At 71.9% G+C, this 55,656-nt stretch carries 65 protein-coding genes and 1 pseudogene (2 of these 66 cut by a window edge); 6 read left to right on the top strand and 60 right to left on the bottom strand.

Annotated elements, in window-relative coordinates; all coding sequences use genetic code 11:
* The 3 genes from J1G43_RS19605 to J1G43_RS06890 all read left to right on the top strand — a co-directional run.
* On the top strand, positions 1-1,085 hold the 3' portion of the coding sequence (locus J1G43_RS19605; RefSeq protein ID WP_207378189.1) for a hypothetical protein. It extends 391 nt beyond the left edge of the window; only the last 1,085 of its 1,476 coding nucleotides appear in the window; the start codon falls outside the window, past its left edge; it ends in the stop codon at positions 1,083-1,085.
* Between the two features lie 49 nt (positions 1,086-1,134).
* Positions 1,135-1,578: a SitI3 family protein gene (locus J1G43_RS06895; protein ID WP_207339020.1), complete on the top strand. Its 444-nt coding sequence runs from the start codon at positions 1,135-1,137 to the stop codon at positions 1,576-1,578.
* 64 nt (positions 1,579-1,642) lie between these two features.
* On the top strand, positions 1,643-2,629 hold the full coding sequence (locus tag J1G43_RS06890; RefSeq protein ID WP_207339021.1) for an LLM class F420-dependent oxidoreductase: 987 nt from the start codon (positions 1,643-1,645) through the stop codon (positions 2,627-2,629).
* Positions 2,630-2,775: 146 nt separating this feature from the next.
* Here J1G43_RS06890 and J1G43_RS06885 read toward each other — a convergent pair whose 3' ends face one another.
* Entirely contained in the window at positions 2,776-3,132 is a 357-nt protein-coding gene (locus tag J1G43_RS06885; RefSeq protein ID WP_207339022.1) for a holo-ACP synthase, read from the bottom strand.
* Between the two features lie 28 nt (positions 3,133-3,160).
* The gene (glmS, locus tag J1G43_RS06880) at positions 3,161-5,017 is read right to left on the bottom strand and encodes a glutamine--fructose-6-phosphate transaminase (isomerizing) (RefSeq protein WP_207339023.1); all 1,857 of its coding nucleotides are present in this window, start codon (positions 5,015-5,017) and stop codon (positions 3,161-3,163) included.
* 67 nt (positions 5,018-5,084) lie between these two features.
* Here glmS and coaA point away from each other — a divergent pair, with 67 nt between their 5' ends.
* Positions 5,085-6,050 carry a type I pantothenate kinase gene (gene coaA, locus J1G43_RS06875; RefSeq protein WP_207339024.1) on the top strand — a complete coding sequence of 322 codons (966 nt, stop codon included), beginning with the start codon at positions 5,085-5,087 and terminating at the stop codon, positions 6,048-6,050.
* A gap of 19 nt (positions 6,051-6,069) precedes the next feature.
* Here coaA and J1G43_RS06870 read toward each other — a convergent pair whose 3' ends face one another.
* The 8 genes from J1G43_RS06870 to J1G43_RS06835 form a co-directional block, all read right to left on the bottom strand.
* Positions 6,070-6,615, bottom strand: coding sequence for a hypothetical protein (locus tag J1G43_RS06870; protein ID WP_207339025.1), 546 nt, complete (start codon positions 6,613-6,615; stop codon positions 6,070-6,072).
* A 215-nt stretch (positions 6,616-6,830) separates the two neighbouring features.
* The gene (locus J1G43_RS06865) at positions 6,831-7,544 is read right to left on the bottom strand and encodes a DedA family protein (protein WP_207339026.1); all 714 of its coding nucleotides are present in this window, start codon (positions 7,542-7,544) and stop codon (positions 6,831-6,833) included.
* 93 nt (positions 7,545-7,637) lie between these two features.
* On the bottom strand, positions 7,638-8,432 hold the full coding sequence (locus J1G43_RS06860; protein WP_207339027.1) for a glutamine amidotransferase: 795 nt from the start codon (positions 8,430-8,432) through the stop codon (positions 7,638-7,640).
* The gene (locus J1G43_RS06855) at positions 8,429-9,124 is read right to left on the bottom strand and encodes a peptide deformylase (RefSeq protein WP_207378298.1); all 696 of its coding nucleotides are present in this window, start codon (positions 9,122-9,124) and stop codon (positions 8,429-8,431) included. Before J1G43_RS06855 ends, J1G43_RS06860 begins: the two co-directional genes overlap by 4 nt.
* Before the next feature lie 31 nt (positions 9,125-9,155).
* Positions 9,156-10,502 carry a phosphoglucosamine mutase gene (gene glmM, locus J1G43_RS06850; RefSeq protein ID WP_207378188.1) on the bottom strand — a complete coding sequence of 449 codons (1,347 nt, stop codon included), beginning with the start codon at positions 10,500-10,502 and terminating at the stop codon, positions 9,156-9,158.
* A gap of 175 nt (positions 10,503-10,677) precedes the next feature.
* Positions 10,678-11,166 (bottom strand): 30S ribosomal protein S9, encoded by a 489-nt coding sequence (gene rpsI, locus J1G43_RS06845; RefSeq protein ID WP_207339029.1) that lies wholly within the window; start codon positions 11,164-11,166, stop codon positions 10,678-10,680.
* Between the two features lie 43 nt (positions 11,167-11,209).
* Positions 11,210-11,653: a 50S ribosomal protein L13 gene (rplM, locus tag J1G43_RS06840; RefSeq protein WP_207339030.1), complete on the bottom strand. Its 444-nt coding sequence runs from the start codon at positions 11,651-11,653 to the stop codon at positions 11,210-11,212.
* A 270-nt stretch (positions 11,654-11,923) separates the two neighbouring features.
* On the bottom strand, positions 11,924-13,600 hold the full coding sequence (locus tag J1G43_RS06835) for an ATP-binding cassette domain-containing protein (RefSeq protein WP_207339031.1): 1,677 nt from the start codon (positions 13,598-13,600) through the stop codon (positions 11,924-11,926).
* 104 nt (positions 13,601-13,704) lie between these two features.
* Here J1G43_RS06835 and J1G43_RS06830 point away from each other — a divergent pair, with 104 nt between their 5' ends.
* Positions 13,705-14,163: a DUF5709 domain-containing protein gene (locus J1G43_RS06830; protein WP_207339032.1), complete on the top strand. Its 459-nt coding sequence runs from the start codon at positions 13,705-13,707 to the stop codon at positions 14,161-14,163.
* A gap of 9 nt (positions 14,164-14,172) precedes the next feature.
* Here J1G43_RS06830 and truA read toward each other — a convergent pair whose 3' ends face one another.
* Positions 14,173-15,093 (bottom strand): tRNA pseudouridine(38-40) synthase TruA, encoded by a 921-nt coding sequence (truA, locus tag J1G43_RS06825; protein WP_207378187.1) that lies wholly within the window; start codon positions 15,091-15,093, stop codon positions 14,173-14,175.
* Between the two features lie 34 nt (positions 15,094-15,127).
* Between truA and J1G43_RS18980 the strand changes: the two genes are divergently transcribed.
* A complete protein-coding gene (locus J1G43_RS18980) occupies positions 15,128-15,901 on the top strand; it encodes an ROK family protein (protein ID WP_207800116.1) in 774 nt (257 codons plus the stop codon).
* A gap of 105 nt (positions 15,902-16,006) precedes the next feature.
* On the opposite strand, the pseudogene J1G43_RS18975 reads toward J1G43_RS18980, so the two are convergent.
* The 49 genes and pseudogenes from J1G43_RS18975 to rpoB form a co-directional block, all read right to left on the bottom strand.
* Positions 16,007-16,567 (bottom strand): annotated as a pseudogene (locus J1G43_RS18975) (alpha/beta fold hydrolase); the annotation flags it as partial.
* A gap of 175 nt (positions 16,568-16,742) precedes the next feature.
* Positions 16,743-17,267, bottom strand: a complete 525-nt coding sequence (rplQ, locus tag J1G43_RS06815; RefSeq protein WP_207339035.1) for a 50S ribosomal protein L17 — start codon at positions 17,265-17,267, stop codon at positions 16,743-16,745.
* A gap of 80 nt (positions 17,268-17,347) precedes the next feature.
* Positions 17,348-18,361: a DNA-directed RNA polymerase subunit alpha gene (locus J1G43_RS06810; protein WP_089798456.1), complete on the bottom strand. Its 1,014-nt coding sequence runs from the start codon at positions 18,359-18,361 to the stop codon at positions 17,348-17,350.
* A gap of 213 nt (positions 18,362-18,574) precedes the next feature.
* Positions 18,575-18,976, bottom strand: coding sequence for a 30S ribosomal protein S11 (gene rpsK / locus J1G43_RS06805; protein ID WP_046528973.1), 402 nt, complete (start codon positions 18,974-18,976; stop codon positions 18,575-18,577).
* A 77-nt stretch (positions 18,977-19,053) separates the two neighbouring features.
* Positions 19,054-19,434: a 30S ribosomal protein S13 gene (gene rpsM, locus J1G43_RS06800; RefSeq protein WP_089798455.1), complete on the bottom strand. Its 381-nt coding sequence runs from the start codon at positions 19,432-19,434 to the stop codon at positions 19,054-19,056.
* A gap of 169 nt (positions 19,435-19,603) precedes the next feature.
* On the bottom strand, positions 19,604-19,717 hold the full coding sequence (gene rpmJ, locus J1G43_RS06795; RefSeq protein ID WP_013117849.1) for a 50S ribosomal protein L36: 114 nt from the start codon (positions 19,715-19,717) through the stop codon (positions 19,604-19,606).
* 69 nt (positions 19,718-19,786) lie between these two features.
* Positions 19,787-20,008, bottom strand: a complete 222-nt coding sequence (gene infA / locus J1G43_RS06790) for a translation initiation factor IF-1 (protein ID WP_012877432.1) — start codon at positions 20,006-20,008, stop codon at positions 19,787-19,789.
* Between the two features lie 367 nt (positions 20,009-20,375).
* Positions 20,376-21,209, bottom strand: a complete 834-nt coding sequence (map, locus tag J1G43_RS06785; protein WP_207339036.1) for a type I methionyl aminopeptidase — start codon at positions 21,207-21,209, stop codon at positions 20,376-20,378.
* 10 nt (positions 21,210-21,219) lie between these two features.
* A complete protein-coding gene (locus tag J1G43_RS06780; RefSeq protein WP_207339037.1) occupies positions 21,220-21,798 on the bottom strand; it encodes an adenylate kinase in 579 nt (192 codons plus the stop codon).
* On the bottom strand, positions 21,795-23,090 hold the full coding sequence (gene secY / locus J1G43_RS06775) for a preprotein translocase subunit SecY (protein WP_207339038.1): 1,296 nt from the start codon (positions 23,088-23,090) through the stop codon (positions 21,795-21,797). Before secY ends, J1G43_RS06780 begins: the two co-directional genes overlap by 4 nt.
* Before the next feature lie 125 nt (positions 23,091-23,215).
* Entirely contained in the window at positions 23,216-24,004 is a 789-nt protein-coding gene (locus J1G43_RS06770; protein ID WP_207339039.1) for a hypothetical protein, read from the bottom strand.
* Positions 24,001-24,705 (bottom strand): hypothetical protein, encoded by a 705-nt coding sequence (locus tag J1G43_RS06765; protein WP_207378185.1) that lies wholly within the window; start codon positions 24,703-24,705, stop codon positions 24,001-24,003. The genes J1G43_RS06770 and J1G43_RS06765 overlap by 4 nt, the downstream gene beginning before the upstream one ends.
* Entirely contained in the window at positions 24,702-25,355 is a 654-nt protein-coding gene (locus J1G43_RS06760) for a hypothetical protein (protein ID WP_207378184.1), read from the bottom strand. The genes J1G43_RS06765 and J1G43_RS06760 overlap by 4 nt, the downstream gene beginning before the upstream one ends.
* Positions 25,352-25,996, bottom strand: coding sequence for a signal peptidase I (locus J1G43_RS06755; RefSeq protein WP_207378183.1), 645 nt, complete (start codon positions 25,994-25,996; stop codon positions 25,352-25,354). The genes J1G43_RS06760 and J1G43_RS06755 overlap by 4 nt, the downstream gene beginning before the upstream one ends.
* Positions 25,997-26,066: 70 nt before the next feature.
* Positions 26,067-26,723 (bottom strand): alternate-type signal peptide domain-containing protein, encoded by a 657-nt coding sequence (locus J1G43_RS06750; RefSeq protein WP_207378182.1) that lies wholly within the window; start codon positions 26,721-26,723, stop codon positions 26,067-26,069.
* Between the two features lie 104 nt (positions 26,724-26,827).
* The gene (locus tag J1G43_RS06745) at positions 26,828-29,104 is read right to left on the bottom strand and encodes a CshA/CshB family fibrillar adhesin-related protein (protein ID WP_207378181.1); all 2,277 of its coding nucleotides are present in this window, start codon (positions 29,102-29,104) and stop codon (positions 26,828-26,830) included.
* A 341-nt stretch (positions 29,105-29,445) separates the two neighbouring features.
* Positions 29,446-30,273 (bottom strand): hypothetical protein, encoded by an 828-nt coding sequence (locus J1G43_RS06740; RefSeq protein WP_207378180.1) that lies wholly within the window; start codon positions 30,271-30,273, stop codon positions 29,446-29,448.
* 29 nt (positions 30,274-30,302) lie between these two features.
* Entirely contained in the window at positions 30,303-31,022 is a 720-nt protein-coding gene (locus J1G43_RS06735) for a SipW-dependent-type signal peptide-containing protein (protein ID WP_207370278.1), read from the bottom strand.
* The gene (locus tag J1G43_RS06730) at positions 31,019-31,630 is read right to left on the bottom strand and encodes a hypothetical protein (protein ID WP_207339047.1); all 612 of its coding nucleotides are present in this window, start codon (positions 31,628-31,630) and stop codon (positions 31,019-31,021) included. The genes J1G43_RS06735 and J1G43_RS06730 overlap by 4 nt, the downstream gene beginning before the upstream one ends.
* Positions 31,627-32,238: a signal peptidase I gene (locus J1G43_RS06725; protein ID WP_207370277.1), complete on the bottom strand. Its 612-nt coding sequence runs from the start codon at positions 32,236-32,238 to the stop codon at positions 31,627-31,629. Before J1G43_RS06725 ends, J1G43_RS06730 begins: the two co-directional genes overlap by 4 nt.
* Positions 32,239-32,326: 88 nt before the next feature.
* On the bottom strand, positions 32,327-32,956 hold the full coding sequence (locus J1G43_RS06720; RefSeq protein ID WP_207339049.1) for an alternate-type signal peptide domain-containing protein: 630 nt from the start codon (positions 32,954-32,956) through the stop codon (positions 32,327-32,329).
* A gap of 118 nt (positions 32,957-33,074) precedes the next feature.
* On the bottom strand, positions 33,075-34,910 hold the full coding sequence (locus tag J1G43_RS06715) for a hypothetical protein (protein WP_207378179.1): 1,836 nt from the start codon (positions 34,908-34,910) through the stop codon (positions 33,075-33,077).
* Between the two features lie 417 nt (positions 34,911-35,327).
* Positions 35,328-36,038 carry a 50S ribosomal protein L15 gene (gene rplO / locus J1G43_RS06710; RefSeq protein ID WP_207339850.1) on the bottom strand — a complete coding sequence of 237 codons (711 nt, stop codon included), beginning with the start codon at positions 36,036-36,038 and terminating at the stop codon, positions 35,328-35,330.
* Between the two features lie 2 nt (positions 36,039-36,040).
* Positions 36,041-36,223 (bottom strand): 50S ribosomal protein L30, encoded by a 183-nt coding sequence (gene rpmD / locus J1G43_RS06705; RefSeq protein WP_013117860.1) that lies wholly within the window; start codon positions 36,221-36,223, stop codon positions 36,041-36,043.
* On the bottom strand, positions 36,223-36,867 hold the full coding sequence (gene rpsE / locus J1G43_RS06700) for a 30S ribosomal protein S5 (RefSeq protein ID WP_089798438.1): 645 nt from the start codon (positions 36,865-36,867) through the stop codon (positions 36,223-36,225). The genes rpmD and rpsE overlap by 1 nt, the downstream gene beginning before the upstream one ends.
* A gap of 34 nt (positions 36,868-36,901) precedes the next feature.
* Entirely contained in the window at positions 36,902-37,273 is a 372-nt protein-coding gene (gene rplR / locus J1G43_RS06695) for a 50S ribosomal protein L18 (protein ID WP_089798437.1), read from the bottom strand.
* A gap of 3 nt (positions 37,274-37,276) precedes the next feature.
* Complete coding sequence (rplF, locus tag J1G43_RS06690) at positions 37,277-37,816, bottom strand: 50S ribosomal protein L6 (protein WP_207339051.1); 540 nt, start codon at positions 37,814-37,816, stop codon at positions 37,277-37,279.
* Between the two features lie 25 nt (positions 37,817-37,841).
* On the bottom strand, positions 37,842-38,240 hold the full coding sequence (gene rpsH, locus J1G43_RS06685) for a 30S ribosomal protein S8 (RefSeq protein ID WP_046528981.1): 399 nt from the start codon (positions 38,238-38,240) through the stop codon (positions 37,842-37,844).
* Positions 38,241-38,316: 76 nt separating this feature from the next.
* A complete protein-coding gene (locus J1G43_RS06680; protein WP_046528982.1) occupies positions 38,317-38,502 on the bottom strand; it encodes a type Z 30S ribosomal protein S14 in 186 nt (61 codons plus the stop codon).
* A gap of 1 nt (position 38,503) precedes the next feature.
* The gene (gene rplE / locus J1G43_RS06675; RefSeq protein WP_089798435.1) at positions 38,504-39,076 is read right to left on the bottom strand and encodes a 50S ribosomal protein L5; all 573 of its coding nucleotides are present in this window, start codon (positions 39,074-39,076) and stop codon (positions 38,504-38,506) included.
* A complete protein-coding gene (gene rplX, locus J1G43_RS06670) occupies positions 39,076-39,417 on the bottom strand; it encodes a 50S ribosomal protein L24 (RefSeq protein WP_013117867.1) in 342 nt (113 codons plus the stop codon). The genes rplE and rplX overlap by 1 nt, the downstream gene beginning before the upstream one ends.
* Positions 39,418-39,419: 2 nt before the next feature.
* Positions 39,420-39,788, bottom strand: coding sequence for a 50S ribosomal protein L14 (gene rplN / locus J1G43_RS06665; protein WP_013117868.1), 369 nt, complete (start codon positions 39,786-39,788; stop codon positions 39,420-39,422).
* A 163-nt stretch (positions 39,789-39,951) separates the two neighbouring features.
* Positions 39,952-40,242 carry a 30S ribosomal protein S17 gene (gene rpsQ / locus J1G43_RS06660; RefSeq protein WP_089798434.1) on the bottom strand — a complete coding sequence of 97 codons (291 nt, stop codon included), beginning with the start codon at positions 40,240-40,242 and terminating at the stop codon, positions 39,952-39,954.
* Between the two features lie 7 nt (positions 40,243-40,249).
* Positions 40,250-40,486, bottom strand: a complete 237-nt coding sequence (gene rpmC, locus J1G43_RS06655) for a 50S ribosomal protein L29 (RefSeq protein WP_089798433.1) — start codon at positions 40,484-40,486, stop codon at positions 40,250-40,252.
* A complete protein-coding gene (gene rplP, locus J1G43_RS06650) occupies positions 40,486-40,902 on the bottom strand; it encodes a 50S ribosomal protein L16 (RefSeq protein WP_207339052.1) in 417 nt (138 codons plus the stop codon). The genes rpmC and rplP overlap by 1 nt, the downstream gene beginning before the upstream one ends.
* Before the next feature lie 3 nt (positions 40,903-40,905).
* Positions 40,906-41,745, bottom strand: coding sequence for a 30S ribosomal protein S3 (gene rpsC, locus J1G43_RS06645; protein WP_207339053.1), 840 nt, complete (start codon positions 41,743-41,745; stop codon positions 40,906-40,908).
* The gene (gene rplV, locus J1G43_RS06640; protein WP_089798430.1) at positions 41,745-42,125 is read right to left on the bottom strand and encodes a 50S ribosomal protein L22; all 381 of its coding nucleotides are present in this window, start codon (positions 42,123-42,125) and stop codon (positions 41,745-41,747) included. The genes rpsC and rplV overlap by 1 nt, the downstream gene beginning before the upstream one ends.
* A gap of 55 nt (positions 42,126-42,180) precedes the next feature.
* Entirely contained in the window at positions 42,181-42,462 is a 282-nt protein-coding gene (rpsS, locus tag J1G43_RS06635; protein ID WP_207339054.1) for a 30S ribosomal protein S19, read from the bottom strand.
* Between the two features lie 15 nt (positions 42,463-42,477).
* Positions 42,478-43,314 (bottom strand): 50S ribosomal protein L2, encoded by an 837-nt coding sequence (rplB, locus tag J1G43_RS06630; protein ID WP_207339055.1) that lies wholly within the window; start codon positions 43,312-43,314, stop codon positions 42,478-42,480.
* A 25-nt stretch (positions 43,315-43,339) separates the two neighbouring features.
* The gene (rplW, locus tag J1G43_RS06625; protein ID WP_089798428.1) at positions 43,340-43,642 is read right to left on the bottom strand and encodes a 50S ribosomal protein L23; all 303 of its coding nucleotides are present in this window, start codon (positions 43,640-43,642) and stop codon (positions 43,340-43,342) included.
* Positions 43,639-44,325, bottom strand: a complete 687-nt coding sequence (gene rplD, locus J1G43_RS06620; RefSeq protein WP_207339056.1) for a 50S ribosomal protein L4 — start codon at positions 44,323-44,325, stop codon at positions 43,639-43,641. The genes rplW and rplD overlap by 4 nt, the downstream gene beginning before the upstream one ends.
* A 5-nt stretch (positions 44,326-44,330) precedes the next feature.
* Complete coding sequence (gene rplC / locus J1G43_RS06615) at positions 44,331-44,990, bottom strand: 50S ribosomal protein L3 (RefSeq protein WP_089798427.1); 660 nt, start codon at positions 44,988-44,990, stop codon at positions 44,331-44,333.
* A gap of 23 nt (positions 44,991-45,013) precedes the next feature.
* Positions 45,014-45,322 (bottom strand): 30S ribosomal protein S10, encoded by a 309-nt coding sequence (gene rpsJ, locus J1G43_RS06610; RefSeq protein ID WP_013117879.1) that lies wholly within the window; start codon positions 45,320-45,322, stop codon positions 45,014-45,016.
* 345 nt (positions 45,323-45,667) lie between these two features.
* Positions 45,668-46,861: an elongation factor Tu gene (tuf, locus tag J1G43_RS06605; RefSeq protein WP_207339057.1), complete on the bottom strand. Its 1,194-nt coding sequence runs from the start codon at positions 46,859-46,861 to the stop codon at positions 45,668-45,670.
* Positions 46,862-46,982: 121 nt separating this feature from the next.
* A complete protein-coding gene (gene fusA / locus J1G43_RS06600; RefSeq protein ID WP_207339058.1) occupies positions 46,983-49,085 on the bottom strand; it encodes an elongation factor G in 2,103 nt (700 codons plus the stop codon).
* Positions 49,086-49,181: 96 nt separating this feature from the next.
* On the bottom strand, positions 49,182-49,652 hold the full coding sequence (gene rpsG, locus J1G43_RS06595; protein WP_089798424.1) for a 30S ribosomal protein S7: 471 nt from the start codon (positions 49,650-49,652) through the stop codon (positions 49,182-49,184).
* Positions 49,653-49,657: 5 nt separating this feature from the next.
* Positions 49,658-50,026, bottom strand: a complete 369-nt coding sequence (rpsL, locus tag J1G43_RS06590) for a 30S ribosomal protein S12 (RefSeq protein WP_013117883.1) — start codon at positions 50,024-50,026, stop codon at positions 49,658-49,660.
* 443 nt (positions 50,027-50,469) lie between these two features.
* The gene (locus J1G43_RS06585) at positions 50,470-54,339 is read right to left on the bottom strand and encodes a DNA-directed RNA polymerase subunit beta' (RefSeq protein WP_207370275.1); all 3,870 of its coding nucleotides are present in this window, start codon (positions 54,337-54,339) and stop codon (positions 50,470-50,472) included.
* 117 nt (positions 54,340-54,456) lie between these two features.
* Positions 54,457-55,656 carry the 3' portion of a DNA-directed RNA polymerase subunit beta gene (gene rpoB, locus J1G43_RS06580; RefSeq protein WP_207339060.1) on the bottom strand. It continues 2,307 nt past the right edge of the window, so 1,200 of the gene's 3,507 nt are visible here — the last part of the coding sequence; the start codon falls outside the window, past its right edge — the gene reads right to left on this strand; its stop codon occupies positions 54,457-54,459.

Below are 55,656 nucleotides of genomic sequence, written 5' to 3'. Positions count from 1 at the left end.
AGTCCCGCGGCATCGGCGACTGGTTCTCCGACCGGTGGGACGACGTGTCCGACGCGGTCGACGACGGCACCGACTGGGTCCCCGACACCGCCGGCGAGGCCTGGGAGGCGGTCACCGAGGCCGGTGCGGCCGTCGGGGACTGGTGGGAGCGCACCACCGCCGACCTCGGCACGTGGATCGACACCCACCTGACAGGGGTCCGCGAGTTCATCGGCCGGCACGTGGCGGTCTTCCGGTTCCTGGCCGACGCCCTGCGGATCGTCGGGTGGATCCTGGTGGTCGTCGGGGTCGTGCTGTCCGTCGCGCTGGCGATCATCGGCGCCATGGGCGGCACCGCCGCCGGCGCGGTCTTCGGGTTCGGCGTCGGCGCTGTGCCGGGCGGTGCGGCCGGCGCGGTCGCGGGGCTCTCCTTCGGTCTGAAGGTCCTCGGCGTCGGGTTCACCCTTGTCGCCGTCGGGGACTTCCTCGACGTGGCTGCCGACTGGGGCGAGGGCAAGATCGCCGGGCAGGACCTCGTCAAGCTCGGGTCGCTGGAGCTCGGGCTGGCCCTGACGTCCCTCATCGGCGTCGGGGTCGTCGGGAAGATCCTGCAGAAGGCCGTGAAGCACCTGCCCGCGTCGTGGCGGCGGCGGATCCTGGATCTGGTCCACAGTGACCCCACGCTGCCGTCCCGCGCGCCCGACCCCGAAGCCGTCCCCGGCGGGCGCCCCACCCGGATCAAGCCCCGCGACGACCCGCCGACACGCCGGAGCCTCGAACGCGAGAACGACAGTGCGAGGACCCTGGCCCGGGAGGGGTACGACGTGGTGCAGAACCCCGTGGTGCCGGGACGGAAGAAGCCGGACTACCTGATCGAGGGACGCGTCTTCGACGCACTGTCCCCCTCCACCCCCACGGCCCGCAACGTCCGGTCCGCCATCGACAAGAAGATCCAGTCCGGTCAGACGTCGCGCATCGTCCTCAACCTGGACGACACTGTCGTGACCCGCGCCCAGGTCATCGCTGCCTTGCGCGCGGAGCCGGTGGAGGGGCTACGGGAGGTGCTCGTCGTCGAGGACGGTGCCGTCAGCCACCTACGCTTCTGACCGCCCGTCCACGTCCAGGCCCGGCGCCGTACCCGTCCGAAGGGGATCCGTGTTCATCTACTCGCTCGCCTTGCGCACCAGCCGGACGTCGGAGGACGTGGACGCCGCGCTGCAGGACGGCCTCGCTGCCCGAGGGCGCGGGCCGGACGACGATTCCCTGACGGGTCACGCCCAGCCCGTGACCAGTCCGTCGTTGCAGGCCACACTCGACGAGGCGCTCGGTGAGCACGTCGACGTCGAGGTGAGCCTCTGGCTCGACCCGAAGTCCGACGGGTACGAACAGGCCCGGCAGGACCTCGCCGTGGTGTCCGCGGTCGTCGCGGCACGGACCGCGCAGGCCGCGTGCCTGGTCTTCCAGTACGAGCTCGTGCTGATGCGGTTCTCCGGCGGCCGACTGACGCTGCACGACTGGTACCCGGAGTGGCAGGACCCGGAGGTCGTCGCGGCCCTGCCGGTGCCCTTCGACCGCACGGACGACCCCGGGCTCCTCTGAGCAGCGGCGGCACACGCTTGCCGCTGCGAGGCCGTGAGGGGCGCGCGCGGGTAGCGTGCGTCCCATGCGCTTCGGACTCTTCATCCCCCAGGGCTGGCGGCAGGACCTCACGGGCATCGACGCCCGCGACCACTGGAAGGTCATGCACGGCCTGGCCCGGTGGGCCGACGACGGCGACGTCTTCGAGTCCATCTGGGTCTACGACCACTTCCACGCGGTCCCCGAGCCCAACGGCGAGGCGACCCACGAGGCCTGGAGCCTCATCAACGCGTTCGCGGCCTCCACCTCGCGCGTCCGGCTCGGCCAGATGTGCACGTGCATGGGGTACCGCAACCCGGCCTACCTGGCCAAGGTGGCCACGACGGCCGACGTGATCTCGGGCGGCCGGGTCGAGATGGGCATCGGCGCCGGCTGGTACGAGCACGAGTGGCTGGCCTACGGGTACGGGTTCCCGTCCGCCGGCACCCGCATCGCGATGCTCGACGAGGGCGTCCAGATCTTCAAGCAGATGTGGACCAACGGCACCGCGACCCTGCACGGCGAGCACTACCAGGTGGACGGCGCCCAGCTCTCGCCCCTGCCGCTGCAGGTGGACGGGCCGCCGCTGTGGATCGCCGGGGGCGGGGAGAAGAAGACGCTGCGCATCGCCGCCGAGCACGCGCAGTACACCAACTTCGACGGATCGCCCGCGGGCTTCGCCCACAAGTCGCAGGTGCTGCGCGACCACTGCGACGCGATCGGCCGCAACTTCGACGAGATCACGCGCTCGGCCAACTACAACGTCGTCATCGGCGCGACGGAGGCCGAGGTCGACGACCGCATCGCGTGGATCGAGGAGCACTACGCGAACACGGTGCCCGCGAAGGCCCCCTCGGTCGCCGAGGAGTTCCGCAACGGCCCGCTCGTCGGCACGCCGGACCAGATCGTCGAGAAGCTGCGCGAGCTGCAGGGCCTGGGCATGACGTACGCGATCTGCTACTTCGCCGAGGCGGCCTACGACCGCTCCGGCATCGAGCTGTTCGCACGCGAGGTCGCCCCGCGCCTGCGCTGAGCGCCGTACCGGGTCGCCCCTTCCCCGCGGGGAGGGGGCGACCCGTCGCTCTGCCCGCCCTGCGCCCGGTCGGTCCCGCCCGCACGCAGCGCGAGCGCGGCCCGGTCAGGGCGGCGGGCGCACACGGTCGCGCGTCCGGCGGGTGGTCAGGCGTCGCGCTCGGCGACGACGACGGCCGACGCGATGCCCGCGTCGTGCGAGATCGACAGGTGGAACCGGTCGACCCCCAGCTCCTGGGCGCGTGCCAGGACGGTGCCGACGACCTCGACGACCGGCTGCGCGCCCGCGACGCGCCGCACCGTCGCGTCCTGCCACCTCATGCCCGGCGGTGCGCCCAGGGCCTTCGCGATCGCCTCCTTGGCCGCGAACCGGGCGGCCAGCGACGTGTCGGGCAGGTCGCGCTCGTCCGGCGTGAACAGCCGGGCACGCAGCGCCGGGACCCGCTCGATCGTCGCCATGAACCGCGCGACGTCGACCACGTCGATGCCGACGCCGACGATCACCCGGCACCCCCGGCACCCTGGGCGGGCGTCACTCGACCGTGACGGACTTCGCCAGGTTGCGCGGCTGGTCCACGTCGAGGCCCTTGGCGTGCGCCAGCTCGGAGGCGAACACCTGCAGCGGGACGACCGCCAGCAGCGGCGCCAGCAGGGTCGAGCTCTGCGGCACGGAGAACACCTCGTCGGCGTACGGCACGACCGCCTCGTCCCCGTCCTCCGCGACCACCAGGGTGCGGGCGCCGCGGGCCCGGATCTCCTGGATGTTGGAGACGACCTTGGAGTGCAGCGAGTTGCGCCCGCGCGGTGAGGGGACCACGACGAAGACCGGCTGCCCGGGCTCGATCAGCGCGATCGGGCCGTGCTTCAGCTCGCCCGCGGCGAACCCCTCGGCGTGGATGTAGGCCAGCTCCTTGAGCTTGAGCGCACCCTCCAGCGCCACCGGGTAGCCGACGTGCCGGCCGAGGAACAGGACCGACTGCGTGTCGGCCATCCACCGGGCGATCTCCCGGACCCGGTCCGAGCGGTCGAGCACCTGCTGGATCTTGTCCGGCATCTCCCGCAGCTCGGCGAGCGTGGCCGCGACCTCGTCGGGGAACTTGTTGCCGCGCAGCTGGGCGAGGTACAGGCCGAGCAGGTAGGCGGCGGTGATCTGGGCGAGGAAGGCCTTGGTCGACGCGACCGCGATCTCGGGCCCGGCGTGGGTGTACAGCACCGCGTCGGCCTCGCGCGGGATGGTCGACCCGTGCGTGTTGACGATGGCGAGCGTCGTGGCGCCCTGCTCCTTGGCGTGCCGCAGCGCCATGAGCGTGTCCATGGTCTCGCCGGACTGGGAGATCGCCACGACGAGCGTCCGCTCGTCGACCACCGGGTCGCGGTACCGGAACTCGTGCGCCAGCTCGACCTCGACCGGGATGCGGCACCAGTGCTCGATGGCGTACTTGGCCACGTGCCCCGCGTAGGCGGCCGTGCCGCACGCGACCACGACGATCTTGTCGACCGAGCGCAGCACCGTCTCGTCGATCCGCATCTCGTCGAGGACCAGGCGACCGGCCAGGTCCAGGCGGCCGAGCAGCGTGTCGGAGACGGCCTGCGGCTGGTCGTGGATCTCCTTGTCCATGAAGGACCGGAAGCCGCCCTTCTCGGCGGCGCTGATGTCCCAGTCCACGGTGTAGGGCGTGGCCTGCACGGGACTGCCGTCGAGGTCGGTCACGGTCACGGACGTCGGCGTGATGGTCACGACCTGGTCCTGCCCGAGCTCCAGGGCCCGCCGCGTCGAGCCGATGAACGCCGCGACGTCCGACCCGAGGAAGTTCTCGCCGTCACCGAGCCCGACGACCAGCGGCGAGTCGTGACGGGCGCCGACGACCGTGTCGGGGAGGTCGGCGTGCACGGCCAGCAGGGTGAACGTGCCCTCGAGACGCCGTGCCACGGAGGCGAGGGCCGCCGTGAGGTCCTTGCTCGCGTCGTAGGCACGCGACACCAGGTGCGCGACGACCTCCGTGTCGGTCTCCGACAGGAACTCCACACCCTCGGCGAGCAGCTCGGCCTTGAGGACGGCGTAGTTCTCCACGATGCCGTTGTGGATGAGGGCGAGGCGGCCGGCCACGTGCGGGTGCGCGTTGACGTCGGTCGGGCCGCCGTGGGTGGCCCAGCGGGTGTGGCCGATCGCCGCGGTCGCCGGGGGCAGCGGGCGCGCGTCGAGCTCCTCGACGAGGTTGGCGAGCTTGCCCGCCTTCTTCGCGACCGCGAGCTCGCCGCCAGGGACGACCAGCGCCACGCCCGCCGAGTCGTAGCCCCGGTACTCCAGCCGTCGGAGCCCTTCCAGCGACACGTCCAACGGCCGCCCGCTCGGACCGGCGCTGCCCACGTACCCGACGATTCCGCACATGCGCCCGATCCTAACGGGCCAACCTCCGCCCGACGGCCTCGCGCGGCGCGACGGCACAACACCCGTCATGGGGAACAATCGTCAGGTGCCGTCCCTGGTCCCCGCCACCCCGTACGTCGACCTCGACCGTGCTGCCTGGACCCGGTTGTCGGCCTCGACGCCCCTGCCGTTCACCGACGACGACGTCGAGCGCCTGCGTGGTCTGGGCGACCCGATCGACCTGGCCGAGGTCGACGCGATCTACCGGCCCCTGTCACGTCTGCTCGACCTGTACATCCAGGCGACCCGCGGTCTGCACCACGCGACGAGCACGTTCCTGCGGGAGGACGTCGGTCGCACGCCCTTCGTCATCGGCGTGGCCGGCTCGGTGGCCGTGGGCAAGTCGACGACCGCACGGCTCCTGCGCGAGCTGATCGCCCGGTGGCCCGCCACCCCGCGGGTGGAGCTGGTGACGACCGACGGGTTCCTCCACCCGAACGCCGAGCTCGAGCGCCGTGGGCTGCTGCAGCGCAAGGGGTTCCCGGAGTCGTACGACCGCCGGGCCCTGCTGCGCTTCGTGTCGAAGGTGAAGGCGGGACGCCCCGAGGTCACCGTCCCGGTGTACGACCACCTGACCTACGACATCGTGCCCGGTGCGCACGTCGTGGTGCGCCAGCCGGACGTCCTCATCGTCGAGGGCCTCAACGTCCTGCAGCCCGCCCGCCCGACGCTCGAGGGCACCTCCAACCTGGCGCTGAGCGACTTCTTCGACTTCTCCATCTACGTCGACGCCCGCACGTCCGACGTCAAGCAGTGGTACATCGACCGCTTCCTCTCGCTGCGCGCCACGGCGTTCGCGCGGCCCGAGTCGTACTTCCACCGCTACGCGTCGCTGTCCGACGACGAGGCGGTGGCGCGCGCCGAGAGCATCTGGGACAGCATCAACGCGCCCAACCTCGAGGAGAACATCCTGCCGACCCGCAGCCGGGCCACGCTGGTCCTGACCAAGGGGCCGGACCACGCCGTCCAGCGGGTGCGGCTGCGCAAGATCTGACGTCCGCGGCGCGGGCCGGTCAAGGGGCGGAGGCGGCGACCGGCTGCGCGAGCGCGACCGGGTGCTCGGTGCGGTCGAGCACGTCGAGGGCGTCGAGCGCCTCGGCGGTCGCGGCACCCTCGCAGGCCGCGTCGGCGGGGAGCAGCACGGCCGCCCCCATCGCGTCGACCAGCCAGACCTGGGGGACGACGGCGGTGCCGCACTCCCCCGGGGCCGCGCGGGTCACGAGGTCGACGAGGGGGTCGAGGTCGCCCTCGAGCCGGGTGGCGGTGACGGCCCACCACCGGCCCGCCGAGTCGCGCAGCGTCTCGCCGCGGTCGCACACGAGCGCGGTGTCCGCCACGAAGTCCGCGGGCGGCAGGCCGCGGGCGGCCGGGGCCGGCGCGTCGGCCGCACGTGACGCGTCGAGCTCGAGGCCCAGGGCCTCGAGCACCCCGGCGTCCAGACAGCTGGCGTCGGTGCGGACCTCGGCCGTGGCCGCGTCGGGAGCCGCGGGCGCGGGGCCGGCGCAGCCGCCGAGCGCGAGGGCGACGGCTACCGCCGCGCCTCGTCCCGCTGCTCGCACCCTCGTACTCCCGCCTGGTCGCCGACCCCGGACGCACGACGGACGACCCCCGGGTGGTGGCCGGGGGCCTCGCGTGCGCGGGGAGGCCGACGTCGACGTCGTCCTGGTCCTACGGTAGGTCGCCCGACGCGGCCCTGCGCGGTCACCCGGACGGTCGATACCGGATCGTTGTCACACCGACACCTCCGCGAGGTCATTGTGACCTCGACCACGAGTCATGCGGCCGTGTCCTCGCTGCGGTGCGCGGCCACGTCGGTGCGGACCCCACCGTGACCGGCCGGGTCCCCCGACGGTGACGGCTCCCCGTCCTCACCGGTCGACGCCGCCGGGACCGCCGGGGTGTCGATCCCCAGCCACCGCCGCAGCACCTGGTCGACTGCCAGGCCGATGAGGAACCCGCCGACCACCCCGGTGGCGACGCCGACCAGCGGAGAGTGCCCCAGCACCACACCGGTGCCGATCCCGATCAGCGTCGAGTAGAGCGCCCACGTCACCGCGGCGATCGCGGTGAGCAGGACGAACCGGCGGCGGCGGAACCCGAGGGCACCGGCGGTCATGTTGACCGCGACCCGGCCGACGGGGATGTAGCGGGCGGCGATGATGAACGCCGCCCCGCGCTCGCGCAGCGCGTGCTCGGCCCAGTCGAGGACGCGCTGGCCGCGCCGGCCGCGGAACAGGCGCAGCCGGCGGACGGGGACCCGCGTGCCGACCTGGTAGGCGAGCTGGTCACCCGTGAACGCGCCGAGCGCCGCGACCACCACGACCGCCCACAGCACGGGACTCCCCGTCGAGGTGGACAGCGACGAGAGCGCGATCACGACCGACTCGCTGGGGATCGGAGGGAAGATGCCGTCGACGGTGGCGAACACGAACAACGCCGCGAAGACCCCCGGCGACGCCGCCATCTCCAGCACCCACTGCTCGAGCACGTGCTCTCCCCTCGTCGTGCCCACCCCCCGACGAGGCCGACACGACCACGCTAGGCGCCGGTCCGCGGCCCGTACATGGGGGCACCCCCCGAATCAACCCCGAGCGACCCCGATCCCGTTCCCGGGGATGACGGTGCGGGAGCGCCCGTGGTCCCGTGGACGGACGTGTCGTTCGACGAACGCCCGCAGCACCGGCGGCACGGTGTGCACACCGCTGCGGCGCGCGGCGGCGACCACGTCCTCGGCCTCCTCGGGGTCGAAGTACCCGTCGAACCGGTAGGCGTCGACGCGGGTCTCGAGCCCGGCGACGTCCAGCTCGGGATGGAACTGGGTGGCGTAGACGTTGCGGCCCACCCGGAAGGCCTGGACCGGCGCGCCGGCCGACGTCGCGAGCAGCACGGCGTGCGGCGGCAGCACGCTCAGCGACTCCTTGTGCCCCACGAACGCCTGGAACGTGGCCGGTCCTGCCCCCAGGACAGGGTCCGCCACGCCCTGCGCGGTGAGCTCCACGGTGACCGCACCGACCGGCTCCGCGTGCTGCCCGTCGACCACGCCGCCCTGGTGACGCCCGAGGGTGCCGATGCCGTAGCAGGCCCCGAGGAACGGCACGTCCGCCGGGACCACCGCGTCGAGCAGCCGCGCGAGGTCGGCCTCGACCCGGCGCTGCACGGCGGACTTGGTGGGCTCCGGGTCGCTGACGCAGAACGGCCCGCCACCCAGCACGATGCCGGACCAGTCGTCCAGGTCGACGTCGCGCAGCGGCGCCGCCTCCAGACGGACCCGCCGCATGGTCGACTCGTCGAGGCCGGTGCACCGCAGCACGGCCGCGTACTCGTCGTCCGCGGGCCCGTCCTCGGGACGCACGCCCAGGAACAGGAACGGCTTCATGGCGACTCCTCCCCGGCACCGCCTCGTGCCGTGCCCGGCAGCTCGAAGCCCAGCGCCCGCGCGGCCGCGCGCGGGACGGGCTCCGCACCCCAGTGTGCGCCCCAGGCGTCCGTCGCGGACAGCGAGCGGGTCAGGGCCCGGTCGACGTAGAGCGTCCCCCGCAGGTGGTCGGTCTCGTGCTGGACGATCCGCGCGGGCCAGCCCGTGAGCACCTCGTCGAGGTGCGCGCCGGTCTCGTCGAGCCCCGTGAGGTGCACGGCGCGGGGCCGCGGGACCACCGCCTGGTAGCCGACGACGCTCAGGCAGCCCTCGTAGAAGGCCGCGACGTCGTCGCCCGCGGGCACGTACGACGGGTTGACGAGCACCCGGTACGGCAGCTGCGGGCGCTCCCGCACGCGCGCCACGTCGTCGTCGCCCGCCCCGGGGTCCTCGACGACCGCGAGCGCGAGCGGCAGGCCGATCTGCGGCGCGGCCAGCCCGACGCCCGGCGCCGCCCGCATCGTGCGGCGCATGAGCGCCAGCAGGTCCGTCAGCTCGGCCGCGTCGACCTGCCCGTCGTAGGAGACCGTCGACGCCCGCAGCACGGGGTGACCCGCCTGCACGATCGGGGCGACGGCGTCCGGTCCCGCGGCGTGCGCCGCGTCGAGCGTGCGCAGCACCAGGTCCCGCACGACCCCGTCCCGTCCGTCCACCACGGTCGGCCCCTTCCGTCGTGCCGCTGCGTCAGAGCGCCAGACGTGTGCGGACCACGTCGGCCAGCTCGTGCGCGATGCGCTCCGCCTCGTCCTGCGTCCCCGCCTCCACCATGACCCGCACCAGCGGCTCGGTGCCCGACGGGCGCAGCAGCACCCGCCCCGAGTCGCCGAGCAGCTTCTCCGCGTGGGCGACGGCGTCGACGAGCACGGGGTCGTCGGTGCGCGCGCGGTCCACACCGGGCACGTTGACGAGGATCTGGGGCAGGCGCCGCACGATCGCCGCGAGGTCCGCCAGGGGACGGCCGGTCTCGACGACGCGCGCGGCGAGCTGCAACGCCGTGAGCAGACCGTCACCGGTCGTGGCGTGCGCGGCCAGGATGATGTGACCGGACTGCTCGCCGCCCAGGCCGTAGCCGCCGGCACGCATGGCCTCGAGGACGTACCGGTCGCCCACGCCGGTCTCGACGGTCGCGATGCCCGCCTCCCGCATGGCGATCCGCAACCCCAGGTTGCTCATCACGGTCGTCACGAGGGTGCCGTGCGGCAGCGCGCCGCGCTCGTGCAGCGCGACGGCGAGGACGCCCATGATCTGGTCCCCGTCGACGAGCACACCCTGCGCGTCGACCGCGAGGCAGCGGTCGGCGTCGCCGTCGAGCGCGACACCCAGGTCGGCGTGCGCGGCGACGACGGCGGCCTGCAGCTGCTCGGGGTGCGTCGACCCGCACGCCTCGTTGATGTTGCGACCGTCCGGCGAGGCGTTGATGACGACGACGTCCGCACCCGCGTCCCGCAGCGCGGCGGGCCCGACCTCGCTGGCCGCGCCGTTGGCGCAGTCGACGACGATCCGCAGACCCTCCAGCCGCGTGCCGACGGTCGTGACGAGGTGGTCGACGTACTCGCGACCCGCCTGGCCGTTGTCGATGCGGATCCGTCCGACGTCGGCCCCCGTGGGCCGGTCCCACGCCTCGCCCATGCGTGCCTCGATGGCCGCCTCGACGTCGTCGTCGAGCTTCTGGCCGCCCCGGGCGAGGAACTTGATGCCGTTGTCCGGCATCGGGTTGTGCGACGCCGAGAGCACGACGCCCAGGTCGACGCCCCGGGCCGCGGTCAGGTAGGCCACGGCGGGGGTGGGCAGCACGCCCACGTCGTCCACGTCGACCCCGGCCGACGCGAGGCCGGCGGAGACGGCCGCCGAGAGGAATTCCCCCGACGCCCGCGGGTCGCGTCCCACCACGGCACGTGGCCGGTGCCCGGCGAACGCTCCCCGGGTGGCGAGCACGTGCGCGGCGGCCACGGACGCGTCGAGCGCGACCTCCGCCGTGACATCGCGGTTCGCCAGACCACGCACCCCGTCGGTACCGAACAGACGACCCATCACCTGACTCCTTCGCGTGCCGGTCGGCGGCCCCCCCGAGGGGTCCCGCGCCCGACGTCCTGACTGATCCGTCCGCGGCGCCGCACGCTGCGCGCCGGTGCTGCCCTGCTTCCCGACATGCCGATGGCCTCGGCGGTCTGTCGACCGCCGAGGCCATCGGGCCGAGGCGCTGGGGTCAGCGCTTCGAGTACTGCGGCGCCTTGCGGGCCTTCTTCAGACCCGCCTTCTTGCGCTCGACCACACGCGCGTCACGCGTGAGGAAGCCGGCCTTCTTCAGGGCCGGGCGGTTGTTCTCCTCGTCGATGGCGTTCAGCGCCCGGGCGATGCCCAGACGCAGGGCGCCGGCCTGGCCGGAGACGCCACCACCGGTGATGCGCGCGACGACGTCGAAACGACCCTCGACGTCCACGAGCTTCAGCGGGGAGTTGACGAGCTGCTGGTGCACCTTGTTGGGGAAGTACTCCTCGAGCGCACGGCCGTTGATCTTCCACTGGCCGGTGCCGGGCACCAGACGGACGCGGGCGACAGCCTCCTTGCGGCGGCCGAGCGCCTGGCCCGGTGCCGTGAGGGACTGTCCGCGGCCGGTGGGCGCAGCGGTCTCGGAGGTGTAGCTGGTGGGCGTGTCGTCGCCCTCGTACTCGGTCTCGACGGTGGTCTGAGCCACGGGATCCTCGCGTTCTAGTTTCTCTGCCGCAGCAGCCGGGGGCTTACTGCGCCACCTGGGTCAGCTCGAACGGCTTCGGCTGCTGGGCCGCGTGCGGGTGCTCCGCACCGCGGTAGACCTTGAGCTTGCTGAGCTGTCCACGACCGAGGGTCGTGTGGGGCAGCATGCCGCGGACGGCCTTCTCGATCGCCCGCTCGGGGTGCTTCTCGAGGAGCTCGGCGTAACGGGTCGCCCGCAGGCCACCCGGGTAGCCGGAGTGGCGGTACGCGAGCTTGGTCTCACGCTTGTTGCCGGTCAGCGCGACCTTCTCCGCGTTGATGACGATGACGAAGTCACCGCCGTCGACGTGGGGGGCGAAGGTCGCCTTGTGCTTGCCGCGCAGCAGCGTGGCCACGTGGCTGGCCAGGCGGCCGAGCACGACGTCGGTCGCGTCGATGACGTACCAGTTCCGCTCGACGTCGCCGGGCTTCGGGGTGTACGTGCGCACGGGGTGCCTCTGTCTCGTGATACGTGTCGTGGCCGGGCGCGCAGGGCGACCGGCCGAGGATGGCTGCCGGAGCATCCCGCCCGGCGAGTGGGATCGCACCAGGACGGCCATCGGCACCCGGTGGTGAGAAGCCACCGGTGCGCGACAGGGGACGCACAACGACACAACAGACTACGGCACGGTCCACCCAGGGCCAAACCGGCGTCCGCTGGGCTCCCTGGAGGCGCCCCGGAACCGCCCCGGAGCACGCCCGGGACGACGCCCACGCCCTCAGCGCACCCGCTGCACGCGTCCCGCGTCCCACACGGGCTCCGGCGTCTCGACGACCGAGCCGTCGGCGCCGAACACGAGGAAGCGGTCGAACGTGCGCGTGAACCACCGGTCGTGCGTCACCGCCAGGACGGTGCCCTCGAACGCCGCCAGCCCCGCCTCGAGCGCCTCGGCCGAGTGCAGGTCCAGGTTGTCCGTCGGCTCGTCGAGCAGCAGCAGGGTCGCACCACCGAGCTCCAGGAGCAGGATCTGCAGCCGCGCCTGCTGCCCGCCCGACAGCGTCTCGTAGCGCTGCTCGGCCGCGTCGACGAGCTCGTAGCGGTCCAGCGCACGGCTCGCCGCCTCACGGCCCAGCCCGACGCGGTGCCCGTCGCCGCGGTGCAGGACCTCCAGCAGCGTCCGGCCGACGAGCTCGGGGTGCGCGTGGTTCTGCGCGAACCAGCCCGGCCGCACCCGTGAACCGAGCACGACGCTCCCGGTGTGCGCGACGGGTGCGACCGGCACGTCGCCGGCCGGGGCGTGCTCGGGGTCGCTGCCACCGGCCGCGAGCAGCCGCAGGAAGTGGGACTTGCCCGACCCGTTGGAGCCCAGCACCGCGACCCGCTCGCCGTACCAGACCTCCAGGTCGAACGGCTTCATGAGCCCGCTGAGCTCGAGACCCCGCGCGACCACTGCCCGCTTGGCGGTCCGTCCGCCGCGCAGCCGGACCGCGACGTGCTGCTCGCGCGCGACGACGGCCGGCGGACCGGCCTCCTCGAACTTGCGCAGCCGCGTCTGCGCCGCGTGGTAGCGGGACGCCATGCCGTCGTTGAACGTGGACCTCAGCTTGAGCGAGGCCACGAGCTCGCGGAGCTGGACGCGCTCCTCCTCCCAGCGCCGCAGCAGCTCCTCGTGCCGGGCCCGGCGGTCGGCGCGGGCCTGCGCGTACGACGCGAACCCTCCCCCGTGCACCCACACCCGCGCACCGCCCGGCGTCGGCTCGAGCGTGGCCACGTGCGTGGCGACCCGCGCGAGCAGCTCACGGTCGTGGCTGACGAACAGCACGGTGCGCCCGCTCGTCACGAGCCGGTCCTCCAGCCAGCGCTTGGTCGGCACGTCGAGCGCGTTGTCCGGCTCGTCGAGCACCAGCACCTCGTCCGGCCCTCGCAGCAGCGCCTCGAGCACGAGCCGCTTCTGCTCCCCGCCCGACAGCGTCCGCACGTCCCGGTGCTGGGCGCGCTCGAACGGCAGCGACAGCACCGCGTCGGTCACGCGGTCCCAGCCCACCTCGGCCTCGTACCCGCCGACGTCGGCCCAGTCCGCCAGCGCCTGGGCGTAGCGCATCTGCGTCGGCTCGTCGTCGCGCTCCATCATCGCCAGCTCCGCGGCCGTCAGCTCGGCCGCGGCAGCCGCCACCGCCGCCGGCGCCAGCCCCGCCAGCAGGTCGCGGACGCTGCGGTCGTCGTCGATCCGGCCCACCTCCTGCCGCATGACGCCCAGGCCGCCGCTGCGCTGCACCGAGCCCGTGTGCGCCGTGGCCTGCCCCGTGACGACGCGCAGCAGCGTGGACTTGCCGACGCCGTTGGGTCCGACCAGGGCCGTGCGGGAGCCCTCACCGACCCGGAAGGTCACGTCGTGCAGCAGGCGCCGCCCGTCGGGGAGCGTCCAGCCGACACCACCGACGTCGAGATGACCCATGCGCGTCAGTCTCCCGGGAGGACCGCCACGGCAGGAAGCGCAATGTGCAGCGCACGGGCGCCGTCCTGTGGCGGGCGGTGCTGACCGGTGCTTGGGTCGGGGGCATGAGCGAGGACACCCCAGCCACCAGCACCGACCCGGCTCTCGGCTCCGAGGGCGACAGCAACCAGCTGCCCGGCGAGGACACGTTGGTCGAGCGCGGCGTCGAGGACCCCCTGGACGAGGGCGTCGCCCCGCCCGAGCGCCCCCGCCCCGCGTCCGCCCACTTCGGCGAGACCGCCTGGGAGGAGGCGCGCGGCGAGACCCTCGACCAGCGCGTCGCGCAGGAGGAGCCCGAGGTGTGGGAGGTGGACCCGGTCGCGCCGGCCAACCGCGAGGAGCTGCGCGCCGGTCGCCTGGTCGAGGACGACGACGCGGTGGACGCCGGCGGCACGGACGGGTTCGCCGTCGACGTGGGCGTCTCCGGCGGCGCCGCCTCGGCCGAGGAGGCAGCGGTGCACGTGATCGAGGAGGAGTACGTCATCGAGACGGTCGACGACGACCTCCGGGACGACGTGCGCTGACACGACGTCTCAGCCGCAGCACCCCGACACGGGACGCACGCCGTCCACGTCGTCCGCTGCGCGCCGCGCACGCGTCTGCGCGGCGCGCAGCGCGAGCTCGTCGTCCGACGGGTAGCCGACGTGCTCCAGCGTCAGGCCGTGCGGCGCGACCACGGTCGCACCGCCCTCCCGGCGGCGGCCGTCCAGCAGCTCGCGGGGCCAGGTCACCGGGCGCCGCCCCTCCCCCACGGCGAGGCTCGCGCCGACCAGCGCCCGGACCATGGAGTGGCAGAAGGCGTCGGCCTGCACGTCGGCCACGACCAGGCCGGCATCCGGGCCGTCCGCGGGGCGCGACCACGCGAAGCGCTCGAGCGTGCGGATGGTCGTGGCGTCGGGCCGCGGCTTGCAGTACGCGGCGAAGTCGTGCCGCCCGACCAGCGTCCGCGCCGCCGCGTCCATCGCCGCGACGTCCAGCGGGCGGCGGTGCCCGAGCACCCAGCCGCGACGCAGCGGGTCCCGCAGGGCGTCCGCGTCGCACACGCGGTACGCGTAGCGGCGGCGCAGCGCCGAGAAGCGCGCGTCGAAGCCCGCGGGCGCCCGCGTCACCGCGTGCACGACGAGGTCCGCCGGCAGCACGCCCGCCAGGCGCGTCGTCAGGGCGTCGACGTCGGCCCGGTCCGAGCGCCCGCGCGCCGCGGCCAGGGCGCCGGCCACGACGTCGACGTGCGCGACCTGGCCGCGGGCGTGCACCCCGGCGTCGGTGCGCCCGGCGACGGTCACGCGCGGCGGCGCCTCCCCGCGCGGTCCGCTGCGCAGGACGGTCGCCAGGGCGTCCTCGAGCACCCCCTGCACCGTGCGCAGCCCGGGCTGGCGCGCCCAGCCCGCGAACCCGGCGCCGTCGTACGCCAGGTCCAGACGCAGCCGCACGGGGGGTTCGTCGACGCCGGTCACGGGCCCACCGTAACCGGCGGGCTACCGTGGCACGGTGACCCGGGGCCCCGAGCCGTACACGCTCGCCGTCGACTGCGGCGGCAGCGGCATCAAGGCGTCGGTGCTAGACGCCGCCGGCACCCTGCACGTGCCCGCGGTCCGGGTCCCGACGCCCTACCCGCTGCCCCCGGACCGGCTGGCCGACACGATCCGTGACATCGCCGCCGGGCTGCCGACGGCCCAGCGGGCGACCGTCGGGGTGCCCGGGATGATCCGGCACGGCGTCGTCGTGGCCACACCGCACTACGTGACGCGCTCGGGCCCCCGGTCCGCGGTGCTGCCCGAGCTGCTCGCGGCGTGGTCGGGCTGCGACGTCCAGGCGTTGCTCACGCAGCGGCTCGGCATCCCCACGCTCGTGCTGAACGACGCCGAGGTGCACGGTGCCGGCGTCGTGTCCGGGACCGGGCTGGAGCTGGTGCTCACGCTCGGCACGGGCCTGGGGTCCGCGCTGTTCGACGGCGGGCGCCTGGCACCACACCTGGAGCTGTCGCACGCGCCCGTCCGGTGGGGCACCACGTACGACGCATACATCGGCGAGCACGAGCGCGCGCGCCTGGGCGACGCGCTGTGGTCACGCCGGGTCCGCAAGGTCGTCGAGGGGTTCCGGCCGGTCTTCCGCTGGGACCGGGTCTACCTCGGCGGCGGCAACGCCCGCCGCGTGACGGCCGCGACGCTCGACAGGCTCGGCGACGACCTCGTCGTCGTGCCGAACCAGGCGGGCATCGTCGGCGGGGTGCGTGCCTGGGAGCTCGCCGGGCGGGACGGCTGAACGACGAGCCGCGAGGTCGTCGAGGACATCCAGCAGCACGCGCGTGAACCGGACCGGGCGCACGAGGCTCACGAGGTGGGTCGCCCCCGGCACGATCACCAGGTGACCGTCCCGGCACGCCGCGAGGAACCGGCGCTCGTCACCGCGGAAGTGGTCGTACCGGCCGTTGACCAGCCAGACGGGCGCCTGCACGGCGGCCAGGTCGGCGACGGGTGAGGCGTCACGCATGGCCCGCATGACGTCCCCGACGACGCCGAGCGCGAACCCACCCGCCCCGACGTCGGCCGCGCTCGTCGGCGGCATGGTGCGGTTGACCAGCGCCTGGTTGATGGCTGCACCGTGGTCGGGCAGCCGCGCGAAGAAGGCGTCCGCGGCCAGCCCCCACGCCCGTACCGCGGCCGGGCGCGGCACCGAGCAGCAGGCTGCCGCGACCAGCCCCGCGACCTGCTCGGGGTGCCGTGCCGCGTAGGCGATGGCGGTGTACCCGCCGAGCGAGAGCCCGACGACCAGGGCACGACCACCCACGGCGCTCACGGCGTCCCGGACGACCGCCACCGCCCCGTCGAGCGTGAACCGCTCGTCGAGCCGGTCCCCGTGGCCCGGCAGGTCCACCGCGACGACGACGTGCCCGGCGCGAGACAGCGCGTCATGCTGCGCGCGCCACATGGTGCGGGACGCCCGCATGCCGTGCACGAGGACCACCGGGGGCGCGGATGCCGCCATGCTGCGAGGTTACTGCGCGGGCCGGGGCCGCTCCCGCCGGCCGGTGCGGGTGCTCCGCGGGACGCAGCAGGGCCCGGGCACCGTGAGGTGCCCGGGCCCTGCCGGCGGTGCGGGTGCGTCAGGCCTTGTCGGCGGGGGCGTCCTCGACGGGAGCGTCCTCGACCGGGGCGTCCTCGACGGGCGCGTCCTCGACGGGCGCGTCCTCGACCGGCTTCTCGGCCTTCTTGGGCGCGGCCTTCTCGGTGGCCTTGGTGGCCTCCTTGACGACGGCCTGCTTGGGCGACAGCGGCTCGAGGACGAGCTCGATGACGGCCATGGGGGCGTTGTCGCCCTTGCGCGGGCCGATCTTGGTGATGCGCGTGTAGCCGCCCTGGCGGTCGGCCACGGCGGGCGCGATCTCCGTGAACAGCGTGTGCACGACGCTCTTGTCCCGCACGACGGTCAGCACGCGACGACGCGAGTGCAGGTCGCCGCGCTTGGCGAACGTGATGAGCCGCTCGGCGAGCGGGCGCAGCCGCTTGGCCTTCGTCTCGGTCGTGGTGATCCGCTTGTGCTCGAACAGGGCCGTCGCGAGGTTCGCGAGGATCAGCCGCTCGTGCGCCGGGCTACCACCGAGCCGGGGACCCTTGGTGGGCGTGGGCATGGTCTCTACTCCTTGAGTTCCAGGTGAGGGCGACGTCCCCGGGTCCGGCGCGTCAGCGCGCGGGCCCGGGACCACTCACGTCAGTACTGCTCGTCCTCGACGAAGTCGGTCTCGTCGTCCCCGTAGTAGCCACCGGCGGCCGAGGGGTCGAAGTCCAGCGGGCTGTCCTTGAGCGTCAGGCCCAGCTCGGCGAGCTTCTCCTTGACCTCGGTGATCGACTTCGCACCGAAGTTGCGGATGTCCAGCAGGTCCGCCTCGGACCGAGCCACGAGCTCACCCACGGAGTGGATGCCCTCGCGCTTGAGGCAGTTGTACGACCGGATGGTCAGCTGGAGGTCCTCGATCGGCAGCGCCAGGTCGGCGGCGAGGGCGGCGTCGGTCGGCGACGGGCCGATCTCGATGCCCTCCGCCTCGACGTTGAGCTCACGCGCCAGGCCGAACAGCTCGACCAGCGTGCGGCCGGCCGACGCGAGCGCGTCGCGCGGGCTGATCGCCGGCTTGGTCTCGACGTCGACGATGAGCTTGTCGAAGTCGGTGCGCTGCTCGACACGGGTCGCCTCGACCTTGTAGGTCACCTTGAGCACCGGCGAGTAGATCGAGTCGACCGGGATGCGGCCGATCTCGGCGTCGAACGACTTGTTCTGGTTCGCCGACACGTAGCCGCGGCCGCGCTCGACGGTCAGCTCGATCTCGAGCTTGCCCTTCTCGTTCAGCGTGGCCAGGTGCAGGTCGGGGTTGTGGACCTCGACACCGGCCGGCGGCACGATGTCCGCCGCGGAGACCTCGCCCGCACCCTGCTTGCGCAGGTACATCACGACCGGCTCGTCGTTCTCCGAGGAGACGACGAGGTTCTTGATGTTGAGGATGATCTCGGTGACGTCCTCCTTGACACCCGGGATCGTCGAGAACTCGTGCAGCACGCCGTCGATCCGGATGGACGTGACGGCGGCGCCCGGGATGGACGACAGGAGGGTCCGGCGCAGGGAGTTGCCGAGGGTGTAGCCGAAGCCGGGCTCGAGAGGCTCGATGGAGAACCGCGAGCGGTGCTCCGAGATGACCTCTTCGGTCAGGGTGGGGCGCTGTGCGATCAGCACGGTGTGATTCCTCTCCGCGAGCGTCCGCCATATGACGCTGTCGCAGGTACTGCATGCCTGGACGTGCCTCGGTCTGCAGGTCCGGGCGAGAGTGCGGGTGCGATCCGCCGCCTCACGCGGGCCGGCACCCCGGCGGGGTGACGGCCGACGAGCGCGGCGGACACGCGAGGGCCGGGACCGGCACCGTGAGGCACCGTCCCGGCCGTACGCGGGTCAGACGCGGCGACGCTTGGGCGGACGGCAGCCGTTGTGGGCCTGCGGCGTCACGTCCTGGATCGAGCCGACCTCGAGGCCGGCCGCCGTCAGCGAGCGGATCGCCGTCTCGCGGCCCGAGCCGGGGCCCTTGACGAAGACGTCGACCTTGCGCATGCCGTGCTCCTGGGCGCGACGCGCGGCTGCCTCGGCGGCGAGCTGCGCGGCGAACGGGGTCGACTTGCGCGAGCCCTTGAAGCCCACCTGGCCGGACGAGGCCCAGGCGATCACGGCACCCGAGGGGTCCGTGATGGAGACGATGGTGTTGTTGAACGTGCTCTTGATGTGCGCCTGGCCGTGGGAGACGTTCTTCTTCTCCTTGCGGCGCGGCTTGCGCACGGCGGTGCGGGACTTGGGAGGCATCTCTTCTTCTCTCGAGGTCTACGGGTCGGTGGGCCGACGGGCGGGCGGTCAGCGACTGGCGCGACCGGCCCGCGTCGTCACTTGCGCCCGGCCTTCTTCTTGCCGGCGACGGTGCGCTTGGGGCCCTTGCGGGTACGCGCGTTGGTCTTGGTGCGCTGACCACGCACCGGGAGGCCGCGGCGGTGACGCAGACCCTCGTAGCTGCCGATCTCGACCTTGCGGCGGATGTCGGCGGCGATCTCGCGACGGAGGTCACCCTCGAGCTTGAAGCTTCCCTCGAGGTAGTCGCGGAGCGCGACCAGCTCGCTGTCGCCCAGGTCCTTGACCCGGACGTCGGGGCTGATGCCCGTGGCGGCCAGGGTCTGCTGCGCGCGGGTGCGCCCGACCCCGAAGATGTAGGTGAGAGCGACCTCGACCCGCTTGTCGCGGGGAAGGTCGACACCGATGAGACGTGCCATGTGCCTGGTGGCTCCTGTACGGCGTTCGGAGGTCTGCCGCACCGTCCTCCCGCGAGTCTGCGGGCCCCAGCCTCCGAGCTGGGGGTTCACCGTGGTGCCGGGCCCGGAGGCCGTCGTCACGGAGCGGCGGTGCGCTTGCTGGCCCGTGCGGGCCGGTGGTGCGTGCTGCTCAGCCCTGGCGCTGCTTGTGGCGCAGGTTCTCGCAGATCACCTGGACGCGACCGTGCCGGCGGATCACCTTGCACTTGTCGCAGATCTTCTTGACGCTCGGCTTGACCTTCATCGCGTTCGTTCCTCCGCCGCCGCGTCCCGAGCCACGTGGGCCCGACCGACGGCGTCTCGATGGGGGTGGTTACTTGTAGCGGTAGACGATGCGCCCGCGGGACAGGTCGTACGGGCTGAGCTCGACGACCACCCGGTCCTCGGGGAGGATGCGGATGTAGTGCTGCCGCATCTTTCCCGAGATGTGGGCCAGCACCTTGTGGCCGTTCGCGAGCTCCACGCGGAACATCGCGTTGGGGAGCGCCTCGATCACGCTGCCCTCGATCTCGATGACGCCGTCCTTCTTGGCCATGTCCTCCGCTAACTGTCGTGCTCTCGACGTGTCCTGCAGGTTGGTCGTCCCACCCCGCACCACCGGCCGGCAGACGTGCCGGACGCCGCCAGACCGTGACCGGTCCCGCGGACGAGCGAGGGGTGACTGGTCGCCGATGAACGGCGCACACAACCAACGAACGATCATACGGCATCCCGGCGGCGGTCGGTACCGGCGGGCGCCCGGCACGGGCACGGGGCCGGCCGACGTCGCCGAGCTGCTCGTCGTCCGTACCCCTACGGTGCCCCGGCGCAGCGGGTCCGGGGAGGGCTGTCGCGCAGGGCGCGACGCGGCGCCGCCGGTGGGCGGACGGGCGCGCGCACGGGTCGGGCCCGCGCCGACGGCGTCAGAGCGCCGCGACCTCCACGCCGAGCGCCCGCAGCCGCTCCGCACCGCCGTCACGAGCCGTGAGCACGACGATGCCGTCCTCGAGCAGCGCGACCGTGTGCTCCCAGTGGGCGGCGCGCGAGCCGTCGTCGGTCACCACGGTCCAGTCGTCAGCGAGCACGTGGTTCGCCTCCGCGCCGCGCACCAGCATGGGCTCGACGGCGACGCACAGCCCCGGCTTCAGCCGGGCGCCGCGGTCGCGGGTGCGGTAGTTCGGGACGTCGGGCGGCTGGTGCATCGCGGTGCCGATGCCGTGGCCGACGTAGTCCTCGACGATGCCGAACGGCGCGGCGCCCGTGCGGGCGGCGGCCGCCTCGACGACGTCCTCGACGGCCTCGCCGACCGCGCCCAGCCGATCCCCCGTCGCCAGGGCGGCGATGCCGGCCCACAGCGCGTCCTCGGTGGTGCCCACCAGGGCGAGGTCCGCGGGGTCCGCGGGGTCCAGCACGGCCGAGAACGCCGAGTCGCCGTGCCAGCCGTCGACGATCGCGCCGCAGTCCACGGAGACGACGTCACCGGGCTGCAGCACGCGGGAGCCCGGGATGCCGTGGACGATCTCCTCGTTGACGGAGACGCACAGCGACGCCGGGTACCCGTGGTACCCGAGGAAGGACGGGGTGGCGCCGGCGGACCGGATCACGTCCTCCGCGACAGCGTCCAGCTCGGCCGTCGTCACACCCGGGGCCAGGGCCGCCCGCACCGCGTCCAACGCGTCCGCGACCACCAGGCCGGCACGCCGCATGACCGCGACCTGCTCCGGCGTCTTGTACTCGATGCGCTCGCGACCGAACACGACCGGGCCCTCAGGGCAGGACGGGGCTCAGCGCCGCGAGGAGCCGGGCCGTGACGTCGTCGACCTCACCGAGACCGTCGACCTGCACCAGCAGGCCGCGCGCGGCGTACACCTGCGAGATCGGGGCCGTCTGCTCGGCGTAGACGCCGAGCCGGTGGCGGATGACGTCCTCGGTGTCGTCCGCACGACCCTCGATCTGCGCGCGGTTCGTCAGCCGCTCGATGACCACCTGGGGGTCCACGGTCAGCTCGACGGCGAGGTCGATGCTGCGGCCGGTCACGGCGAGGATCTCGTCCAGCGCCGCGACCTGGGCCACGTTGCGCGGGTACCCGTCCAGCAGGAACCCGTCGACCGCGTCGGCCTGGGCCAGACGGTCGCGCACCAGCTCGTTCGTCAGCTCGTCCGGGACGAGCGCGCCGGACGCCGTGATGTCCTGCACCCGGCGCCCGAGCTCGGTGCCGTTCTTGATGTTCGACCGGAAGATGTCGCCCGTCGAGATGGCCGGGACACCCAGCCGCTCCGCCAGACGGACGGCCTGCGTACCCTTCCCCGCTCCGGGGGGGCCGAGCAGGACCAGACGTGCACTCAACGCAAGAACCCTTCGTAGTGCCGCTGCTGCAGCTGGGACTCGATCTGCTTGACGGTCTCCAGGCCGACGCCGACCACGATGAGGATGGACGCGCCGCCGAACGGGATGTTGGAGCCGACCCCGAGCACGATGAACGCGATCATGGGGATCAGGGCGACCATGGCGAGGTAGAGCGAGCCCGGTGCCGTGATCCGCGTGATGACGTAGTCGAGGTACTCGGCGGTGGGGCGGCCGGCCCGGATGCCCGGGATGAAGCCGCCGTACTTCTTCATGTTGTCCGCGACCTCGTCCGGGTTGAACGTGATCGCCGTGTAGAAGTAGCAGAAGAAGATGATGAGGACGACGTAGAGACCCATGTGCAGGGGCGCGCCCGGGTCGGCCAGGTTCACGCTGATCCACTGCACCCAGCCCGCGGTCGGGTCACCGAACTGCGCGATCAGCGTGGGCACCGCGAGCAGCGACGACGCGAAGATCACGGGGATGACGCCGGCCATGTTGATCTTGATCGGGATGTAGGTGCTCGACCCGCCGTACATGCGGCGGCCGACCATGCGCTTGGCGTACTGCACGGGCACCCGGCGCTGCGACTGCTCGACGAACACGACCAGGCCGATGACGAGCACGACGATCGCCAGTACGGCGATGAACTTGCCCGCACCGCCGGCGCCGCCGGCGATCGACCACATGGCGCCGGGGAACGACGCGGCGATCGACGTGAAGATGAGCAGCGACATGCCGTTGCCGACACCGCGCTCGGTGATGAGCTCGCCGAGCCACATGATGAGGCCGGTGCCCGCCGTCATGGTGATGACCATGATCAGCAGGGTGATGGGGCTGTCGTCCGGGATGACCTCGAGCGAGCAGCCCTGGAACAGGTTGCCGCTGCGCGCGAACGTGATGATCGTCGTCGACTGCAGGACGGCGAGCCCGATGGTCAGGTACCGCGTGTACTGCGTGAGCTTCGCGGTGCCGGACTGGCCCTCCTTGTGGAGCTCCTCGAACTTGGGGATCACCACGCGCAGGAGCTGGATGATGATGCTCGCGGTGATGTACGGCATGATCCCGAGCGAGAAGACCGAGAGCTGCAGCAGCGCACCACCGCTGAAGAGGTTCACCAGCCCCAGCAGGTCGCTCTCGGCGGTCTGCTCGATGCAGGCCTGCACGTTCGGGTAGCTCACCCCAGGGGTCGGCAGGAACGACCCGATGCGGAAGAGCACCATCATGCCGATGGTGAAGAGCAGCTTGCGCCGCAGGTCGGGCGTCCTGAACGCCCGAACGAATGCACCTAGCACCTGTCGTCCTCCTGCTGTGTGGGCCGTCCTCAGACCCCGTCGCCGTCGAAGAGCGGGACGGACCGCCGGTAGAGACTACCCCGCAGACGGCGCGGGACCGCACCCCCTGCGGACGGGTGGCCCCCTCAGGCGGGTCCCCGGCCCCCCGACGCCCCGTCCGACCGGCGCCGGCGACGCACCGCCGCGACCAGCAGCCCGCCGGTGGCGACGGCACCGAGCGCGACCAGCGCGGTGCGCGCCAGGTCCGCCCCGGTCATCGCCAGCGGGCGCACGGCGCTGCCGGACGGCGCACCGGGCGTCGCGCTCGGGGGCGTGCCGGGCGTCGGACCGGGCAGGTCGCCGCCGATCTCCAGGTGGACGACGAACGACGCCTCGCGCGCACCGACCTCGGCCCGGTTGCCGGTGGTCGCCTCGACGGGGAACGTGTACCCGACCGTGATCACGGTGCTCTCCCCCACGGCGAGGGGAACCTGCGCGACCTGCGTGCGCTGCGCGGTCGCCAGGTCGCGGAACGAGGCCGCGCCGGTGCCCGACGCCGTGGACCAGTCGAGCCGCAGGTCGTCGTAGAAGGCGTCCTCGACCGCGGCCGGGGCGGTCTCGACCTGCTGGACCCAGGCACGCAGGGTCCCCGCCGCGGGACCGTCGTTGCGCACGCGCAGGGTGCGCACCGCCCGGTCGCCCGGGACGGTCACGGGGACGCCGACGAACGACTCGTCGGCGGTCATGACGGCCGACCCGTCCCAGGCCAGGGAGACGGTCGGCGTCTGCCACTGCGTGTCCACCGCGGCGGGCACCGCGGCGGCAGGTGCGGCGGCAGTCGGCGCCGCCGCCGCGGGGACGCCCGCCGCGAGGACGGTGGCCAGCGCCAGGGCCGGGACCAGGACCGCCCCGGCGACGGTGCGTGCGCGTCTCACGGCTGCTCCCCGGGTCGGAACGTGCGGAAGGTGAACGTCAGCGCGTGCTCGGGCTCGTCGGCGGGGTCGACGTCCTCGGTGACGGTCGCCGACCACCTGTCGCTCCCGGTGACGGTGACCGGGTCGCCGACACCGGGCACGGTGGCGCTGCCCGTGGCCGTCACGGTGTCCTCGTGCGTGCCGGAGACGGGGGTCCACCGCGCGACGAGGCACCAGTACTCGGTCGTCGGCGCGACCGCGTCGGTGTAGGTCGCGTCCCACGGGGTCGACGTGCGGGGCGACTCCCCGGTGACCGACGTCGTGCACGCCTGCGCCGAGCCCACCTGCGTGAGCGACCAGGTGGACAGGCCGAACAGACCACCGTCGACGGACGGCTCGACCGTGTAGGTCAGGCCGTGGTTGCCCTGCGCCAGCGAGTCGACCTGCACGGGGACCGCGACGGCGCCCGCGCTGCGCAGGGTCCGCGCCTCCTCGGGCCCGAACGTGTGGGCCAGGCTCGTGGTCCCGGACGTCGCGTAGCGCACCTCGCCCGGCGCGCCGACACCGAAGACGACGCCACCGAGCGGGAGCCGCGCGTCCACGCCGACGGCGTCGCGCCACAGCGCGGCGGTCCCGCCGACGCCGAGGCCGAGCAGCGCCGCGGCCAGGACGACCAGCGCCGTCGCGCGGCGGCGTGCGGGGCGTCGGACATGGGTCGTCATGACGTGAACCCCTCCCCGTCGCGCACCTGCGCGAGCTCGATCCGGATGCCGCCGAGCGCGGCCATGGGTGCCTGGCTGATCGCCGGGACCGTGCCGGACGCACCGGGCACCAGCAGCGGGACGTCACCCGCCACGTGCGCCGTCACCACGACCTGCCACGACGCGTCGTCCCACGCGTCGACCTGCGCGGGGGTCAGGTTGTCGGGCGCGGACGGCACGACGACGGCGGTCCCCAGGGCGGTCGGCGCGGTGGCAGTCCCCTCGGGGTCCACCACCACGTACGTCGCCGTCACACCGGCCGGCGCGGTGAACCCCTCGGCCCACGTGACGGTCATCCGGGCGGCGAGGTTGTCACCCTCGAGCCGCGGCCGGAAGCCCTGCGTGAGGACGAGGGTGTCCCCCGGCGTCGCCAGGTGACCGATCGCGCCGTTCCGGACCGTGCCGGCACGCCGGTCGGCGGCGGGCACGTCCGCGCTCGTCTCCTGCCAGGCCGCGTCACCGACGAGCTCGACGCCGATGTCACCGTTGCGGACGAGCTCGCCGGCACCGGTGCCGTCACGCCCCCACAGGGCGTAGGTCGACCCGGCGGCCAGGGCCGCGACCACGACCCCCGTGATCGCGAGCCTCGTCGCGTCGCGGCGTCGGCTCATGGTGCACCTCCTGGGGTGGGGACGGGGGCCGCGTCGGCCCGGTCGCCCCGGGCGACGCCGGAGAGGTCGTCGCCGGGACGCCCGATCGGGCCGGGCCCCGGGATCGGGGCCCGGGCCCTCTCAGGACGCAGGAGCATGAGCACCGAGTAGGTGATCAGTGCTCCCGCGACGGCGACCACGAGAGTTCCTCGGTGGCCGCCGAGCCACAGCGACACGTGCCCCACGAACGGCACGTGGTAGACCGCGACGCCCTTGATCTGCTCGGGCACCAGCGGGTCGTCGTCGGCGGTGTTCGCGTCACCCCGGGTGACGAACGTGGTGCCGTCCGAGGTGAAGCTCTTGCCCACCACCCGGTGCGTGACCAGCGCCGGGTCGTCGGACACCGGCTGGAACGTCACGACGTCGCCGACCTGGACCTCGGACGCGGCGTCCTCCACGCCGCGCACGACGACCACGTCGCCGGGCTGGTACGTCGGCGCCATCGAGCCGGTGAGCACCGTGAGGGCGGCACCGCCGAGCGCCCGCGGGACGACCGCGAGCGCGCCCGCAGCCGCGAGCGCGACGAGCAGCACGCACGTCGCCACCGCGGACAGGACGCGGCGGACCCAGCCGACGCGGGTCGCGGTGGCACTGGTGGTCACGGTGGGCCTCCCTCCGGGTCGTGGGTGCGGAAGGTGGTGGGGCGGGCGGGGCCCGCCCCACCACGGCGGGTCAGGGCGCGGTCGTGGGCGCGGTGAAGTCCGCGCCCTCGCGGACCTGCTGCAGCGTGACCCCGATCTCGCTCAGGTCGGTCGCCGCCCCGGCTGAGGTCGTGCCGGTGACTGCGCCGCTGAACGTCGCGGTGACGACCACCTTCAGCTCCGCCGTGCCGTCGGCGCCGACCACGATGGTGGGCGACGGGTTGGTCGGGTTCCCGGCCGCCTGGCCTTCCCGGCTGGCGGCGAACCGCAGCGACGTGTCGTCGCCGAGCGCGCCGGTGGCGACCGGCGTGGTCGTCGCGCCGTCGTAGACGGCGTACGTCACCGTCATGCCCGCGGGCAGGTCGGCGTCCGAGGCCGTGGTGTCGACGCCGAGCTCGGCCACGAGGTTGTCGCCGACCAGGGTGACGTCGATCTCCGAGGTGCCCTCGACGACGTCACCGGGCACCATCCGCCACGTCGTGAGGTTGGAGATCGCGTGCCCCTTGTCGGCGCGGTCCGGCGACGCGTCGACCCACGCCAGGGCGCTCGCCTCCACGTCGAGCTTCCCGTTCGTGATCGTGCCGCCGGCGACGTCTGCGCTGTCGCTCCACAGCGCGAACGTCGTGCCACCGGCCAGGAGGGCGACGCCTGCCACGCCGGCGACAACGCCCTTGGTCCTGTTCTTCATGGTTGCCTGCCTCTCTGGTAGACGCCCGGGGTGGGCGGGGCCGCACCTCCCGGGCGGGAGGCTGCGGGGTCGGGGGTGTCGGGTCTCGCGGGGTGCGTGCCCGATCAGGTGCGGGGCGGGACGACCGGCCGTTCGGCGGTGCAGGTCACGCTCCCGCCCACGGCGAGCTCGGTGAGCGTCACGTCGGTGCCGCTGCCGTGCCGGCCGCAGTCGAGGGGGATGCGGAGGTCGGTGACGAGGGGCGAGCCGTTGCGGGTCTCGGTCACCAGGTCGGCGACCTTCACGTCGTGCAGCGGCAGCGAGCCGGTGTTCCTCACGACGTACGTCCACGTCACGGTGGTCCCGGGTGCCAGCCGGGCGCCGTCCGCCAGGGCTGTGCCGCCTGCGGCCGCGGACTTCTCCACGCTCAGCCCGACGCCGGGCAGGTCGACGGTCGTGCAGCGTCCGGCACGTTCGTCCACGGACCCGGGCTCGCAGGCCACGGGGTCGTCGGGGCCGGGTGCCGCGGTCGTCGCGCGGGCGACGTTGTGGATCGTCTCGTCCTGCGTGCTGGGGATGCGGTGGAGGCCGGTCAGCTGGTAGGTGAGCGTCACCGTCTCGCCGGCGGCGAGCGACCCGGACCAGGTGACGCGGTCACCCACGACCGCAGCCGTACCGGACGTGGCGGTGGCCGACGCGACCGTCCCGTACGTCCGCACGTCGCTCACGTCGTCGACCACGTGCGCGTCCGGGACCGCGACGTTGCCGGTGTTGGTCAGCGTGACCGTGTAGCGGACGGCGGTGGTCTCGGGGGTCACGTGCGACACGTCCGCGGACTTCGCGAGCGCCAGTCGCGTCACGAGCAGCTGGACCTGCCAGTCCTCGGTCTCCCCGGCCAGCGCCGGGCCGGTGGCGGACCCCAGCTCGGCGGTGTCCGCCGCGGCCCGCAGCCGCAGGTACGAGGTGCCGCCGACGACGTCCGCGGGCACCGACGACCAGGTGAGGTTCACGGTGCCGGCGCTCGAGCCGCCGGGGCAGGGCACCACGTCGGACCGCTCGTCCTCATCGAACCGGCCGTTGCCGTCCCAGTCCAACCAGGCCGCGACGTGCGCCTGACCTTCCCGGCAGCGGGCCGTGCCCAGCGTGTACGAGGTGACCACGACGGGCTCCACCGCGACCGCGGCCGGCGAGGCGCCCTGGCCGAACGCCTCCTCGTCGGGGATGTCCCCCGTGGCGTCCGTGCTGAAGGGCACGGTCGTGTTGGCGCGCGCGTCCGCGCCGAGCGTGACGGTGGGGACGACGCGGGTGCTGATCGGCGTCATGACCTGCTGGCCGGGCCCGGTGTAGCCCGCCAGGTGGTGCGTCCCCTCCCAGAGCAGCGGACCCTCCCACCGCGGCCGGACGAGGGCACCGGCCATGCCGTAGTCGGCCGGCGCGTCGCCGTGGTCCACACCGAGCACGTAGCCGACCGCGACAGCGCTGAGGCCCTGACCGAGCAGGTCGATGTCGAGCGTCTGGACGCCCTCTGCCAGCAGCACCGCGGTGGACGAGCCCTCGAGGCACTGACCCTGGTCGGCGGCCGCGGTGTTGTGCAGGTTCGCGGTCCAGTGCCGCGTGCTGCCCACGTCCTGCGGGCTCACCGTGGCGGTCGCCGTGTGGGTGCGGTACGAGCACCCGCCGTGGTAGCTGTCGATGACGCGCCAGGGGGTGTTCCAGCCCGTCGGGGCGGCGGTGGCCGCGACGTGCTCCGTGACCACACCGTTCTTCTCCCCGACGTTGAGCGACTCCGCGTCGGCGAGCACCAGCCCACCCAGGTCGACGGGGGTGCGCCTGATCGGACTCCCCTCACGGTTGCTCGCGGCGTACCCGACGACCGCGGCGTCGCACGCGACGGTGAGGGACGTGGAGTTGGGGTACTCGGAGTTCTCGTAGCTCTTGTCCTGCCGGATGCCTGCGGGCGGCATGCCGGGGTACAGCTGGCCGAGACCGTCCTTCGACGACCCGACGGTCCCGTCCGGCTCGACCCACGTGTTCCCGAACGGCTTGTAGGCCGTCACGGGGACGCCCGACAGGTTCGTGAGCGTGCACGTGACCTCCAGCCACGTGTCGTCACCCATCGCGTGCCAGTTGGTCACGCTGGTCCCGTTCGCGATCGCCTGGCCTTCCGGCGCCCAGGAGACCCACGCGATCTCGGGGAACTGCGCAGAGCTGTGCGCGTCGCTCGAGTAGATCGCGGCGCCCGTCGTGCTGCCCGTGGCCGGCACGTCCGCGGAGGCCGCGGTCGTCACACCCAGAACGGGCACGAGGGCGAGTCCGAGCCCGGCCGCGACCGTCCCCGCGAGGATCCGCGCGGCGGTGCCGCGCGTGACGCCCTTCGTCGACCGACGTCCGGTGCTGTGCATACCGAGCCTCCTGCCGCGTCCCTTCCTGTCGCACACCCCCGTGGCAGGTAGGGGGCGACCTTCCCTCCTCAGAGGGAACGGGATCACGGTAAGCAACCCGTATGGACTAGCGTCCAGTCCGACATTCGCCGGAAGATCCGGCGTGGCGGGACGATCCGGCGGACCCGTCCCTCGCCCGTTCGGACCAGCAGGCCGTGGGCGAGGACGTTGGTCCCCCGCGTGGACGCGGCCCGCGGGCGCGCTCCTGCCGTCCTCACCGACGGTGCGTCGTGCCCCGGCGGCTGCGTCGGGCGGGGTGGAGCGGCCCTGGCCCGTCCGTCGAGGGGCCCGACGGGAGGTGGCTACCGCGCGGGCGGCGCGGGGCGGGACGCGCCCGCGTCCCGGGCGTCACGACGTCGCCGCGCGGCACCCAGCAGCAGCGACCCGACCCCGATGCCGATCACCGCGAGCAGGGCGGCCCGCAGCCCGTGCAGGACCGTGTGGGCGAGCGGCCCCGCGCCGGCCCCTCCTGCCGCCTGGACCTCCGCGATCGTCACGATGGTGTCGACCCGCGGCGTCACGGCGTCGACGTCGGTCCCCGCGGACCCGGAGCGCGACGCGGCCCCGGCCCTGGCCCACGTGCTGCCGTCGAGCCGGAGCAGGACCTCGTACGTGGCCTCCCGCGGCGGGACGTTCGCGCGGTTGCCCGACGTCGCGTCCGTGGCGAGCGCGGTCACCACGGTGACCTGGGTGCTCGCCCCGCGCGCGAGCAGCACGTCGACGACGGGCGTGGCACCCGCCGTCGCGAGCCGGCGGAACGACGAGCGCCCGTCCCCCGACGCGGTGCGCCACGTGAGCGTCAGGTCGGTGTAGAAGTCCGCCCCGGGCGCACCGTCGGCGAGGTCCGCGTCGTCGGCGTCGGCGTCGGGGTCGAGGAGCTGCACGTCCTGCACCCAGCCACGCAGCACCGCGTCGGTCGGGCCGGCGTTGGTCACGGTGATCGTCCTGCCCTGGACGCCGCCGGGCACCACGACCGGCGCACCCGAGAACGTCGCGGAGCTGGCGGTGGCCGGCAGGCCGTCCCAGGCGAGGTCGACGGTCGGCCCGTCCCACGTGGTCACGAGCCCGTCGCCGGACGCCGCGACCGCGACGCCCGGCGGCACGACGAGCGCCAGGACGACACCCGCCACCAGGGCCCGGCGGGCTGGGGTCGCCCGCGTCACCGGCCGGGCCGGAACGTGGTGAACGCGAACGTCAGGCGGTGCGTCGGCTCGTCCGCCGGCACGCGGGCCTTGCCGACCGACGCGCTCCACCGGTCCTCGACGGTCACGCGCTGCGACGTGCTCCCGCCGGAGGTGGCGACGCCGGCGTCGACGGACGCCGTGCTGTCGTACGTGCCCTGCACGGGGTCGAAGGCCGCCACGAGGCACCAGTACTCGCTGGTCAGCCGGCGGGTGTCGCTGTAGTCGGCCGGCACCGGCGTCGACGCGCCGGCCTCGGGGCCGGCCACCGTGGGCGTGCAGGCAGCCGGCCCGGCCACCTTGACGAGCCGCACGTCCGACTCACCGAGGATGCCGCCCGTGATGTGCGGCGTCACGGTGTACCGCAGGCCGCGGTGCCCCTGCGAGAGCGCGTCGACCTGGACGGGGACGGCGACCGACCCGGTCGCCAGGAGCGTCGCGGCCTGCGCGGGACCGAACGTCAGCTCCACCGTGTCGCCGGGGCCCGTCGCGTAGTCCGCGAGCGCCCCGGGCTCACCGGGGGTCCCGACGCCGAACACGACGACACCGGCGGGCATGCCGGCCGTGACGGTCTCGACGTCGCGCCACAGCGCGAGGGTCCCGCCGCCGACGACCCCCACCAGCGCGGCGAGCGCGACGGTGAGTGCCAGCACCCCGGCGGTGGGCAGGCTGACGAGCCGGCCGCGCAGGCCGCTCACGGCGCGAGCCCGTCGCCACGCACCTGCCGCAGGTCAACCTGGATCGTCCCGCCGACCGAGGTGGCGGGCTGGCCGGTCAGGGTGGACGGTGCCACCACCCGGTCGACGCCGTTCCACACGAGGGTCGCGACGAGCGTCCACTCCCCCGTGCCGAGGGGCAGGCTCTCGCCGGCGCCCGCCGGCAGCGTCAGCGGCGTGCCGAGCGGGGTGGGGGCGCTGGGGGCCCCCGACGGCGGCGTCACGACGTACGTGCCCTCGACGCCCGCCGGGACGTGCCCCGTCGGCAGCCAGGAGACCGTGAGACGCGCGTGCAGGTTGTCGCCCTCCAGGGTCGTCCGGAAGCGCTGCGTGACCGTGAAGGAGTCACCGGGGACCGCGAGGTGGCCGGCGGTGCCGTCCGCACCCGACGCGACGGCGTGACCGCCGAGACCCGGGGACGTCTCCGCCCACCGGAGGTCGCCGACCAGCTCGAGATCGAGGTCCCCGGAGCGCAGGACACCGATCGAGGCCTCGGCGTCGGTCGACCACAGCGCGTAGGTGGCGCTGCTCATGACGGACGCCGTGAGCACGGCGGCCACCGCCGCGGCGGCCAGTCGGCGCCGGCTCATGCCTCGACCTCCGCGGCGGGCCGGTCCTCGTCGGACGCGGCCTCGTCCGTACCTGCTGCGCCGTCCGCGCGCGCCGGGCGACGCCCTCGGTCGGGGCTGAGCACCATCCACGCCCCGTACACCAGCAGCACGGCGGCACCGGCCATGACCACGGTGGAGCGGTGGGCGCCGACCGCCACCATGACGTGTCCCACGGCGGGCACGTGGTAGACGACCTCGGCCTTGATCTGCTCGGGACGCAGCGGCTCGTCGTCGGTGGCGTTGGCGTCACCGCGCGTCACCCAGCGCAGGCCGTCGGACGTCGAGCGGATGGCGACCACGCGGTGCGTGACGAGTGTCGGGTCCTCCGGGAAGGGCTGGAACGACACGACGTCGCCCACCTCGATCTCGGCCGGCACGTCCTTCACGCCACGGACGACGACCACGTCGCCGGGCTCGTAGGTCGGCGCCATCGACCCCGTGAGGACGGTGAGCGCGACGCCGTCGAGCATGCGCGGGACCAGCGCCAGGGCCACGGCCAACGCGAGGACCACGACGACCACGGCCGTGCTGAGCACCGACAGGACGGTCGGGAGCACGCGGCGGCGCACGGGGCGGGGCCGGTTCATGGCGTCCTCCTGTCGGTGCGGGGTGGTGGGTCGGTCGGGTGGGGACCCGGGCGGCGCGCCGCGGAGGCGCCGCCGCCCGGGTGGTCCGTCAGGCGCCGGCGACCTGCGTGAGACTCACGCCCACCTCGCCCAGCTGGTAGACGGTCGCGGACATGTCCGCCGCCTTGTCCGAGGCGAAGTCGACGGTCACGACCACGTGCACGTCGGCGGCCGTCGTCTTGTCGACCGCCACGTTGCCGGCCGCACCGCGCAGGTCGGCGCCGGCGTCGGGGCCCACGAACGTCAGCTTGCCGCCGACGGCCTTGCTCGTGATCTCGTTCATCTTCCCGTCGTAGACCTTGAACGCCGCGGTCCCGCCGTTCGCGGCGACGACCCGGAGGTTCGAGACGTCGAGCTGCGCGGCGAGGTTGTCGCCCTCGAGCGCCACGTCGAAGGAGTACGTCGCCTCGGCGCTGTCGCCCGGGACGGTGCGCCACGTCGCCAGGTCGATCGTGTGCCCGGCACGCCCCGTCACCGGGGTGGTCGCGGCGGCGTCCGACCGGCCGGCCGTCACGTCGTACCAGACCGGCGTGCTGACACCCGTGATGTCGAGCTTGCCGGAGGTGATGGTGGCGCCGTCCTGCGTCAGCGTCTCGCTCCACGTCGCGAACGTGGTGCCGCCCGCGAGCAGCGCGATGCCGGCGACACCGGCGAGGACGCCCTTGGTCTTCTTGTTCATGGTCGTGCCCTTCTGAGAGGAGAGATGTGCCCGGAGGCGGTGTCCGAGACGTCCGGAGGGGCGCCTCGAGAGATGGATCAGGTCGGTCGGTCTGGTCGCCGGTCAGCGGTGCGCGTCGTCACAGCACCCCCGTGGACCGGCAGCTGATCTCCTGGCCGGGGGCCAGGGACGGGATGGTGACGGACGCCCCGGCGGGGATGTCGGTGCGGCCCGGGCACGCGATGGTGGCGTCGCCCGTGGTCGTGGCCCCGCCGACGGTGACGGCGGCGTAGGCGTCGCGCAGCCGGATGTCGACGAGCGTGGTCTGGCCGGTGTTGCGCACCGTGTACCGCCGCACGATGTGCGTCCCGGCGGTCCGCCGCTCGCCGGTGGGGAGCGGTGACGCGAACGCCGTGTCGTCGGCCAGGAACGTCTGCGCGACGACCTCGACACCGGGCCGCAGGTTCACCACGGTGCACGTGTGGCTGCGTCCGCGCTCCATCCGGACGTCGTACGGGTTCCCGGTGGTGGTCACGGGCGCTGCGCCGCCGTCGTCGCGGCGGCAGGTCACGGTGTCGACGACGTAGCCGGCGGGCACCGCCTCCGTCACGCGGACCACACGGGTCGCGCCGGGCACGGGGACCGTCGCCGCGGCGGAGCCGCCGGGTCCCGTGACGAGCGGCGCCGCACCCAGTGCGTCGACCGTGAACTCCCAGCCCGCGGTCGGGACCCCCGCGCCCGGCGCCGCACCCGCGGGCACCGTCACACTGACGAGCGTGAGGGTCGTGGGTGCCACGTAGCTGCTGACGAAGGTGCAGACGATCGGGGCGGCAGCGGCGGTCGCGGCCTCGGGGACGTTCTCCAGCACGACGCTGCGCGCAGCCAGACCCACCGTGGCGCCCGGCGCCAGCACGACGCCGCGCCCGTCCCGGCACGTGATCGAGGAGAGCTCCCACGAGGCCGGCGGCGCGTCCGCGGTGAGCACGACGCGGTCGCGGCGCGCGAGGACCGTGCCCGCGGCGGTCGACGCGCTGCTCCCCGGGCCGGTGACAGCCGTCGGCGACAGCGTGTACCTGACCGCCGGGGCGGCGTCACGCGCCGCGGTGACGACGAAGCCCGGCGGCACCGACGCGGGTGCGTCGCCGACAGCCGCGGCCTGCTGGACGACCGTCACGGGGCGCACCTGGTCCAGCCGCGCCCACAGGCACGCGGTGGTGACCGCACCGTGCGGCGCGGTCACGCCGGTCGTGGGCGCGCCGGTCGGCGCCGTGCCACAGCCGGCGCCCGCCGCTGCGACGGTGAATCCCTCCACGGTCAGGCGGTGGTCGACGCCGTCGTGGACCACCGGGAACGTGCGCGTCAGGTCACCGAACGTCAGGGTGTCGTCCCCGGCCGCCGTGTCGCGCAGCACGTACGTCGGCTCCAGGGTCCCGCGCGTCCCCAGGCGCAGCCCCAGGACGCCCTCGTAGTGCGACGAGACGGACTGGGTGGGGTTGTTGGCGTAGCGGAGCGTGCCGACGAGGAACGAGGTGCCGGTCGTGACCGACGCGACCGTGGCGGGCGCGAACCCCAGGGTGCCCTGGCCCTTGGTGCGGTACTCGGTCGGCAGCAGGACCCGGCCGTCGTCCCAGCTCCGCTCGGTGCCCAACGCGTCGGGGCACTGGTAGGAGTGGTGGCTCCACGCGCCCCACACGAACACGCGCGTGCGGGAGTCCACCTGCTCCCGGCCGTGCCCGACGCGCACCTCGGTCCTTGACGGGGTCCCGGGCGCCGGCGCGTACCTGATGCAGCCGGCGGCAGCGTTGTCCGCTGCCGGGACGAGGGCGCCGCGGCCGTCGGTCCCGCGGTGACTCCTCAGATCGGCCTCGACCGGGCCGATGGTGACGGCAGCAGCGGCAGCGGAGGACGCCGCGACGACGCCGACGGCCGGCGCGAGGACCAGGGCCAGCGCGACCGACGCGGCCGTCCTCGCCATGCGCCGACGCAGGCGCGCACGGCGCCCTGCTGGCATGTTCCCTCGCATCGTTCCCTCGGCCCGCGGCGGACGTCCGGGGCGCTCACCTCGAGCGCCGACGCGCGGACGTCCACATCCCGCGAGTGCCTAGTAGGACACTTGTCCAGCACGCGTGCCACGGCTGCGAACCGCCCGAACCGGACGAGACGGGGTCATCGCCCCACAACGGCGGGTGCCAGCACCCAGGCGGCGCCGCAACTTTCACCCCGGCGACCGAAAGTCGAAACGCTCCGTCGTGGGCCCGCGCGCCGGCGGCGGCCGTCGTGGCGTGCGGGCGGGTACGACGAAGCGGCGGGTACGACGAAGCGGGCGGCCCCGGGATCTCTCCCGGGACCGCCCGCTGCGTGTGGTCCGACCGTGCGGACGTCAGGCGGGGCGTCAGCCCTGCGCGACGCTCCCGCCGGCGGCCTCGATCTTGTCCTTGGCGGAGGCGGAGCACTTGTCCACGTCCACCGCGACCTTGACGGTCAGCTCGCCGTCACCCAGCACCTTGACGGGCTGGCCCTTGCGGACCGCGCCCTTGGCGACGAGGGACTCGACCGTCACGTCGCCGCCGTCGGGGTACAGCGCCGAGATCTTGTCCAGGTTGACGACCTGGTACTCGACGCGGAACGGGTTCTTGAATCCGCGGAGCTTGGGCAGCCGCATGTGCAGCGGCATCTGCCCACCCTCGAAGCGGTCCGGCACCTGGTACCGGGCCTTGGTGCCCTTGGTACCGCGGCCGGCCGTCTTGCCCTTGGACGCCTCACCACGACCCACGCGGGTCTTGGCGGTCTTGGCGCCCGGTGCCGGACGCAGGTGGTGCACCTTGAGGGTGCCACCGGCGCCGGGCTGGGCAGCGGCCTCGGCGGCGGCCTTGGCGGCAGCCGTCGGGGCCTTCTTCTTCGCGGGGGCCTTGTCGGCCTTCGCGGAGGACTCGGCCGTTGCGGAAGCGTCCTTGGCGGCAGCAGCCGTCTTGGTCGACTTCTTCTCCGCAGCCGGAGCGGACTCCGTCTTCGCGGCGGCCTTCTTCGCCGGAGCCTTCTTGGCGGCCTTGGGCGCCTCGGTGGTCTCCGTCGTCTTCTCGTCGGCCTTCTTGTCGTCGGCCATGGTCACTCGACCTCCTCGACCGCGACGAGGTGCGTCACCGTCTTGACCATGCCGCGGATCTCAGGACGGTCCTCCTTGACGACGACGTCGCCGATCCGCTTCAGGCCCAGGGTGCGCAGCGTGTCGCGCTGGTTCTGCTTCCCGCCGATGGCGGAACGGGTCTGGGTCACCTTCAGACGCGCCATCACGCACCTGCCTTCGCGGCCACCGCGGCGGCACGGCCCTCGGCCTGCGCCCGCAGCAGCGAGTGCGGCGCGACGTGGTCGAGCGGCAGCCCACGACGGGCGGCCACGGCCTCGGGCTCCTCGAGGGAGCGCAGGGCCTCGACCGTGGCGTGCACGATGTTGATCGCGTTGGACGAGCCGAGCGACTTGCTGAGCACGTCGTGGATGCCGGCGCACTCGAGCACCGCACGCACCGGACCACCGGCGATCACACCGGTACCCGGCGACGCGGGACGCAGGAAGACGACCCCGGCGGCCTTCTCACCCTGGACGGGGTGAGGGATGGTGCCCTGGATGCGCGGGACGCGGAAGAAGTTCTTCTTCGCCTCCTCGACACCCTTGGCGATCGCCGCGGGCACCTCCTTGGCCTTGCCGTAGCCGACGCCGACCGTGCCGTCACCGTCGCCCACCACGACGAGCGCGGTGAAGCTGAACCGGCGGCCGCCCTTGACGACCTTGGCGACACGGTTGATCGTCACGACGCGCTCGACGAACGCGCTCTTCTCGGCGGCGTCACCGCGCCGCCCGCCGTCACGACGGCCGCCGTCCCGGCGGTCGCCGCCGGTGCCACCGGCACCGGTGTTGCTGCGCTGAGGAGCAGCCATCAGAAAGTCCTCTTCTTCGATGCGGAGTTCGTCGTCACAGGTTCAGACCACCCTCGCGGGCGCCGTCAGCAACTGCAGCCACGCGACCGTGGTACTTGTTGCCACCGCGGTCGAACACGACCGCCTCGACGCCGACGGCCTTGGCGCGGGCGGCGATGAGCTCGCCGACCTTCTTCGCCTTGGCGGTCTTGTCGCCGTCGTTCGCGCGCAGGTCGGCCTCGAGGGTCGACGCGGACGCGACGGTCTTGCCGATGGCGTCGTCGACGACCTGGGCGGTGATGTGCCGCGCCGAGCGCGTCACGACGAGGCGGGGACGAGCGGCCGTACCGACGACCTTCTTGCGAAGGCGCAGGTGGCGGCGACGACGGGCGATGGACGTGCCCTTGCCCTTGATGCCGATAGCCATGGGTTACTTCCCAGCCTTTCCGACCTTGCGGCGCACGTTCTCGCCCGCGTACCGCACACCCTTGCCCTTGTACGGCTCGGGCTTGCGGATCTTGCGGATGTTCGCGGCGACCTCGCCCACCTGCTGCTTGTCGATGCCCTGCACCGAGAACTTGGTCGGCGCCTCGACGACGAACGTGATGCCCGCCGGCGGCTCGACGACGACCGGGTGGCTGAAGCCGAGCGCGAACTCGAGGTTGTCACCCTTCGCCGTCACGCGGTAACCGGTGCCGACGATCTCGAGCTTCTTGATGTAGCCCTCCGTGACGCCGGTGACCAGGTTGGCCAGCAGCGTGCGGGTCAGGCCGTGCAGCGAGCGCGAAAGGCGCTCGTCGTCGGGACGCGTCACCACGAGGGCGCCCGCGTCGTCGCGGTCCACCACCAGGGGGGCGGCGACCGTGTGGCTGAGCGTGCCCTTGGGGCCCGTGACCGTCACAAGGCGGTCGTCGATGGCGACATCGACGCCTGCCGGCACCGGGACGGGGATCCTGCCGATTCGAGACATGGCTGTTCTCCTCTCCGTCTCGGACTTACCAGACGTAGGCGAGGACTTCCCCACCCACGCCCTTCTTGGCGGCCTGCTTGTCGGTCAGCAGCCCGGAGGACGTGGACAGGATCGCCACGCCCAGGCCGCCGAGCACCTTCGGCAGGTTGGTCGACTTGGCGTACACGCGCAGGCCCGGCTTGGACACACGCTTGACGCCGGCGAGCGCACGCTCGCGGTTGGGGCCGTACTTCAGGGTGATCGTGAGGTTCTTGCCCACGGGCGCGTCCTCGACGGTCCAGCCGGAGATGTAACCCTCGGCCTGCAGGATCTCGGCGATGTGGCTCTTGAGCTTCGAGAACGGGATCGTCACCGTGTCGTGGTGCGCCGAGTTCGCGTTGCGCAGACGCGTCAGGAAGTCTGCGATCGGGTCGGTCATGGTCATCGGGCGTCAGCCCTTTCTCGCCGGGGTATCCGCGGCCCTGGGACAGGGCCGCGGACCTACCGACGTCAGGAGGGTGTTACCAGCTGCTCTTCGTCACGCCGGGGAGCTCGCCACGGTGGGCCATCTCCCGCACGCAGATCCGGCACAGGCCGAACTTGCGGTACACCGAGTGCGGGCGACCGCACTTCTGGCAACGCGTGTACCCGCGGACCGCGAACTTGGGCTTCGCGGCCGCCTTGTTGATGAGGGCGGTCTTCGCCATGTCAGTTCTCCTTGAACGGGAAGCCGAGGAGCTTGAGGAGCGCGCGGCCCTCGTCGTCCGTGGTCGCGGTGGTCACGATCGTGATGTCCATGCCGCGCACACGGTCGATCTTGTCCTGGTCGATCTCGTGGAACACGGACTGCTCCACGAGGCCGAACGTGTAGTTCCCGTGCCCGTCGAACTGCTGCGGCGACAGGCCGCGGAAGTCGCGGATGCGCGGCAGCGCGGTCGACAGCAGGCGGTCGAGGAACTCCCAGGCACGGTCGCCGCGCAGCGTGACGTGCGCGCCGATCGGCATGCCCTCGCGCAGCTTGAACTGCGCGATGGACTTGCGTGCCTTGGTGACCTGCGGCTTCTGGCCCGTGATCTGGGTCAGGTCGCGGATCGCGCCCTCGATGAGCTTGGAGTCCTTCGCGGCCTCACCGACGCCCATGTTGACGACGACCTTGACCAGCCGCGCGACCTGGTTGATGTTCTCGTGGCCGAACTGCTCGAAGAGCGCCGAACGGATCTCGTCGTTGTAGCGCGTCTTGAGGCGCGGCAGGGCCGGGGCCTCGATGGTGGTCTCGGTCATCAGATGTCCTTACCGGAGCGCTTGGCGACGCGGACACGCACGGTGCGCGTGCGTCCGTCGCGCTCGACCTGCTCGGTGCGGTAGCCGACCCGGGTGCCCTTCTTGGTCTCCGGGTCCACCAGCATCACGTTGCTGATGTGGATGGGGGCCTCGATGGTCTCGATGCCACCGGTGCGGGTGCCGCGCGAGGTCTGGCCGGCCTTCGTGTGCTTCTGCACACGCTGGACGCCCTCGACGACGACGCGCTGCGTCTCGGGGAGGACCTCGAGGACACGCCCCTGCTGGCCCTTGTCGCGGCCCGAGATGACGACGACGAGGTCGCCCTTCTTGATCTTGGCCATGGTCAGATCACCTCCGGAGCGAGCGAGATGATCTTCATGAACTTCTTGTCACGCAGCTCACGGCCCACGGGGCCGAAGATGCGCGTGCCACGAGGCTCACCGTCGTTCTTGAGGATCACGGCCGCGTTCTCGTCGAACTTGATGTAAGAGCCGTCGGGACGCCGACGCTCCTTGCGGGTACGGACGATGACGGCCTTGACGACGTCGCCCTTCTTGACGTTGCCACCGGGGATCGCATCCTTCACGGTGGCGACGATGACGTCGCCGATACCGGCGTAGCGACGGCCGGAGCCGCCGAGCACACGGATGCAGAGGATCTCCTTGGCACCCGTGTTGTCGGCGACACGCAGTCGCGACTCCTGCTGGATCATCTACTTACTCCTGTCGTCTGGCGGGTTCTCGCTCACGCGATGGCGGCGAGCCTGGCCATCCGGATGGTTGCCGTGGTGCACACGCCGCGGGCGGGAGACCCGCCCGCGTCGTGGGCAACTGTCGTGGTGCTGTGCTGCTCGAGGCCTTGCGGCCGCGGCAGGGTTACTTGGCCTTCTCGACGACGTCGAGCAGCCGCCACCGCTTGGTGGCGGACAGCGGCCGGGTCTCCATGATCTCGACCAGGTCGCCGACGCCGGCGGCGTTCAGCTCGTCGTGGACCTTCACCTTGCTGGTGCGGCGGATGACCTTGCCGTACAGCGGGTGCTTGACGCGGTCCTCGACCTCGACGACGACGGTCTTGTCCATCTTGTCGGACACGACGTAGCCGCGACGGGTCTTGCGGTACGCGCGGTGGTCCGCCGTGGCCGTGGTGTGCTCGTGCTTCGTGGTCATTGCTGCCTCACTCCGCGCTCGGGGCGGTACGGATGCCGAGCTCGCGCTCGCGCAGGATCGTGTAGATGCGCGCGATGTCGCGACGGACCGCCTTGAGACGCCCGTGGCTCTCGAGCTGACCGGTCGCGGACTGGAAGCGGAGGTTGAACAGCTCCTCCTTGGCCTTCTTCAGCTCGGCGACCAGCTTCTCGTCGTCGAAGGTGTCCAGCTCGCTGGGAGCCAGCTCCTTGGTTCCGATAGCCATCAGTTACCACCCTCGCGCACGATGAAACGTGTCTTCATCGGGAGCTTGTGCTGCGCGCGGCGCATGGCCTCACGCGCGAGCGGCTCCGGGACGCCGGCGAGCTCGAACATCACTCGACCCGGCTTGACGTTGGAGATCCACCACTCCGGCGAGCCCTTGCCGGAACCCATGCGGGTCTCGGCGGGCTTCTTGGTGAGGGGACGGTCCGGGTAGATGTTGATCCAGACCTTCCCACCACGCTTGATGTGGCGGGTCATCGCGATACGTGCAGCCTCGATCTGCCGGTTCGTGACGTACGCCGGCTCGAGAGCCTGGATGCCGTACTCACCGAACGAGATCGTCGTGCCACCCGTCGCGGCGCCGGAGCGCCCGGGGTGGTGCTGCTTGCGGTGCTTCAGCCTGCGCGGGATCAGCACGGCTCAGGCCTCCGTTCCGGACTCGGTGGGCGCAGCCTGCTCCGCGGGCGCCTGCTCGGCGGCCGGGGCGGCAGGAGCGTCCTGACGCTCGGGACGACGACCGCCACCGCGGGGACCACGGTCACCACGGTCGCCACGGTCGCCGCGCGGGCCGCCACGCGAGGGGCGCGGAGCCTGCGAAGCCTGCTCGCGGGCCCACTCCTTCTCGGTGACGTCGCCCTTGTAGACCCAGACCTTGACGCCGATGCGCCCGAAGGTCGTGCGGGCCTCGAAGAAGCCGTAGTCGATGTTCGCGCGCAGCGTGTGCAGCGGCACACGACCCTCGCGGTAGAACTCCGTACGGCTCATCTCCGCGCCGCCGAGGCGGCCGGAGACCTGCACCCGGATGCCCTTGGCACCCGCGCGCTGGGCCGACTGGATGCCCTTGCGCATGGCGCGGCGGAACGAGACGCGGCTCGCCAGCTGCTCGGCGATGCCCTGGGCGACCAGCTGAGCCTCGATCTCGGCGTTCTTGACCTCGAGGATGTTCAGCTGGACCTGCTTGCCCGTGAGCTTCTCGAGCTCGCCACGGATGCGGTCGGCCTCCGCGCCACGACGCCCGATGACGATGCCCGGGCGGGCGGTGTGGATGTCGACGCGCACACGGTCACGGGTGCGCTCGATCTCGACCTTGGCGATACCGGCGCGCTCGAGACCCGTGCTCATGAGCTTGCGGATCTGCACGTCCTCGCGCACGTAGTCGCGGTACCGCTGGCCCGGCTTCGTCGAGTCCGCGAACCACCGCGACCGGTGGTCGGTCGTGATGCCGAGGCGGTACCCGAGCGGGTTGACCTTCTGTCCCACTAGCGGGTCCCTCCCTTGGTGGACGTCGCCTTCTCGCGCTGCGAGACGACGACCGTGATGTGGCTCGTGCGCTTGTTGATCCGGCCGGCGCGACCCTGCGCGCGCGGACGGAAACGCTTGAGCGTCGGGCCCTCGTCGACGAAGACCTCCGAGATGAAGAGGTCTGCCTCGTCGAGCCGCTCGCTGTTCCGCTTGGCCCCCTCGACCGCATTCGCGACCGCGGACTGCACCGTCTTGAGGACGGGCTCTGCCGCGGCCTGCGGCGCGAACTTCAGCACCGCCACGGCCTCGGCCGCCTGCTTGCCACGGATGAGGTCCACGACGCGGCGGGCCTTCTGGGGCGTGACGCGGACGAACCGCGCCTTCGCCTTGGCTTCCATCGCTGTCCTGCTCTCTTGTCTCTGCCGTCAGGGCGTCACCAGGCTGACCCGGGGGTCAGCGGCGACGGCCCTTCCGGTCGTCCTTCTCGTGGCCGCGGAACGTCCGCGTGGGGGCGAACTCGCCGAGCTTGTGCCCGACCATCGACTCCGTCACGAACACCGGGGTGTGCTTGCGGCCGTCGTGGACCGCGAAGGTGTGGCCGAGGAAGTCGGGCGTGATCATCGAACGACGCGACCACGTCTTGATGACGTTCTTCGTGCCGGACTCGTTCTGCGCGTCGACCTTCTTCTGCAGGTGGCCGTCGACGAACGGGCCCTTCTTGAGGCTGCGAGGCATTCTCTCGGGCTCCTATCAGCGCTTCTTGCCGGTGCGCCGACGGCGCACGATGAGCTTGTCGCTCGGCTTGTTCGGACGACGGGTGCGGCCCTCGGCCTGACCCCAGGGGCTCACCGGGTGGCGACCACCGGAGGTCTTGCCCTCACCACCACCGTGCGGGTGGTCGATCGGGTTCATGGCGACACCGCGGACGGTCGGGCGCTTGCCCTTCCACCGCATGCGGCCGGCCTTGCCCCAGTTGATGTTGGACTGCTCGGCGTTGCCCACCTCGCCGACCGTGGCGCGGCAGCGCAGGTCGACGTTGCGGATCTCGCCGGACGGCATGCGCAGCTGCGCGTACGGCCCGTCCTTGGCAACGAGCTGCACCGACGCACCGGCCGAACGGGCGATCTTCGCGCCGCCACCGGGCTTGAGCTCGATGGCGTGGATGACCGTACCGGTCGGGATGTTGCGCAGCGGCAGGTTGTTGCCGGGCTTGATGTCGGCACCCGCGCCGGCCTCGAGCATGTCACCCTGCGACACCTTGTTGGGGGCGAGGATGTACCGCTTCTCGCCGTCCGCGTAGTGCAGCAGCGCGATGCGCGCGGTGCGGTTCGGGTCGTACTCGATGTGCGCGACCTTGGCCGGCACGCCGTCCTTGTCGTGACGACGGAAGTCGATCACGCGGTAGGCGCGCTTGTGCCCACCGCCCTGGTGACGCGTCGTGATGCGACCGGTGGAGTTGCGCCCACCCGTCTTGTGCAGCGGACGGACGAGCGACTTCTCCGGCTGCGAGCGCGTGATCTCGACGAAGTCGGCGACGCTCGAGCCGCGGCGGCCGGGCGTCGTCGGCTTGTACTTACGGATTCCCATGAAAGTAAGTCCTCTTCGCTCTCGGTCAGCCGACCGGTCCGCCGAAGATGTCGATCGAGCCCTCGCGGAGGGTGACGATCGCACGCTTCGTGTTCTTGCGGCGGCCGATGCCGAAGCGGGTCCGGCGGGCCTTGCCCTGACGGTTCGCGGTGTTGACCGACTCGACCTTGACGCCGAAGACCTGCTCGACGGCGATCTTGATCTCGGTCTTGTTGGCACGCGGGTCGACGAGGAAGGTGTACTTCCCCTCGTCCAGCAGGCCGTAGCTCTTCTCCGAGACGACCGGCGCGATCAGGATGTCGCGCGGGTCCTTGCCGGCGGCGGTCACTTCGTCTCCTCGTTGGCCTCGGACTCGGAAGCGACAGCCTTCGCGCCCTTGACCGGGCCTGCGAGGAACGCGTCGAGCGCACCCTGCGTGAAGACCACGTCGTCCGAGATGAGGACGTCGTAGGTGTTGAGCTGGTCGGCGACGAGCAGGTGGACCCGCTCGACGTTCCGCAGCGACTTCCAGGTGATCTCGTCCTGGCGCTCGACGACCACGAGCACGTTCTTGCGACCGGAGAGGTTGTCGAGGACCGCGAGAGCGGACTTGGTCGACGGGACCTCGCCCGGGGCGAAGCCCGTGACGACGTGGACGCGGCCGGCACGCGCGCGGTCCGAGAGAGCACCGCGGAGCGCCGCGGCCTTCATCTTCTTCGGGGTCCGCTGCGAGTAGTCGCGAGGGGTCGGGCCGTGGACGACGCCACCACCCGCGAACTGCGGCGCACGGGTCGAGCCCTGACGGGCGCGGCCGGTGCCCTTCTGCTTGTACGGCTTCTTGCCACCACCGCGGACCTCGCCGCGGCTCTTGGTGTCGTGGGTGCCCTGGCGCGCGGCAGCGAGCTGGGCGACGACGACCTGGTGGATCAGCGGGACGTTCGTCGTGACGTCGAAGACGTCACCGGGCAGGTCGGCCGTACCGGCCTTCTTGCCCTTCTCGTCGAGGACGTCGACGGTCAGCGTGTCGCTCATCGAGGTCACGCACCCTTCGCAGCGGAACGCACGACCACGACGCCGCCCTTGGGGCCGGGAACCGCGCCCTTGACGAGCAGCAGACCCCTCTCGACGTCGATCGCGTGCACGGTCAGGTTCTGGGTCGTCTGGCGGTCCACGCCCATACGACCGGCCATGCGCAGGCCCTTGAAGACGCGCGACGGGGTCGATGCCCCACCGATCGAGCCGGGCTTGCGGTGGTTGCGGTGCGCACCGTGGGAGGCGCCGACGCCGGAGAAGCCGTGACGCTTCATCACACCGGCGGTGCCCTTGCCCTTGGTCGTACCGGTCACGTCGACCACCTGGCCGGCCTCGAAGGCCGCCGCGGTGATCTCCTGGCCGAGGGTGTACTCGGCCGCGTTCGACGTGCGGATCTCGGCCACGTGCCGACGGGGGGTGACCCCCGCCTTCTCGAAGTGGCCCTTGAGCGGCTTGGTGACCTTGCGCGGGTCGATCTGGCCGTAGGCCAGCTGGACCGCGGTGTAGCCGTCGCTCTCAGCGGAGCGGACCTGCGTCACGACGTTCGTACCCACGGCGAGGACCGTGACGGGCACGAGGCGGCCTGCCTCGTCCCACACCTGGGTCATGCCGAGCTTGGTGCCGAGCAGCGCCGTGACGGGGCGCGCGTTCTGCTGGGTAGCCATGAAGATCAGTCCCTTCCCAGCGATCAGAGCTTGATCTCGATGTTCACGTCCGCAGGCAGGTCGAGTCGCATGAGCGAGTCGACGGCCTTCGGCGTGGGGTCGATGATGTCGATGAGCCGCTTGTGCGTTCGCATCTCGAAGTGCTCGCGGCTGTCCTTGTACTTGTGGGGCGACCGGATGACGCAGAAGACGTTCTTCTCCGTCGGCAGCGGCACCGGACCCACGACCGACGCACCAGCGCGAGTCACCGTGTCGACGATCTTGCGCGCCGAGCTGTCGATGACCTCGTGGTCGTAGGACTTGAGCCGGATGCGGATCTTCTGTCCCGCCATGGCGTCGTCTACTTCTCTCTCTCGAAAAACCGGTCCTGTCCGACCCCCGCACTCGGGCGTGTCGCCTTGCGCGACACGCCTCTGCGCTGCGTACCGTCTCCGGGACAGGGGCCGTGGTTGTCGACCGCTCCCCACCGGGTCACCCCGAGGTCCGAGCGTTCGCCACGTCTGTTCGCCCAGCCGGCAGGCGCGCGAGAACGCACACCCCGGCGGGCAACCCCGCAAGTCTGCCAGACCCGAGCCCGAATGGCCAACTCGTGAGGTCAGGAGCCCGGGGGGACGACGCAGGGCCCGGGAGCGGTGCTCCCGGGCCCTGCGTGGTGGATCAGCCCCGGGGGGCGATGATCACTTGATGATCTTCGTGACCCGGCCCGAGCCGACGGTGCGGCCACCCTCGCGGATGGCGAAGCCGAGGCCCTCCTCCATGGCGATGGGCTGGATCAGCGTGACGGAGATCTCCGTGTTGTCGCCGGGCATGACCATCTCGGTGCCCTCGGGCAGCGTGATGACACCGGTGACGTCCGTCGTCCGGAAGTAGAACTGGGGACGGTAGTTCCCGTAGAACGGGTTGTGACGCCCACCCTCGTCCTTGGACAGGATGTAGACCTGGCCCTCGAACTCGGTGTGGGGCGTGATCGAGCCGGGCTTGACGACGACCTGGCCGCGCTCGACCTCCTCGCGCTTCGTGCCGCGCAGGAGCAGACCGACGTTCTCGCCGGCCTCGGCGTAGTCGAGCAGCTTGCGGAACATCTCGACGCCGGTGACCGTGGTCTTGATCGCCTTCTCCTTGATGCCGACGATCTCCACCTCCTCGTTCACCTTGAGCTGACCGCGCTCGACGCGACCGGTGACGACCGTGCCACGGCCGGTGATCGTGAAGACGTCCTCGATGGGCATGAGGAACGGCTTGTCGATCTCGCGGACCGGGTCCGGCACGTTCTCGTCCACGGCGTCCAGCAGGTCCTCGACGGACTTGACCCACTGCGGGTCGCCCTCGAGGGCCTTGAGGCCGGAGACGCGCACGACGGGCGCGTTGTCGCCGTCGAACTCCTGCGACGACAGCAGCTCGCGGACCTCCATCTCGACGAGCTCGAGGATCTCCTCGTCGTCGACCATGTCGGCCTTGTTCAGCGCCACGAGCAGGTAGGGCACGCCGACCTGGCGGGCGAGCAGCACGTGCTCACGCGTCTGGGCCATCGGGCCGTCGGTCGCCGCGACCACGAGGATGGCGCCGTCCATCTGCGCCGCACCCGTGATCATGTTCTTGATGTAGTCGGCGTGACCGGGGGCGTCGACGTGCGCGTAGTGACGCTTCTCGGTCTGGTACTCGACGTGCGCGATGTTGATGGTGATACCGCGCTGCTTCTCCTCCGGCGCCTTGTCGATCTCGTCGAACGGCGTGAAGGGGTTCAGGTCCGGGTACTTGTCGTGCAGCACCTTCGAGATCGCGGCGGTCAGCGTCGTCTTGCCGTGGTCGACGTGACCGATGGTCCCGATGTTGACGTGCGGCTTCGTCCGCTCGAACTTCGCCTTGCCCACTGGGTGTCCTCCTCAGGACTTGGTAGAGATTGCCCGACGGCAGCCACCTGACGGTACCTGCTCGACGTGCGGTCCTACGGGTCGGATGTGTAGCTGGAACTGCAGGGTTCGACCTGTGGGACTACTCGCCCCGGGTCTTCTTGATGATCTCTTCGGCAACGTTCCGAGGAACCTCGGCGTAGCTGTCGAACTGCATCGAGTACACGGCGCGACCCTGGGTCTTCGACCGCAGGTCCCCGACGTACCCGAACATCTCCGAGAGCGGCACCTGGGCGCGGACGACCTTGACGCCGGTCGCGTCCTCCATCGACTGGATCATGCCGCGACGGGAGTTGATGTCGCCGATCACGTCGCCCATGTACTCCTCGGGCGTACGCACCTCGACGGCCATGATCGGCTCGAGGAGGGCCGGGTCCGCCTTGCGCACCGCCTCCTTGAGGATCATCGAGCCGGCGATCTTGAACGCCATCTCCGAGGAGTCGACGTCGTGCGCCGCACCGTCGAGCAGGATCGCCTTGACGCCCACGAGCGGGTAGCCCGCGAGGACGCCCAGCTGCATCGCGCTCTGGATACCGGCGTCGACCGACGGGATGTACTCCCGCGGGATGCGACCACCGGTGACCTTGTTCTCGAACTCGTACAGCTCGCCCTCGGCCGGGTCCAGCGGCTGGAAGGTCATCTGGACCTTCGCGTACTGGCCCGAGCCACCGGTCTGCTTCTTGTGCGTGTAGTCGATCTTCTCGACCGCACGGCGGATGGTCTCGCGGTACGCGACCTGCGGCTTGCCGACGTTGGCCTCGACCTTGAACTCGCGCCGCATGCGGTCGACGAGGATGTCGAGGTGGAGCTCGCCCATGCCGCCGATGACGGTCTGGCCGGTCTCCTCGTCCAGGCGGACGCGGAAGGTCGGGTCCTCCTCGGCGAGCTTCTGGATGGCCGTGGAGAGCTTCTCCTGGTCACCCTTCGTCTTCGGCTCGATCGCCACGTCGATGACGGGCTCCGGGAAGGTCATGGACTCGAGGATCACCGGCGCGCTCGGGTCGCAGAGGGTGTCACCGGTGGTGACGTCCTTCAGACCGATGAACGCGTAGATGTGCCCGGCCTGCGCCTCGGGGACGGGGTTCTCCTTGTTGGAGTGCATCTGGAAGAGCTTCCCGATGCGCTCCTTCTTCCCCTTGGTCGAGTTGAGCACCTGGGCGCCCTGCTCGACCCGGCCCGAGTACACCCGGACGTAGGTCAGCTTGCCGAAGAACGGGTGCGCGGCGACCTTGAACGCGAGGGCCGCGAACGGCTCCGTGGCGTCCGGGTGGCGCTCGACGACCTTCTCCTCGTCCTTGACGTCGTGACCGGCGACGGCCGGGACGTCCAGGGGCGTGGGCAGGTAGTCGATGACGGCGTCGAGCATGGGCTGCACGCCCTTGTTCTTGAACGCCGAGCCGCACAGGACCGGGTAGGCCTCCGAGGTGATCGTGAGCTGGCGGATGCCGGCCTTGATCTCCTCGAGCGTGAGCTCCTCGCCGCCCAGGTACTTCTCGAGCATCTCCTCGTTCGTCTCCGCGACGGCCTCGATGAGCTCGGCCCGGTACTGCTCGGCCTTCTCCTGCAGGTCGGCGGGGATGTCCTCGATCTCGTACTTCTCACCGAGGGCGGTCTCGCCGCGCCACACGAGCGCGCGCATCTCGACCAGGTCGACGACGCCGATGAAGTCGTTCTCGGAGCCGATCGGCAGCTGGATGACCAGCGGCTTGGCCTTGAGACGCTCGACGATGGTCTTCACCGTGAAGTAGAAGTCCGCACCGAGCTTGTCCATCTTGTTGACGAAGCAGATGCGCGGGACGTCGTACTTGTCGGCCTGGCGCCAGACCGTCTCCGACTGGGGCTCCACGCCCTCCTTGCCGTCGAACACCGCGACGGCGCCGTCGAGGACGCGCAGCGAGCGCTCGACCTCGACCGTGAAGTCGACGTGGCCGGGCGTGTCGATGATGTTGATCTGGTTGTTCTTCCAGTAGCAGGTCGTCGCGGCCGACGTGATCGTGATGCCGCGCTCCTGCTCCTGCTCCATCCAGTCCATCGTCGAGGCGCCGTCGTGCGTCTCACCGATCTTGTAGTTGACCCCCGTGTAGAACAGGATCCGCTCGGTGGTCGTCGTCTTGCCGGCATCGATGTGGGCCATGATGCCGATGTTGCGGACCTTCGTCAGGTCCGTGAGCACGTCCAGTGCCACGTGATAGCCCCTTGTCGGTTGGCTTGAGGTCGGTGCCGTCCGCGCCGCCGCGGGCCGGTCCTGTCGAGCAGGGCCGGCCCGCAGCGGCGGCCGGGATCACCAGCGGTAGTGCGCGAACGCCCGGTTGGACTCGGCCATCTTGTGCATGTCCTCGCGACGCTTGACCGCGGCACCCAGGCCGTTGGACGCGTCGAGGATCTCGTTCATGAGGCGCTCGGTCATGGTCTTCTCGCGACGAGCACGCGAGAAGTCCGTCAGCCAGCGCAGCGCGAGCGTGGTCGCCCGCACCGGACGGACCTCGATCGGGACCTGGTAGGTCGCGCCACCGACACGGCGGGACTTGACCTCGATGGAGGGACGCACGTTGTCCAGCGCGCGCTTGAGCACGACGACCGGGTCGGACTGCGTCTTCTCACGGACACCCTCGAGGGCGCCGTAGACGATGGACTCCGCGACGGTCTTCTTGCCGTCCAGGAGAACCTTGTTGATGAGCTGCGTGACCACCGGCGAACCGTAGACGGGGTCGACGATCAGCGGCCGCTTCGGAGCGGGACCCTTGCGAGGCATCTGTCTCAGCCCTTCTTCGCGCCGTAGCGGCTGCGTGCCTGCTTGCGGTTCTTGACACCCTGGGTGTCGAGCGCACCGCGCACGATCTTGTAGCGGACACCGGGCAGGTCCTTCACACGACCGCCGCGGACGAGCACGATCGAGTGCTCCTGCAGGTTGTGGCCGACGCCGGGGATGTACGCGGTGACCTCGATGCCCGAGGAGAGGCGCACACGCGCGACCTTGCGGAGCGCGGAGTTCGGCTTCTTCGGGGTGGTCGTGTAGACGCGGGTGCAGACACCGCGTCGCTGGGGGGAGCCCTTGAGGGCAGGCGTCTTCGACTTGTTCGTCTTCGCCTGCCGGCCCTTGCGGACCAGCTGCTGGATCGTAGGCACTACGTCTCCGTCTGTCGGTGTTCTCTGGTCTGACCGGCACCCGTCACCCAGGACGGCCGGCTCGTCCCGGATCGTCGCCCGTCGCGCGACTACCCCGGAGGCCTTTCCTCCCGCACCGACCCCCGCGCCCGGGCGTGTCGCCCCGGTCCTCTACCCGGCGACCGTCCCTGAGGACCGTTCCGGTAGGAGGTGGGGAGCCACCCGGTGCCTCTCGTCCCCACCCCGGCAGGGGGCGGTCGACCGAGTGCACGCGCAAGGGCCCGACGGCGCGGGCACGGTCTCCTACGTTACCCGGCGCGGAACGGGCCGTCAAAGGAGCCGATCACAGCCCCGCCGACGGGCCGTCGGACCCGCCGGATCCCGCGCCGCGTCGCGCCCGGACGCCCGAGGGGCCCGTCGGGCGAACCGACGGGCCCCTCGGGGACGGACGACGAGGACGGACGTCAGCGGTAGTCGCCGAAGTCGATGTCCTCGAGCGGGATCGCGTCGCCGGAGCCGAGGCCCAGCGCCGGGAAGTCGATCTCGTCGTAGCCGAAGGCCGGGTACAGCTCGGCCTTCGCCTCCTCGGTCGCCTCCACCGCCACGTTCCGGTACCGGGGAAGCCCGGTGCCGGCGGGGATGAGCTTGCCGAGGATGACGTTCTCCTTCAGACCCAGCAGCGGGTCGGACCGGCTCGACATCGCGGCCTCGGTGAGGACCTTCGTCGTCTCCTGGAAGGACGCCGCGGACAGCCACGAGTCGGTCGCGAGCGACGCCTTCGTGATGCCCATGAGCTCCGGACGACCCGAGGCCGGCTGACCACCCTCGGCGACGGCCTTGCGGTTGAAGTCCTCGAAGCGACCGCGCTCGGCCAGCTCGCCGGGCAGCAGACCCGTCTCGCCGGAGTCGAGCACCGTCACGCGCCGCAGCATCTGCCGCACGATGACCTCGATGTGCTTGTCGTGGATGTCCACGCCCTGGGAGCGGTAGACCTCCTGGACCTCGTCCACCAGGTGCTTCTGCGTGGCGCGCGGGCCGAGGATGCGCAGGACCTTCTTCGGGTCGACCGCACCCTGGACCAGCTGCGTGCCCACCGAGACGTGGTCGCCGTCCTGCACCAGCAGGCGCGAGCGCTTGGTGATCGCGTAGCGGATCTCCTCCGAGCCGTCGTCCGGGGTGAGCACGAGTGCGCGCGCCCGGTCGGTCTCCTCGATGGTGATCCGGCCCGAGAACTCCGCGATGTGCGCCTCACCCTTGGGGGTGCGGGCCTCGAAGAGCTCCTGGACACGCGGCAGACCCTGCGTGATGTCGTCGGCCGAGGCCACACCACCGGTGTGGAACGTCCGCATCGTCAGCTGGGTGCCGGGCTCACCGATCGACTGCGCCGCGATGATGCCGACGGCCTCACCGATGTCGACGAGCTTGCCGGTGGCCAGCGAGCGGCCGTAGCACTTGGCGCACGTGCCGACGCGGGACTCGCAGGTGAGCACCGAGCGGATCTTGAGCTCGGTGACACCCGTCTCGAGCAGACGGTCCAGCAGGACGTCGCCGACGTCGTCACCGGCGTGGCCGATGACCTCGCCCTCCACCTCGATGTCGGTCGCGAGCGTCCGCGAGTACACGGAGGTCTCGACCTTGTCGTGGCGCCGCAGCGTGCCGTCCGCCGCCGCCACGCCGATCGGCATGGTCAGGCCGCGCTCGGTGCCGCAGTCCTCCTCGCGGACGATGACGTCCTGCGAGACGTCCACCAGACGACGCGTGAGGTAGCCCGAGTCGGCGGTCCGCAGAGCGGTGTCCGCCAGACCCTTGCGGGCACCGTGCGTCGCGATGAAGTACTCGAGGACGGACAGGCCCTCGCGGTAGTTCGCCTTGATCGGGCGCGGGATGATCTCGCCCTTCGGGTTGGCCACCAGACCACGCATGCCCGCGATCTGGCGGACCTGCATCCAGTTGCCTCGTGCACCCGAGCCGACCATGCGGAACACGGTGTTGCGGGCCGGGAAGTTGGCCTGCATCGCCTTGGCGACCTTGTCGGTGGCGTTCGTCCAGATCTCGATGAGCTCCTGGCGACGCTCGTCGTCGGTGATCAGGCCCTTGTCGTACTGGCCCTGCACCTTCGCCGCACGCGCCTCGTGCTCGTCGAGGATCTCCTGCTTGACCGCCGGGGTGGCGACGTCGGAGATCGCGATCGTGACGCCCGAGCGGGTGGCCCAGCGGAAGCCGGCCTCCTTCAGCGCGTCGAGCGAGGCCGCGACCTCGACCTTCGGGTACCGCTCGGCCAGGTCGTTGACGATCGCCGAGAGGCGCTTCTTGTCGACCACGCCGTTCTCGTACGGGTAGTCCACGGGCAGCAGCTCGTTGAACAGCGCACGGCCCAGCGTCGTCTCGAACAGCAGCGGCTGACCGGCCTCCCAGCCCTCCGGCGCGTGCTCCTCGTCGAGGACCAGGTCGTCGAACCGGATCTTCACGACCGCGTTGAGGTCGAGGCTCCCCTGGTCGAACGCCATGATCGCCTCGGCGACCGAGCTGAACGACCGGCCCTGACCCACCGGGTCCTCCTTGTCGGAGGTGAGGTGGAACAGGCCGATGATCATGTCCTGCGAGGGCATGGTCACCGGGCGGCCGTCGGACGGCTTGAGGATGTTGTTGCTCGAGAGCATGAGGATGCGGGCCTCGGCCTGCGCCTCCGCGCTCAGGGGCAGGTGGACGGCCATCTGGTCACCGTCGAAGTCCGCGTTGAACGCGGCGCACACGAGCGGGTGCAGGTGGATCGCCTTGCCCTCGACCAGCTGCGGCTCGAACGCCTGGATGCCCAGACGGTGCAGCGTGGGTGCACGGTTCAGCAGCACCGGGTGCTCGGTGATGACCTCCTCGAGCACGTCCCACACGACCGGGCGCGCGCGCTCGACCATGCGCTTGGCCGACTTGATGTTCTGCGCGTGGTTGAGGTCCACCAGGCGCTTCATCACGAACGGCTTGAACAGCTCGAGCGCCATCTGCTTGGGCAGACCGCACTGGTGCAGCTTGAGCTGCGGGCCGACGACGATGACCGAACGGCCCGAGTAGTCGACGCGCTTGCCGAGCAGGTTCTGGCGGAACCGGCCCTGCTTGCCCTTGAGCATGTCGGAGATCGACTTCAGCGGACGGTTGCCGGGACCCGTGACGGGGCGGCCGCGGCGGCCGTTGTCGAACAGCGAGTCCACGGCCTCCTGGAGCATCCGCTTCTCGTTGTTGACGATGATCTCCGGCGCGCCCAGGTCCAGGAGCCGCTTGAGGCGGTTGTTCCGGTTGATGACGCGGCGGTACAGGTCGTTGAGGTCCGACGTGGCGAAGCGGCCACCGTCGAGCTGGACCATCGGGCGCAGGTCCGGCGGGATGACCGGGACCGCGTCGAGGACCATGCCCGTCGGCGAGTTGTTCGTCGTGAGGAACGCGTTGACGACCTTGAGCCGCTTGAGGGCACGGGTCTTGCGCTGGCCCTTGCCGGAGCGGATGGTCTCGCGCAGCGACTCGGCCTCCGCGACCAGGTCGAACGCCTCGAGACGCTTCTGGATCGCCGAGGCGCCCATCGAGCCCTCGAAGTAGTTGCCGTAGCGGTCCTGCAGGGCGCGGTACAGCATCTCGTCGCCCTCGAGGTCGGCGACCTTGAGGTTCTTGAAGCGGTCCCAGACCTGCTCGAGCCGGTCGAGCTCGGCGTCCGCACGCTTGCGGATCTGCGCCATCTCGCGCTCGGCGGAGTCACGCACCTTGCGGCGCGCGTCGGCCTTGGCACCCTCGGCCTCGAGCTCGGCCAGGTCGGCCTCGAGCTTCTGGGCGCGGGCGTTGATGTCGTTGTCGCGCCGGTCCGAGATCTCCTTCTTCTCCAGGTCGATCTCGTTCTGGAGGTTGGGGAGGTCCTCCTGGCGGCCGTCCACGTCGACCCACGTGATCATGTAGGCCGCGAAGTAGATGACCTTCTCCAGGTCCTTCGGCGCCAGGTCGAGCAGGTAGCCGAGCCGGCTGGGCACACCCTTGAAGAACCAGATGTGCGTGACCGGGGCTGCCAGCTCGATGTGGCCCATGCGCTCACGGCGCACCTTCGAGCGCGTCACCTCGACGCCGCAGCGCTCGCAGATGATGCCCTTGAACCGCACGCGCTTGTACTTGCCGCAGTAGCACTCCCAGTCCCGGGTGGGACCGAAGATCTTCTCGCAGAAGAGCCCGTCCTTCTCCGGCTTGAGGGTGCGGTAGTTGATGGTCTCGGGCTTCTTGACCTCGCCGTGCGACCAGGCACGGATGTCGTCGGCCGAGGCCAGGCCGATGCGCAGCTCGTCGAAGACGTTGACGTCGAGCAAGGGGGTCCTACTTCCTTCGCTTGCCGGTTTCGGGAACCAGCGGAACGGAAATCGTGCTGAGGGGTGCGGGCACCCGGTCCGGCGTCACGGATGTGCGCGCCGGACCGGGGCTCGACGTCAGATCTCTTCGACGCTGCTCGCGTTCGGGCGACGCGACAGGTCGATGCCGAGCTCTTCCGCGGCGCGGTAGACCTCGTCGTCGTTCTCCTTCATGTCGATGGAGACGCCGTCCGAGGACAGCACCTCCACGTTCAGGCAGAGCGACTGCATCTCCTTGAGCAGGACCTTGAACGACTCCGGGATGCCGGAGTCCGGGATGTTCTCGCCCTTGACGATCGCCTCGTAGACCTTCACGCGGCCGGGGACGTCGTCCGACTTGATGGTGAGCAGCTCCTGCAGCGTGTAGGCGGCGCCGTACGCCTCCAGGGCCCACACCTCCATCTCGCCGAACCGCTGGCCACCGAACTGCGCCTTACCACCCAGCGGCTGCTGCGTGATCATCGAGTACGGGCCGGTCGACCGGGCGTGGATCTTGTCGTCCACCAGGTGGTGCAGCTTGAGGATGTACATGTAGCCGACGGACACCGGCTCGGGGAACGGCTCACCGGAGCGGCCGTCGAACAGCCGCGCCTTGCCGTCGCCCTTGACCATGCGCTCGCCGTCACGGTTCAGCGTCGTGGAGCTCAGCAGACCGGTGAGGGTCTGCTCGGGCACGCCGTCGAAGACGGGGGTCGCGACGGGGGTGCCGGGCTCCGAGCGGTGCGCGACCGCCGGGACGCCCTCCTTCCACGTCAGGTCGCCCTCGGCCAGCTCGATGTCCCAGCCCTGCTTGGCGATCCAGCCCAGGTGGGTCTCGAGCACCTGACCCACGTTCATGCGTCCGGGGACGCCGAGCGGGTTGAGCACGACGTCGACCGCCGTGCCGTCCTCGAGGAACGGCATGTCCTCGACGGGCAGGATCTTCGAGATGACGCCCTTGTTGCCATGACGGCCGGCGAGCTTGTCGCCGTCCGTGATCTTGCGGCGCTGGGCGATGTACACGCGGACCAGCTCGTTGACACCGGCGGGCAGCTCGTCGCCGTCGTCGCGGCTGAACGTGCGGACCTCGATGACCGTGCCGGACTCGCCGTGGGGCACCTTGAGCGACGTGTCGCGGACCTCGCGGGCCTTCTCGCCGAAGATCGCGCGCAGCAGGCGCTCCTCCGGGGTCAGCTCGGTCTCGCCCTTGGGCGTGACCTTGCCGACGAGGATGTCGCCCGCCGCGACCTCGGCGCCGATGCGGATGATGCCGCGCTCGTCGAGGTCGCCCAGGACCTC

The sequence above is a fragment of the Cellulomonas sp. zg-ZUI22 genome (assembly GCF_017353535.1).
Taxonomy (GTDB): Bacteria; Actinomycetota; Actinomycetes; order Actinomycetales; family Cellulomonadaceae; genus Cellulomonas; species Cellulomonas wangleii.
Note: the sequence above shows the minus strand (reverse complement) of the source record. Positions and strands in the feature narration are given on the sequence as shown.

Coding starts and splice junctions, on each gene's coding strand:
- J1G43_RS06890 (WP_207339021.1), top strand. CDS start 1,643: ATGCGCTTCGGACTCTTCATCCCCCAGGGCTGGCGGCAGGACCTCACG.
- glmS (WP_207339023.1), bottom strand. CDS start 5,017: ATGTGCGGAATCGTCGGGTACGTGGGCAGCGCCGGTCCGAGCGGGCGG.
- coaA (WP_207339024.1), top strand. CDS start 5,085: ATGGGGAACAATCGTCAGGTGCCGTCCCTGGTCCCCGCCACCCCGTAC.
- J1G43_RS06860 (WP_207339027.1), bottom strand. CDS start 8,432: ATGAAGCCGTTCCTGTTCCTGGGCGTGCGTCCCGAGGACGGGCCCGCG.
- glmM (WP_207378188.1), bottom strand. CDS start 10,502: ATGGGTCGTCTGTTCGGTACCGACGGGGTGCGTGGTCTGGCGAACCGC.
- J1G43_RS06835 (WP_207339031.1), bottom strand. CDS start 13,600: ATGGGTCATCTCGACGTCGGTGGTGTCGGCTGGACGCTCCCCGACGGG.
- J1G43_RS06830 (WP_207339032.1), top strand. CDS start 13,705: ATGAGCGAGGACACCCCAGCCACCAGCACCGACCCGGCTCTCGGCTCC.
- rplQ (WP_207339035.1), bottom strand. CDS start 17,267: ATGCCCACGCCCACCAAGGGTCCCCGGCTCGGTGGTAGCCCGGCGCAC.
- rpsK (WP_046528973.1), bottom strand. CDS start 18,976: ATGCCTCCCAAGTCCCGCACCGCCGTGCGCAAGCCGCGCCGCAAGGAG.
- rpsM (WP_089798455.1), bottom strand. CDS start 19,434: ATGGCACGTCTCATCGGTGTCGACCTTCCCCGCGACAAGCGGGTCGAG.
- rpmJ (WP_013117849.1), bottom strand. CDS start 19,717: ATGAAGGTCAAGCCGAGCGTCAAGAAGATCTGCGACAAGTGCAAGGTG.
- infA (WP_012877432.1), bottom strand. CDS start 20,008: ATGGCCAAGAAGGACGGCGTCATCGAGATCGAGGGCAGCGTGATCGAG.
- J1G43_RS06765 (WP_207378185.1), bottom strand. CDS start 24,705: ATGACGACCCATGTCCGACGCCCCGCACGCCGCCGCGCGACGGCGCTG.
- J1G43_RS06760 (WP_207378184.1), bottom strand. CDS start 25,355: ATGAGCCGACGCCGCGACGCGACGAGGCTCGCGATCACGGGGGTCGTG.
- J1G43_RS06750 (WP_207378182.1), bottom strand. CDS start 26,723: ATGAAGAACAGGACCAAGGGCGTTGTCGCCGGCGTGGCAGGCGTCGCC.
- J1G43_RS06745 (WP_207378181.1), bottom strand. CDS start 29,104: ATGCACAGCACCGGACGTCGGTCGACGAAGGGCGTCACGCGCGGCACC.
- J1G43_RS06730 (WP_207339047.1), bottom strand. CDS start 31,630: ATGAGCCGGCGCCGACTGGCCGCCGCGGCGGTGGCCGCCGTGCTCACG.
- J1G43_RS06725 (WP_207370277.1), bottom strand. CDS start 32,238: ATGAACCGGCCCCGCCCCGTGCGCCGCCGCGTGCTCCCGACCGTCCTG.
- J1G43_RS06720 (WP_207339049.1), bottom strand. CDS start 32,956: ATGAACAAGAAGACCAAGGGCGTCCTCGCCGGTGTCGCCGGCATCGCG.
- J1G43_RS06715 (WP_207378179.1), bottom strand. CDS start 34,910: ATGGCGAGGACGGCCGCGTCGGTCGCGCTGGCCCTGGTCCTCGCGCCG.
- rplO (WP_207339850.1), bottom strand. CDS start 36,038: ATGGCCGACGACAAGAAGGCCGACGAGAAGACGACGGAGACCACCGAG.
- rpmD (WP_013117860.1), bottom strand. CDS start 36,223: ATGGCGCGTCTGAAGGTGACCCAGACCCGTTCCGCCATCGGCGGGAAG.
- rpsE (WP_089798438.1), bottom strand. CDS start 36,867: ATGGCTGCTCCTCAGCGCAGCAACACCGGTGCCGGTGGCACCGGCGGC.
- rplR (WP_089798437.1), bottom strand. CDS start 37,273: ATGGCTATCGGCATCAAGGGCAAGGGCACGTCCATCGCCCGTCGTCGC.
- rplF (WP_207339051.1), bottom strand. CDS start 37,816: ATGTCTCGAATCGGCAGGATCCCCGTCCCGGTGCCGGCAGGCGTCGAT.
- rpsH (WP_046528981.1), bottom strand. CDS start 38,240: ATGACCATGACCGACCCGATCGCAGACTTCCTGACGCGTCTGCGCAAC.
- J1G43_RS06680 (WP_046528982.1), bottom strand. CDS start 38,502: ATGGCGAAGACCGCCCTCATCAACAAGGCGGCCGCGAAGCCCAAGTTC.
- rplE (WP_089798435.1), bottom strand. CDS start 39,076: ATGACCGAGACCACCATCGAGGCCCCGGCCCTGCCGCGCCTCAAGACG.
- rplX (WP_013117867.1), bottom strand. CDS start 39,417: ATGGCCAAGATCAAGAAGGGCGACCTCGTCGTCGTCATCTCGGGCCGC.
- rplN (WP_013117868.1), bottom strand. CDS start 39,788: ATGATCCAGCAGGAGTCGCGACTGCGTGTCGCCGACAACACGGGTGCC.
- rpsQ (WP_089798434.1), bottom strand. CDS start 40,242: ATGACCACGAAGCACGAGCACACCACGGCCACGGCGGACCACCGCGCG.
- rpmC (WP_089798433.1), bottom strand. CDS start 40,486: ATGGCTATCGGAACCAAGGAGCTGGCTCCCAGCGAGCTGGACACCTTC.
- rplV (WP_089798430.1), bottom strand. CDS start 42,125: ATGGAAGCCAAGGCGAAGGCGCGGTTCGTCCGCGTCACGCCCCAGAAG.
- rpsS (WP_207339054.1), bottom strand. CDS start 42,462: ATGCCTCGCAGCCTCAAGAAGGGCCCGTTCGTCGACGGCCACCTGCAG.
- rplB (WP_207339055.1), bottom strand. CDS start 43,314: ATGGGAATCCGTAAGTACAAGCCGACGACGCCCGGCCGCCGCGGCTCG.
- rplD (WP_207339056.1), bottom strand. CDS start 44,325: ATGAGCGACACGCTGACCGTCGACGTCCTCGACGAGAAGGGCAAGAAG.
- rplC (WP_089798427.1), bottom strand. CDS start 44,990: ATGGCTACCCAGCAGAACGCGCGCCCCGTCACGGCGCTGCTCGGCACC.
- rpsJ (WP_013117879.1), bottom strand. CDS start 45,322: ATGGCGGGACAGAAGATCCGCATCCGGCTCAAGTCCTACGACCACGAG.
- rpsG (WP_089798424.1), bottom strand. CDS start 49,652: ATGCCTCGCAAGGGTCCCGCTCCGAAGCGGCCGCTGATCGTCGACCCC.